Source organism: Gorillibacterium massiliense (assembly GCF_000455485.1).
Classification (GTDB): domain Bacteria; phylum Bacillota; class Bacilli; order Paenibacillales; family NBRC-103111; genus Gorillibacterium; species Gorillibacterium massiliense.
In genome coordinates, this window is record NZ_CBQR020000075.1 from 1 (window position 1) to 40,664 (window position 40,664).

Consider the following 40,664-nt stretch of genomic DNA (forward strand, 5'->3'; position numbering starts at 1 on the left):
GCCCATGAGGAAGGCTATGACTCCCTTCTTCAGAAGCATGACGCGAAATGGACGAAGCTGTGGAAAGCCTCCGACGTTGTCATTGACGGCGACGATGAGGCGCAGCTGGCCCTGCGTTACAGCCTGTACCATCTGCTGATCATCGCACCGACCCATTCGGACAAAGTGTCGATTCCGGCCCGCGGCCTCTCCGGCCAGGTCTATAAAGGCGCCGTTTTCTGGGACACGGAGATGTTCATGCTCCCCTTCTTCCTGCACACTAATCCGGCCATTGCCCGCAACTTGGTCATGTACCGCTGCCAGACGCTGGATGGAGCCAGAAGAAAAGCGGCGGAGTACGGCTTTGAAGGCGCCTTTTTCGCTTGGGAAAGCCAGGACAACGGCGATGACGCCTGCACGCTGTTCAACGTTACCGACGTTTTCACCAACCGGCCGATGCGCACCTATTTCCGTGACAAACAGGTGCATATCAGCGCCGATGTAGCGGTGGCAATCTGGCAATACTATACCTTTACCGGCGATGAGAGCATCTTGCTGGAAGGCGGTGCGGAAACGATTCTCGAATGCGCGCGTTTCTTCCACTCTTACTCGTATTTCAACCCGACAAAGGACCGCTACGAGATTCTGGATGTCACCGGACCTGACGAGTATCACGAGCGGGTGAATAATAACGCGTTCACTAGCTATATGGTGAAAAATACGCTGGAAGTCGCGCTGGATGCCGTTGCCTTGCTGGAAGATCGGCATGCCGATGATCTGGCCGCGCTCCTCAGTAAGCTGGATTATGTCGAAACCTTGAAACAGATCCGCGTTATGAACGAGAAGCTGTATGTTCCGCAACCGGGCGGGGAAGACGGGCTCATCGAGCAGTTTGACGGCTACTTCCGGTTGGAAGAGGTGGGGCTGAAAGAGCTGAAATCCCGGGTGCTGATCCCTAATGAGTATTGGGGAGGCGGCAACGGGTTGGCGACGACGACCCGCATTTTGAAGCAGGCGGACGTGGTGCTCACCATGCATCGGTTCAAGGACCGTTTTTCCAAGGAGATTAAGAAAGCCAACTGGGAGTTTTACGAGCCCCGTACTGAGCACGGCTCCAGCCTTAGTCCTTGTGTCTATGCGCTGGTTGCTTCGGACATCGGTTCACCCGATTGGGCCTACCCTTACTTTAAGAAAACCGCCACGATCGATATGACGGGGGATTCCAAACAGTTCGTCGGCACCCTGTATATTGGGGGAACCCATCCTGCCGCCAATGGAGGCGCTTGGATGTCGGCCATCCAAGGCTTTGCCGGCGTAGGATTCCATGATGGCGCGTTCCATATCGATCCGGCGCTGCCGCAAGCTTGGAAATCCGTCGCCTTCACCGTGCAGGCGCTGGGACAACGGTTTGCCGTTACTGTTTCCCATAATGAAATATCCATTGCGGCACTTGCCGGCAATACCCGTGCATTGACATTCGTTTTGAACGGCCGCAGCGTTCTCTGTCAACCCGGCGGACAACACTCGGTAGTAATCAAGGAGGCAGCAGCAAGATGAGCGAACAAAAAAACAACTGGCTGGAGCAAGCAAAGGGAGCCATTTTCGACTTGGACGGCGTTATCGTCGATACTGCAAAATATCATTACCTGGCCTGGAAGTGGCTGGCCTCTGAACTGGGCTTCGACTTCACGGAAAAGGACAATGAGCGGTTGAAAGGCGTAAGCCGGATGCGATCGTTGGATATTCTTCTCGAGGTTGGCGGAATTACTCTGGACGAAGCCCGTAAAGAAGAACTGGCGGCGCAAAAGAATCAGCTCTATGTCGATTACATTTCCAAAATCGATGAAAACGAGCTTTTGCCGGGAGCGAAGGCGTACATGCTCGGTTTGAAGGAGCGGGGAGTGAAAATCTCTCTCGGCTCGGCCAGCAAAAACGCCGGGCTCATCCTCGACAAGCTGGGGATTACGGAGCTGTTCGACGCCATTGTCGACGGCACGAAGGTGGCAAAAGCGAAGCCGGACCCGGAGGTATTCCTCCTCGCTGCCCAGGAACTGGGACTCTCCGCTGCGGAATGCGTCGTTTATGAAGACGCCCTTGCGGGGATTGAGGCTGCTCATGCGGCAGGAATGAAAGCTGTCGGCATCGGTGAAGCCCACAACCTGCCGGATGCGGACATGCTTGTTGACGGGCTGCATCAGCTCGTGTAACGTAACTTTTGAACGAACGATAGAAGATAAAGGAGCTTTCCCTAAGGTGCTTTGGCGGCTTTAGGGGGGGCTCCTTGAGTCGTTTTTCAGATTCGTTGATCTGTCCAATGCCAACCAAGATTTTGTCAAGCAGGGATAATGATTTAACCCGTCCAAATAGTTATTCATATATGTCTTACAAGCAGCTCCGCATAGGGATGAATGCCGACAAGATGTGTCCGTTAGGGGTGAGAGTTTTGTTCAAGCGCTTAGATAAACCGTTCAGCAAGCTTAACGTGAAGCAGCAATTGATCGTGCTTTTTCTCGTGTTGCTCAGTCCCGTGCTTTTTCTAAACTGGTATGGGAATCTTCAAGCCGAGCACATCCTCAAACGGCATGTGACCAACGTTTATGTGGAACTCAGCAAGCAAAACCACCAATTGATCAACCGCGATATCGACACCGTCAATCGGATCATGACGACGATTATCCAAAACCCGATCACGCAAGCCCTCGTCCCGGATCCGAACGACACCGTCGCGGAGCGGCTGAGAAAGTTCCAGGCGATGGACAAACTGTTGGCCAGCTACTCGATGAGCATCACCGGCGGAGAAGCAGTGATTTACTCATACCTCGTGTACGACCCGCAAGGGCTGTATTCATTTGTGCCCGCGCCCAATCTCACCGGAAATTCCCGGTATACCCGGATCTATTTTTTCGGGGAAGGGGAGAAGCCGCAGTGGTTTGACGAGGCACTTGAGAAAAAAGGGAAGGGCGATCTGAAAATCATCGACAGGCTTGCCATGCCGCTGAAAGCGCCGACTTTAAGCTACATCCGGGCGGTCAATAATATCTATGAAGGCAACACAACCATCGGGGTTCTGGTGGCGACGAACATGGACAAAAAAGTGGAGGGATCTCTCGCCACTATCAATATTCCCAACGGACAGCTCTATCTTACGAACGATACCGACCAAATTCTCGCATCCTCGGAGCATGCCATCGGCGGAACTCTCGATTTGCCGAAATCGGCGGAGGATACCTCCGATTCTCCGGACCACTCCACGGACTTCGTCTCGGATGGATCGATCTATGTGATCAATGAAGATTGGTCGACGCTGCAAAAGCTGGTGTATAAAATACCCGTCGACACGATTCTGAAGCAGCAAAACGGCTTGAAACGGGTCATCCAGTTTATCTCTATCGCTTATCTGTTTTTTGGCTTCGGTCTGATGATGTACTTCTGGCGGCGGCTGATGACTCCGCTGCAGAAACTGGCAGTCTTCTCCCGCTCCTTCGAGCCCGGTGGAAAAGTTCCGGTGACCAAGCACAGGCTGCGCTCCGACGAGATCGGGCAGCTGACCGCATCGGTTTATGGGATGGCGGGGCGGATCAACACGTTGATTCAAGATAAATACCAGATGGAAATCCGCCAAAAAGAAGCCCAACTCCAGATCTTATACGAACAGATCAATCCGCACTTGCTGTACAACACCCTGGAGAGCATTTATTGGAAAAGCGCCTTGGAAAACAACACCGGCTCGGCTGAGATGATCAAAGAGCTGTCCAAGCTGATGCGGATAAGTCTTAGCAAAGGGAGAGAATTGATCTCCCTTGGCGAAGAGCTGGAGCATGCCACCGCCTATGTCCATCTCCAGCAGATGCGTTACGAATACGACTTCCAGGTAATCTGGGATGTTCCCAAGGAGCTGTTGCAAACGCCGATTCCCAAAGTCATTTTGCAGCCGCTAGTCGAAAATGCCATTATCCATGGCGTGCGAAACATGGGTGAGGACGGTTATATCCGCATTTCCGCCGACGTCCAGGATGAGGATGTCCACATTCGCGTAGAGGATAACGGGTACAAACAGGTGGATTATGCGACAATAGAAAAGATGCTGTCCGATGAAGGGGCCGATCCCGCCCTCGGATACGGCATCCGCAACATTCAGCAGAGGATTCAGCTGCACTTTGGCAAGAAATACGGCATTTCGTATAAAGCTCGCACCGGCGGGGGAACGGTGGTTACTCTGACCATTCCGCATACCCTCGACGCGGGGGGCGGCCAGCTGCCGCGGATTCAGGATCTAACGCGTAAAGACAAGGCTGAAGAGAAGCCAAATACAGAGACGGAAGATCGTTAGGGGGAAAGCTCAGCATGTACAATATTTTGATCGTCGACGATGAGCCGCTTATTTGCAAAGGACTGCAAAACCTGTTGGAGTCATCGGGGCTGAATATTCAGTCCATCAATACGGCCAACAGCGGGTATGAGGCACTTGATATTTTACGGATGGATGAAGTGGATTTGCTTGTGACCGATATCCAGATGGGTTCAATGAGCGGCATTGAGCTGATGCATCAGGCAAAGATGCTGAAGCCATGGATTCAAACCATCGTCATCTCCGCTCACGAAACCTTTCAATATGCCCAGATGGCCATACGGCTGGGTGCGAAGGATTATTTGATCAAACCTATCAACAGCGAGCTGTTCCTGGATTCGGTAAGGAATGTGCTCCTCAAGATGGACAAGCCGGTGTCTTCCCAGGAGGAGCTGATTCCGACGCTCCGGGAGCATTTTCATATGAAAGAGCCGGATGCCAAACGAACGGAGCAGTTGAACCGGGCTTTGACCGGGCAGCAGGACGGATCGGGAGCAGAGGAAGCCGTCAGCGCCCGGGAGATTGGACTGATCGGGCCGTATTTTGCCGTACTGAAAGTGGATATGCATCTGCAGGAATCGCTGGCAGGGAAGAACTATAAGGCGGGTGATACCGTTTTGCTGAAGTACGCCGCCCTGAACATTATCAATGAACTGTTGGACGAAGAGTGGACGCAACATGCCTTTTTTTCCTCCGAGACCCAGATCAGCATCATTCTCGAATGGAACGAAGAAAAATACGAGGAGACGAACGTCAACAAAATCAACCAACTGGACATGATCGGCCGAAGCCTTCACTTCAATATCCGTAAATTCCTCGGTATGGAGAGCGTCGTGGGGATCAGCCAGATTTTAAAGGGCGCGGAATTTTTGCAGGTGCTGGGCCGTCAAAGCCAGAAGGCGATATCCTTGCGAAAAATGATTTCGGAAAACTGGGATAATCAAGAGCACTTCGTGTTTTACTATGGGGACTTGAGCATGAACCCGAACGCTCAGGATGAAGAGCCGACAGAGGAAGAAATGCTCGCCCGCAACAATTTGATTGTCGAGAAGGCGATGGACTACATCAACGAAAACTATGCTCAAAAAGGGCTGACCCTCCATGAGGTGGCGCAAAAGACTCATGTCAGCCCCAATTATTTGAGCTACCTGTTCAAGAAGAATACAGGCTATAACTTGTGGGAATACGTAATTAAGCTGAGGATGGAGGAAAGCAAACGGCTTATTCTGCAAACCGACATGCGGCGTTACGAGATTTCCGACCAAGTAGGCTACGAATCTCCGGAACATTTTAGCAAAATTTTCAAGAAATATTTCGGGATTAGCCCCAGTGAATTGAAGAAGTAATATCGCCCATGAAAGACATAGATACACACATGTTCAGTCCGTGTGCTCTTTTTTACAATGAGAGTATGAACAGACAGGAAAAGAGGGAGACCGGATGGACAGAGTGACTGCAATAATGGATGAAGAAGGGGTGGTAGCGAAAAAACCGGGATTCGCCCGACTGCTGCGAAAGCATATGTGGGGCTATTTATTTTTAATCCCGGCGATTGCCGTTTTCGCCTTGTTTTTATGGATGCCGATTGTAAAAGGATTGGTATACAGCTTCTACCATATCGATTTTGTTAAAGGTAATTCTTATGTCGGCATCGACAACTACAAACGGGTGTTTCACGACCACGATGTTATCGTATCGGTGAAGAACACCTTGTATTACATGTTTCTCGGCCTGGTGATCGGCTTTTGGGTGCCGATTCTCTTTGCTATCGCCATTTCCGAACTTAGGCGGCTGCAGGGCTTCGTTCGGGTAGCGGCTTACTTGCCCAACGTTATTCCCGTCGTCGTACTGTACGGCTTGTGGCGCTGGTTGTATGATCCCGTAGGTCCGTTTAACGCGCTTTTGGGCAAGTTTGGCGCGGAGCACATCAACTTCATGACCGATAAAAAGTGGTCGATGATCTCCCTGGTCATCATGGAAACGTGGCAGCAGTTTGGTTCGGCCATGCTGATTCTGTTGGCTGCCGTACTGAGCGTTCCCCGGGACTGGTACGAAGCAGCCGAAATTGACGGCGCCGGCATCTGGCAGCGGATTCGTTACATCACCCTGCCTTCGATCAAGAACTTGGTCGGTTTGATGCTGATTTTGCAACTCATCGCTACGTCTCAAGGGTTCCAATCCCAATTCCAAATGCTTGATGGCGGACCTAACAACGCCACCTTGACTTACGCACTGCTCATTACCCGCTATGCTTTCATTCGTCAGGATTACGGTACGGCTTCCGCTATGGGTGTTCTGATGTTCTTCGTGCTAGGGCTGGTTGCCATCGTACAGTACCGAATGCAAAACAAGGGGGCGAAGTAATCATGCAAAAGCTGGATCGGGGCATTATTTCGCCTTATGACATGAAGAAAACGAAGAACCGCATCATTTATGGGGTTATGATTCTCGCCATTCTTGTGATGGTCATCTCCATGCTTTACCCGATGACGGTTACACTTTTCAACGGACTCAAACCGAATAAGGAAGTCAACAGCTTTCCGCCCACCTATTTCCCGAACCATTGGGTATGGGGGAATTACTCGAAAGCGTGGAACTATATTGATTTGCCCGGCTTTCTCGTCAATACGCTAAAGATCTTCGTGGGTAACATGGCAGCGACTGTGGTTATCATCGGATTTGCGGCTTTTAGCTTGTCCAAGCTGAATGTACCGCTGCAAAAGTATGTGTATGTGTTCTTCATGATCACCTTGTTCATACCGCCAACCACGTATATCATCCCTAACTTCATCAACCTGAAAGATTTAGGGCTCTTGAACACCTTCTGGGCTTTCTGGCTGCCGGCCGGGGCCAGCGCTTACTACATGATGATTCAGAAACAGTTTTTCGATTCCATCAATAACGAAATTTTCGAATCGTCCCGGATTGACGGCGCGTCGGAGATCCGCAACTTCTTCCAAATCGCGTTCCCGTTGTCTCTGCCGATTTTTGCGACACTGGCGATTTTCGTCTTCTCCAGTGCATGGAACGATTGGTACTGGCCGTCGCTTGTCATGCATGGCGACAAAACGTACCCGCTCGCCGTGGCCATCGTTAAGTACGTGCTCAACGTCCGCCGGTTGGATACCAACATTAAGTTTGCCTTGCTGACTCTTGTCAGTCTGCCGCCTGTCGTAATTTTCCTGATATTCCAGAAATTTATCATTCGTGGTTTGAATATTGGCAGTGTCAAAGGTTAATCAAGACATTCAGGCAAATCGTAGACCTGCACATGAAGGACTTAATAATGCACATGGCTCTTTAGAAAGCGTTTTATTATCATGAACATGCAAGAAAAAACAACCATTCAATTTGAAAAGGGGAGTTTCAATGCGCAAAACATCGGCTGTTCTCTTGAGTCTTACTATGACGGCTGGCCTCTTCGCTGCTTGCGGCAAGTCGGATGATTCCAAGAAATCGGAAGAAACCGCATCTCCGGCTGCGACCAAATCCAGTGATGCAGCACCTGCTACAACCGCTCCTGCGGACGACATCACCAAGAAGAAAGTTACCATCAGCATCTACTATCCGACGCCTGACAAGGTTGACGAGAGAAAGCTGGAAGACGACAAAATCAAACGCTTTAACGAAGTATATCCGAACGTAACCATCGTGAAGAGCGATTGGCAGTACAACCCGAACGAAATCGGGATCAAGATGGGCGCCAATGAAGCTCCGACGTTGTTCAACACCTACGCTACCGAAGGTAAATTCCTGGCGGAACGCGGTTGGGCTGCCGATATCACCGATCTGTTCAACGCTTACGAGCACAAAGATGAAATGAACCCAACTCTGCAAGACCAATTCGTGATCAACGGTAAAGTATACGGTATCGCTCAACGCGGTTACGTAACCGGTACTGTTGTAAATAAAACCCTGTTGGACGCCAAAGGTGTAACGCCTCCCGCAGTCGACTGGACCTGGGACGATATGCTGAGCACGGCGAAAGCTGCAGCTGACCCTGCAAAAGGCATCTCCGGCTTTGCTCCGATGGGTAAAGGCAACGAAGCTGGCTGGAACTGGACCAACTTCCTGTTCGAAGCTGGCGGCGACATCCAAAAGGTTGAAAACGGCAAAGTAACCGCAACCTTCAACTCCGACGCTGGCGTGAAAGCCATCGAGTTCTACCACAAGCTGGCTTGGGAAGCAAAAGCCATCCCGCAAGACTGGGCCCTCGGTTGGGGCGACGCTGTAGGCGCCTTCGCACAAGGCCGCACCGCAATGGTTGTTGCCGGCGCAAGCGACCCTGTCGATCAAGCTTTGAACCAAGGCGGAATGAAGCTGTCTGACGTTCTCGTTTACCCGATGCCTGCAGCTGAAAAAGGCGGCAAGCACACCGGCGTACTGGGCGGCGACTTCCTGGTTATCAACCCGAACGCTACCAAAGACGAGCAAACCATTGCCTTCAAGTATGCAACCTTCGACTATTTCTCGGATAAAGGTCTTGCATCTCTTGAAACCAACATCCAAGGCCGTAAAGCCGATAGCAAATTCTATGTACCTCCGGTCATCGAATACTTCAAAATGGATTCTCCTTACGGTCAAAAAGTCAAAGCCGTTTATGACAAGTACGACAACGTTTACCAATACAACCAAGAAGTGCTGAACCTGCTGGACGGCAAACCAGAAGCTCAATACAACACCCAAGATTACTACGGCACGATGACCAACGTCATCCAAGAAGTATTCTCCAAAGATAAAACCGATCTGAAGGCGCAAATGGATTCCGCTGCCAAGCTGGTTCAAGAAAAATTCTTTGACACCATCAAGGTTCAATAATCCAGACTGACATCATAACCACGCATTACTTAAATCCGGCTCTGGCAACCAGAGCCGGATTTTTAACAGATGGATCCATGAAAGCGCTGTGAATGGGGTGTAGCTTATGGGGAAGCTATGGCAAAAATACCGGATCGCCGCAATCGTCGTTATCGTCGTACTCTTGTTAGCGGTTGCCGGGCTGGCAGGGAGCAAATATTTTACCGGCTCCGGTGTGTCGATGAAAAAGGCAGACGGAAATCTGGTGGTCAGCAATGACCATTACGACATTGCTTTTAATGAGAAGAACGGCGGCATTTCCTACATAAAGCAGCATGGCTCGGCAGATCAGATCACAGGAAGCAACCGCGAAGGAGCGCTCTGGTGGGGGATTTTACAGGACGGCACCTCTATCCAGGCAGCGAAGGCAGAAGATTTCTCTTACGATTGGAAACGCAGCAAAGGTGAACTCGCCCTTCATTATAAAGGGCAATTGCAGGTCGACATAACGATTGAATTTTCCAAAGACAACCGCATTCGCATGTCAGTCAAGACGGTGAACGGATCTCAAGGCGTTATGACCGGTTTCCGTTTTCCTAACGAAATTTTGCTGGATTCGGCTACAGTAAATGACGGATTGCTGCCGATGCTGCCGGGCGCCATGCTTAAATCGGCGTTTTTCCAGGAAAACAACTCCTATGAAGCCCAGTATCCCGGCATCATGTTCGCTTCTTACGTGGCTATGCGCGGCGCAAACGGCAATCTTTCCCTCTATGACGTGAATGAACGGCCGATGCCTTACGTCGATCTTGGTTTCAAGAATCAGATGAACATCGCCGGAAAGACCGGTATCGTCCACAATTACAAGACGGATGCCGCTCCCGGTGCGGTGTGGAAGAGCCCTACTGTCGTAATGGAGGTGGGCGGCGATTACAAAGATTCCATTGAGAGCTATCGGACGCTGAATGGGATGGATAAGTACCGGTCCTTGGCGGATAAGCTGGGCGGAACCATGAAGGAGTATCTGCAGCTGCCCTTCTACAAGCTGGATATATCCGCGCTGACAGATGCCAATTGGAGCAACTTGAAAACCAATGTCGTCGACAAATTGGACTACAAAGGCGTCCTGCACCTGGTCGGTTTCCAGACGGGAGGACATGACGAGAATTATCCGGATTTTCTTCCGGCAGATTCCAAATGGGGCAGCGTCGATGATTTTAACTCTTTTATGAGCTATGCGAAGGAAAAAGGAAACCGGGTCGTGCCCTATACGAACTTCTCGTGGTGGGGCGTCAATTCTCCGACCTTGAAGAACCTTCCGTCCGGAGTAACCTTGGAGGATATCGCCGTGCTGAAGGAAAACGGTGCGGTGATGAAGGAAGATTACGGCGTCCATAGCGGGTACGTGATGAATATTCAGCACCCCTATGTCAACGAACGGATTGCTGATGAGCATAAGAAACTGACGGATGCCGGCATGGACGGGGTTTTTGAAGACCAATGGGGCATTCGCGAGGTTCCCTTCGTTTATAATAAAGGCGTTAATAAATCTACCTCCTATATGGAGGGAGTACGCGATTATTTCAAGGCTTCCAAGATGAATCTGTATACGGAAGACGGCTTCGACGTTCTTGCCGATAATGCAGTAGGATTCATGGGGACCAACTATCTGTGGGATATCCTTGGATATCGTGCGAATACGGCTTCGTATACGGACTATTATCCGATGATCGGCATGCTGGCCCGGGATAAAGTCATGCTCTATCAGCACGATCTGGCAGCCCAAACGATGACGGACGACATCGATATGCTGCGCTTCAACCTGGCCATGGGCTATAACCTCAGCGTGGACTTGTTCAATGGAACAAACAACCCCTGGATCGACCTGGCAGGCGTGATGCAGCAATACGTGTTAGCTCCATACGGTGATGCCCGCGTAAACAGCTATGATTCGATAGCTAAAAATGTGACGAAAACAGGTTTTACAGGCCGTTCGGTTGTCGCCAACTGGGATAAAGAGAAGCCGTATACCGTTTCCGACGGCTTTATCTTGCCGGCAGGCGGTGTGCAAGTGCTCACTGACGACGGCTCTGTGCGGGCAGGTTCGTACAGCACGTATAACGGACAGGAGCTGGACCCCGGCGACCACGTGCTCGTTGAAGTGCGGCAGGATAAGGAGATCAAACTGTTCCAGCCGGTAGGCTCCGATACCACAGTCAAAGTAGCCAAAGGAAAAGATTGGCCTCATGCGACGGCGGCTGCTTATGCCGTAGACGGAACGAAGATCGCCGATATTCCCGTTGAGGAAACCGGCAATAATCTCCGCTTCGATTATATCGCCAGCATTCTGGATAAGAAGACGGCTTATATTTCCTTGCAGCGGTCGGATAATGCCAGCACCGTCAAGGATGTTCCTTTCCATAAGGTCGCTTTGAAGATCAACATCGCCGTCGGTAAAAAGGTATCCGCCTCCAGCATGACGACGACGGACTTCCCGCCAGAGAAAACGGTGGATGGCGATCCCTACACCTATTGGGAAAGCACAGCGAAGAAGTTCCCGCAAACGCTGACTGTCGATCTTGGCGAAGCGAAGAAGGTTACGGGAATCGCGCTGAAGCTGCCTCCTCAGGACGCCTGGGAATCCCGCGATCAAATCATAGAGGTTTCGGCAAGCACGGACGGGCAAACCTTCACGACGATTAAAGCCGCGGAACCATACACCTTCGATCCGAAGAAGGACAATGTGGTCTCCATTGATTTTGCCGAAACGCCAGCCCAATATGTCCGCGTGACGATCACGGGGAATACAGCTTGGCCGGCGGCGCAAGTATCCGAATTCGAAGTCTATTGATTTCTTTTTGAATATGGCACAAGATAGAGCAGGAGGCGGCTTTCGCCTCCTGCTCGAATCATTTTTCGGAGGAAATTTTCATGAGGTTTAAAGATGTTTTTTCTATTATCGGCCCGAGCATGATCGGACCGTCCAGCTCCCATACGGCAGGAGCAGCCCGGTTGGGACGGATTGCCCGGCGAATTTTGGGCGACGCTCCAGAGGAAGCGGAGATCGTCTTCTTCGGCTCCTTTGCCTCCACATACAGCGGGCACGGGACCGATCTCGCCATCGTCGCTGGACTGTTGGACTGCGATACCGACGATCCGCGCATCCGCGATTCCTTGTCTATCGCTGATTCGGCGGGGATGAAGGTTGATCTGCGCACATCGCAGAAACCGGCACCGCACCCCAATACGGCGGAGATTTTGCTGAAGAAGGGTGACAGGGCTGTACGGATTACGGGTTGTTCCATAGGCGGGGGAAATATCGAGATCATCAATGTCAACGGTTTTGACGTCAAATTCAGCGCGGATTATCCGACCCTGCTCATCTTTCATGACGATCGCAGAGGGATGATCGCCGATGTGACGGATGTGCTTCGCCATGCTGACGCGAATATCGGTTATATGGAAGTGGACCGGAAATCCCGCAGCGGCGATGCACTGACCGTAATTGAGACGGATCAGGCCATCGATGCGGCCTTTCTCACGCAAATTCGCGGTTTGCCCAATGTCCGCCGTATTTGCATTATTGATTTGACGGGCAAGGAGGAAGGAAAATGAGATTCTCATCTTTAAAGGAATTGGCTGAATTATGTAGGGAAGAGAAGCTGACCATCGGAGAGCTGATGCTGCGGGAACAAGCGTTGGAATCGGGAACAGACGAAGCGCGGGTTTTTGGGCAGATGGCGGATTATTATAAAGTGATGAAGGAAGCGGTAAAGAAAGGCTTGGACGAGCCGGCGAAATCCCGCAGCGGACTTACGGGCGGCGACGCCCGGCGTGTCTTGGATTACATGCAAAACGGTGTCTCTTCACTTGACGGTGAAGCATGTAAAGCACTCGCCTACGCCCTCTCTGTTTCCGAGGTTAACGCTACAATGGGACGGATTATCGCCACACCGACAGCCGGTTCTTGCGGCATCATTCCCGGCGTTTTCGTGAGTTCCCAGGAACGGTTCGGCTGGCCGGATGATCGCTTGGTCATGGGGTTGTTCGCCGCGGGAGCCATCGGCTACGTCATCGCCAACAACTCCTTTGTCTCTGGCGCCGAAGGAGGCTGCCAGGCGGAGGTGGGCTCCGCCATCGGTATGGCGGCGGGGGCTCTCACCGAGCTGAGAGGCGGGACGCCGGAACAAGCGCTCCATGCTGTCGGTCTCGCTTTAAAGAACAGCCTCGGGTTGATTTGCGATCCCGTAGGCGGTTTGGTAGAAATTCCGTGCATCGTGCGTAACGGTTTCGGCGCGGTGACGGCGCTGGCGGCGGCGGATATGGCAATGGCCGGGATCCGCAGCGTCATTCCTTCCGACGAAGTCATTCAAGTCATGCTGGAGGTGGGTTCGGCTATGCCGGAGCAGCATCGGGAAACGGCAAAGGGCGGCCTTGCCGGAACGCCTACGGGCAAGCGGATCATGAAGGAGTTATCTGTTCAAACACAGGAAGGAGAGACGCGGGATGACGAAGTTGACCAATAAAATCGGCGTCATCGTCGACAGCTTTGGGGTTGGCGTAAGAGAAGGCCTGCGGAAGGCGAAGGGGGTCGGCGCCGAAGGCGTGCAGATTTATGCAGTTAAGGGAGAAATGGACCCTGCGGCGCTATCGCCTGCAGCCCGCAAGGAGCTGCGAAACTATATCTCCGGATTGGGTCTGGAAATCTCTGCGTTGTGCGGCGATTTAGGCGGCCACGGCTTTCAGATCAAGCAGGAGAATGTGCATAAAGTGGAAAAGTCAAAACGTATCCTTGATCTGGCCGTGGAGCTGGGGACTCAGATCGTGACGACCCATATCGGCGTCGTTCCCGAGGATAAGGAAGGCGCTATTTACCATACGATGTTGGAAGCTTGCGAGGAACTCAGCGTATATGCGAACTCTGTTGGGGGTTATTTCGCTATCGAAACCGGACCGGAAACGGCCGAACGTCTCAAGGGGTTTCTCGATAACCTTAGCGGCAAAGGAGTATCGGTCAATTTTGATCCGGCCAATATGGTGATGGTAACGGGTGACGATCCGGTCCGCGGCGTACGCCTGCTTCGGGATTATATCGTGCATACCCATGTGAAGGATGGAGTGCGACATCAAATCGTTGACCCGCGGGCGGTTTACGGCAGCATCGGTTTTGATCCGATGTCCCACGAAAATATCGCCACCATGCTGGCGGAGGGGAAAATCTTTGAAGAACTGCCTTTAGGGGAAGGCAAAGTGGACTTTCCAGCGTACTTTGCCGCCTTGCAGGAGATCGGATATAAAGGCTATTTGACTATTGAGCGGGAAGTGGGTCATCATCCGGAAGTGGATATTCGCAAGGCCGTTGAATTTATCAAAGCCTATCGATAATCCGGTAAAAACAAACCGGCCCGCATCGCGCCTGATTTGACGATATCAGAAGACGTTTTTCTTATCAGGCCTCATGCGGAACCGGTTTTGATCTTCAATCCAAAACAGCCAGATAATCTCCGTGGCGTTTCTCATTGGCTTTTAATATAAAGGCGGATGCCTGTTTGGCCGACATGGGCTTGCCCAGAAGGTAGCCCTGAACAAAGTCACACTGCAATTCCTTTAAGGTCTGTAACTGATTGGAGGTTTCAACACCCTCCGCTATTACGGCAAGTCCCAATGTGTGGGACATGGCGACAATCGCCTTGACGATGGCAGCATCCTCCTTCGTTTCGGTTATGTCGCGGATGAAGGATTCATCGATTTTGACGATATGAATGGGCAGCCGCCGCAGCAGCATGAGCGAGGAGTGGCCAGTGCCGAAATCATCGATGGCGATTTTTACACCGTAATCCGTTAATTCCTGGATGATTCGCGAGCTGTGATCAAGATTGCGTATGGCAGTACGCTCGGTAATTTCGAGGCACAAGTTTTCCGGTGCGGTTCCCGTTTCCATAAGGACATGCTTGATGAATGCCGAGAAATTGTTCATTTCAAACTGTTGGGCGGAAATATTGACCGAAATGACTTTTGCCGGATTTCCCGCTTGCATCCAGCGCTTGTTCTGGATGCAGGCTTCCCGGAGGACCCAGGCACCAATGGGGATGATCAGCCCGGTTTCCTCCGCTAATGGAATGAAACCGCTAGGCGGCACCGTATCCCGCTCCGGTGATTTCCAGCGCAGCAGCGCTTCCATCCCAAACATTTCACCGGTTGCAAGATCGATTTGCGGCTGAAAGCGAAGAACGAATTGGCTCAATTTCAAAGCTTTGCGGAGCTTGCTTTCCAACCGGAAACGGTCTTCCGCCGCTTGGCTCAACTCGGTCGTATAATATTCCACTTTGTTCCGGCCGCTTTCCTTCGCTTTATACATGGCGATATCCGCTGATTGAAGCAGTGCATCAGGCGCCAGCCCGTGATCGGGATAGAGACAGACGCCTATGCTTGCGGATAGGTTAAATTCGCGGCTATCGATCACGAAGGGTTGAGACAGCTTATTGTAGATGCGCCGGGCAATTTTTTTCACTTCGCTTATATCATGAATGTGGGGCATCAACAGAACGAATTCATCTCCACCCAAACGAGCAAGGGTGTCGCTGATTCGGATTGTTTTGGATAGCGCACGAGTGACGTGTTGCAGCAGCCGGTCGCCGGCTTGATGACCCAAGGTATCGTTGATGATTTTAAAACGGTCCAGATCGAGCAGCATGACCGCCAGCTTTTCACCGGTTTTGTCGGCCTCTTTCATCCAGCGGTGCAGTTGGTCGAGAAAAAATACCCGGTTGGGCAGCCCTGTCAAAGAGTCATGGAAAGCAAGCTGGGTGATCCGCGCCTCATTCTCTTTCTTCTCGGTGATATCCGAAACAGAGCCGATCATCCGCACCGGGATGCCTTTGCTGTCGCGAATGGCTTCTCCGGCTGCGAACAGCCATACGGTTCGGTTTTCATCGCCGCGAATGCGAAATTCAATATGAAAGGGCGCACGCCTCCGAATGTGTTGCTTGATGGCCTTGGTAAAGCGGTTTAAATCCTCGGGATGAATCAAGCTCAAAATATTGCGAGGATTGTCCGTCAATGCGGCGGCGTTATTGCCTAATATTTTTTGAATGCGAAGATTCCAGTAGATTTTACCGACAGAGAGATCCCAGTTCCAAATTCCGTCGTTAGTGGTTCGGGATACGACCTCCAACTGTTCGATCGTGGAGTGCAGGCGCTCAGACATGAACTCCCGCTCAAGTACTGCTGCCAAAATGCCATAACTCAGCCGGCTGAGCTCGCTGGCGGAGGCATTGATCCTTTTATCCATAGGGCAGACGATCGCGAGAAAACCCCAATTCCGGGTCTCCGAATGAATCGGTAGAACAAGGATATAATCATCAGCGAATTTAGGAATGTAGGAGACTGGCGGGAAAGATTCGACACTATATCGCTCGCCGATAGGAGGAAGATCGCCTCCCTTGGTGCTATATGCCTGATAGATCTGCAAAAAACGGTTGCCGTCGGCATCCGTATTCCAAAGAGCCAAACACCCCCAATGGGCTATGTTGCCGTATAAGTTGGAAATGTGGACTTTGCTTTCGGAAGTCGCTTTGATGAGATTCAAGCCCAAGTGATAATTGTTGATCGAGATCTGGCTTAAAGAAGCTTCTACTTCCAAAAGCCGCTCATGATTACGGATCAACTCCACATCTGCCGGTTGGGGGGGGCAGCCGCAGGAAACTCGAGGGACAAACCGAATGCCCACCTGAACCGACTTAATCGGCTTCTGCGCAGATCCTTCCAACATATCCAACAAGAGTCGGCATGCCTGTTCCGCCATTTCGTCAAAAGGCTGACTTATGGTTGTGAGCGGAGGGACATGTCCTGCAGCCCGCGGAATGTCATCGAAGCCGATAACCGCGATGTCGTCGGGGACCGAGAAGCCGTTTTCTTGCAAAACTTCAATTAAACCGATAGCATTCATATCGGTTGCCGCAAAAACGGCGGTGAAGGTTTCGCCTCTGGCAAGCAAGCTGCGAGCCGCTATAATTCCTCCGTCCGGCAGATTGTTGTCGGCGGTAGCTACCAATTCCTCACGAAAGGGAATGCCGTATTCCTCAAGCACGGCTTGGTACCCTTCAAAACGTTCATACAAATCATATTGCCTGCGAAAGCCGATAAAGGCAATATCACGGTGCCCGTGTTCAATAAGATGCCGGGTAGCCATAACTGCCCCTGCCCGGTTATCGATGAGTACGGTTGCGCACTCAATGCCTGATTGCAGGTGACCTACGGAAACCATCGGCATGCCTTTGGCTGCCAAATCTTGAAGCAATTCTGTGTTAGCGATGTGGCCGATCAAAATCCAAGCATCCATCGTTTGAAAAGAAAGGGAACTCGTCAGAAGGTACCTTCCGTCGTCATCCACCGCGGATTGAAACACAAAGAGCCGACAATCCTTGCGCCCTAAAAACTGGTGCATCGTTGTCAACAACTTTCCGTAATATTCCCCATCCATATAAGGTGACAGCACACCGATCCGATATCCTTTATCCATTGGCGAACCCAGCCTTCCCCCACAGAAAATCGCCGATTTCCATAAATATCTTGTAAACGGCTTCAATTACCAAGGATATGATTGTTCGCTAGAAAATTCAACAAATTTCGCATTTTTCCTTTATTCTGAATTATTCCTCAAGTTTTGTCGATATGAGTCGTCAGTAGGAGAGAAGAACTAACGTTAATAATAGAGGAAAAGCTTTCCAATTGACGATCAATTACAGATTTTGCCGAAATGACACGTGTCGAAAGGGTTCGGCTTCATTAATCTGTTGCCTATAAATGGAGTGTATCCGTTATGATTTTTCGAATGATCTACAATGTATGCCTGCCCTTGTATGTCTTCTTCGTCGTATTGAGCTCCTCGGTTTTGGGCAAGGCTATTTATGTACCCCTCCTAAGTGGTTTGGGTATTCTTTTGGTCTTAAGTATTTTCATAGACCAGCATCAGCCGGATCGAGTGGTTCTTTTTACACTCCTTCAGCTCATTTTGCTTTTTGCCTTTCATCTGGTTAGTCGGCTCGACTGGTGTTTTTTATTATATATCCTGTTGTTATACCGGGTATTGCTACAGGTTAGAAGCGTCAGCCGCTCGGTCATTCTGTCATGTGTGTTTATTTCGGTGTACACCGTGGCGAGATTTACATATACGAATCCATCCATTGAACATATTCTCATAACCGGCTCCGATTATCTTGCCGGCATCTCACTCGCTTTGTTTATCCAGCATATCTTGACATCGGAGAAGACCATGAACCTGACGAAAGAGAGGCGCAACCGAGAAGAATTTGAGTTTGAAGCAGAAAAAAATCGCGTACTGGGTGAATTGGCTGCAGGCATGGTTCACGAGATACGCAATCCGCTTACCAGCATCCGCGGTTTTCTCCAGCTATCAAAAGCAAACGGGTACTCCATTGAGCCGTGGTATGATTTAATTTATGCCGAGGTCAGCCGGTTGAACGAACTTACGATAGAATATTTGCAGATTTCCAAGCCGTCGGAGGTGCCGGCAAAGCGGCAGAACTTGCACGACAGCTTAATCCGTGTTGTCGCCTTAACGGAGGCGGAGGCTCAAAAGATGGGGCACCGGATTGTTTATGAGGAATTTGATCCGGAACTTACCGTGCCGGTGTCTCAAGAAAAGCTGATTCAGGTTTTTATGAATTTGATTAAAAATGCCATGGAAGCGATGCCAGAGCAGGGAACGATAACGATCCAAATGACCCAGGTGGCGGATATGGCCGTCGTTATCGTGAAGGATACAGGAACTGGAGTACAGTCAACGGACCGACAGCGGATTTTCAGCCCGTATTACACGACGAAGAACAATGGCACGGGTCTGGGACTATACATTTGTCACAAGATCATTGTGGATCATGGTGGAACCATGAGCGTTTCCGGTAAGCAAGGAGAAGGGGCGACGTTTACGACTCGGATTCCGCTTTTTATAGATAAAGGCTGAATGGATGTTGTCAATAAAGAATTGTGTCAAAAAAATTAAAAATTTTTGAATAAACGGTGAACAAAATTCACGTTTTTGTGGTAAGATAAAGAAGGAAGCCCTTTCAACATTTGAAAACAAATCAAGTTCAAGGGCTGCACAAAGACGGGGGTGTGTTACATGGCAACTAAAATGTATCCTCATCAAAAGCTGAAACGAGAGAGGAATGACGGCAAACTGGTCGCAACCATCACGACAGTCGTCGCGTGGACACTGCTCGGCTGCGGGTTGATGCTATGCCTGTTCAATCTCAATCACTTTAACGACCGCAACCTGGGCCTTATGGCAGGCACCGGTTTTCTTGTAGCCAGTTTCTTCATCTACACCATCGGGACGTCGATGCATCTGGTTCAAGTGCGGAAGCCCCAAGGGAAAAGAGCAAGGCTCAAGTGAAGTAACGCCTTGACTAATGTGAATAATTGTGAAAAGCTCCTCAAGCAACCGTGCTTGAAGGGCTTTTTTATTTGTTTTTCTTTTTTGCAATATGTTTGTTTTGTCTAAATTGTGATTAAAATATAACGAAAAAAAGGCAATTTATTGACGATGTTGTTAACACATGTGACTTAACTCACAGTTTATTGGTATCCTAAGTTAAAGAAAGAATGATTCTATTTTAGTATTTAGTGTTGAGGTGAACGTAATCGTGGGAAGCAAAAAGTGGAAGCGAATTGTGCTCTGGACGGTTAGTTTGGCAATCACCGCGCTGATCACAGGCTTGGTGATTGCATACTGGGATCATCAAATGGTCTTCAATCCGAAGGGGCCAGTTGCTGAGGTTCAGAAGAACCTGATTGTGATTTCGCTCATCTTGTGCGCAATTGTAGTCATTCCGGTAATCATCCTGCTTGCCTTTATCGTGAAGCGATACAGGGACACGCCGGATAATGACGCTCCTTATCAACCAGAGTGGAATGACAGCAAGGTGCTGGAGACGGTGTGGTGGGGAATTCCCGTTCTCATCATCGGGGTTTTGGCCTTTTTTACGGCACGGGATACGTATGTGCTCGCCAAACCTCGGGATAAAGCGGATGTAAAGCCCATCACGATTCAGGTCACTTCGCTCGATTGGAAATGGTTTTTCCAGTATCCGGATCAAAAAATCGCTACAGTCAACTATGTGGAAATCCCTGCAGACGTTCCGGTACGCTTTGTGCTGACATCGGATGCTCCTATGAACTCCTTCTGGGTTCCGGAATTGGGCGGGCAAACGTATTCCATGCCTGGCATGGCTATGCAGCTGTACCTGCAGGCGGATGATCCGGGGATATATTACGGAACAGGCGCCAACTTCAGCGGCAAAGACTTTGCTCACATGCGGTTTGAAGTAGTAGCGAAGCCGCAAGCGGAATTCGATGGTTGGGTACAGAAGGTTAAAGATTCATCTCCTGCTCTGACCCGGGAAGGGTATGCCGAACTTACCAAACCGGGCACATCGGAGGTTGCTTATTTCTCATCCTATCCGACTGAGGTGTTTGACGAAACCGTTCAAAAGAACGGCGGCGGCTACATGAGCCACGGCGGCAATCCTCACGCGGACCCGGGGTCGGGCCATTCGGATAATGTTCCGGATACCGGAAAGACCGGGGGGATGGACCACGATATGAGCGGCATGGACATGAATATGGATATGTCCGGGAGTCATGAATAATCGAAGGAGAAAGTAGGGTTAACCCATGTTGGATAAAATAAAAGACTTTGCTTCCGACTTTTTCGTCACCGGCGACCCGCTTATCTACGGCGCGGATGTGGCGATCGGATTGACAACGGTCGCCATCATCTTCGTGTTGACGTATTTTAAAAAGTGGGGCTGGCTTTGGCGGGAGTGGTTGACAACCGTCGACCACAAGCGTGTCGGCATCATGTATATCATCGCATCCCTCCTCATGCTGTTCCGCGGCGGGATGGACGCTTTGATGATGCGGGTTCAGCTGGCTTTGCCAAACGTCGACTTTTTGCAGGCCGAGCACTATAATCAGGTCTTTACGACTCATGGCACGATCATGATTTTGTTTATGGCGATGCCGCTGATGTTTGGTTTGTTCAACATCGCCGTGCCGCTGCAAATCGGGGCGCGCGATGTCGCCTATCCGTTTCTGAACTCGCTCAGCTTCTGGCTGTTCTTTATGGGAGCGATGCTGTTTAACGTTTCCTTCGTTATCGGCGGTTCTCCGGAAGCTGGCTGGCTCAGCTATCCTCCGCTATCGGAAATGTCCCACAGCCCGGGCGTCGGAGAAAACTTCTATATTTGGGGTATTCAAATATCCGGGATCGGCAGCTTGGCGACGGGCATCAACTTCCTGGTGACCATTCTCAAAATGCGTGCGCCGGGTATGAAACTAATGAAGATGCCGCTGTTCTCCTGGTCGGTATTGTCCAGCTGTGTCATGATCATCTTCGCTTTTCCGATCTTGACCGTTACCTTGGCTTTACTGTTCATTGACCGGTTCACGGGAGCTCACTTCTTCACGATGGATGGCGGCGGCATGCCGATGATGTATGTCAACCTCATCTGGATGTGGGGTCACCCGGAGGTATACATCGTCGTGCTTCCGGCATTCGGGATCTTCTCGGAAATCGTCAGTACGTTTTCGAGAAAAAGTATATTCGGCTATAAATCCATGGTGTTCTCGATGATGCTGATCAGTGTCGTCGGCTTCTTCACCTGGGTCCACCACTTCTTTACCATGGGATCGGGGGCGGACGTAAACATCTTCTTCGCCATAGCGACCATGGCCATCGGGATACCGACCGGGGTGAAAATCTTCAACTGGTTGTTCACGATGTTCCGTGGCCGCATCCGAATTACTCAGCCGATGATGTGGACGTTAGCTTTCATCCCCTGCTTCGTTGTAGGCGGAGCGACGGGGGTTATGCTGGCGGTTGCGCCGGCTGATTATCAATACCACAACAGTTATTTCCTTGTTGCTCACTTCCACCAAGTACTGATTGGCGGCGTCGTTTTCGGCTATCTGGCCGGGCTGTACTACTGGTGGCCGAAGATGTTCGGCTTCAAGCTTAACGACAAGTTGGGCAGTTGGGCGTTCTGGCTGTGGAATATCGGCTTCTATACCTGTTTCATGCCGCAATACTTCCTGGGCTTCATGGGCATGACCCGGCGGGTTTATACCTACGGCGAAGATTTGGGCTGGGACCGGGGTTGGGCGCCATTCAATATTGTGTCCACCGTCGGCGCATTCCTGATGGGGATCGGCTTCATTTTCCAAGTATGGCAAATCAGCTATAGCATCTTGAAGGGCAAAAAAGATACGACAGGTGATCCTTGGAACGGCCGTACGCTGGAATGGTCGATTCCGTCTCCTGCGCCAATCTACAATTTCGCGGTCATTCCTCAAGTAACCGAAGCAGATGATTGGTGGAGAACGAAGGAGAAGCGGGAAAAAGGCATCTTGTCCGAGCCGGTCAAGCTGGAGCCGATTCACATGCCGAAAAATACCGGAATCCCGTTCATCATGTCGGTCTTCTGGTTCATTGCCGGCTTCGGCTTTGTCTTCGATTGGCTGTGGATGGCTATTCCCGGACTGGTCGGTGTAGCGGTTTGCTTGTTTGTCCGTTCGTTCACGTCTTACGATGACGATTATTATATTCCGGTTGAAGAAATACGGCGTACGGAAGCCGCAGCGGGGAGGTTAGTCTAATGTCTCATAGTGTTGCCCAAGAGCACGAAGTCCATGGCCATGATCACGGTCATGTGAATTTGGAAGCCTTGAGGATTATGGGCTTCTGGATTTTCCTCGTCACCGACTGCCTGTTATTCGGCTCCCTGTTCGCCACTTACGTGGTTTTGCAATTGCACACCAACGGTGGCCCAGGGGCGAAGGAACTGTTTGAAATGCCCGGCGTTATTGCCGAAACTTTCATCCTGCTCACCAGCAGCTTTACCGGTGGTCTTGCCGTACTCGGTATGCAGGCCGGAAAGAAAAACCAGCTTATCGGTTGGTTGGTCGTCACCGCCGCTCTCGGCCTTTGCTTTATCGGTCTGGAAGTGACGGAATTCGTGAAGCTGGTGAACGAAGGCCATACCATTGCCAGCAGTTCGTTCCTATCCGCTTTCTTTACCTTGGTCGGTACCCACGGGGTTCACGTTTCCATCGGCATTTGCTGGATGATTGCGCTCATGATTCAATTGAAGCGCCGAGGCATTACCCCGGCGACACGGCGGAAAGTAACCATCGTCAGTCTGTACTGGCACTTTCTCGACGTCATCTGGATCTTCGTCTTCACCGTCGTATATTTAATGGGGGTGATGTAAAATGGCGAATCACGATACCGCAAGCAAGCAAGAGCATGGACACGGCTCCATTAAGTCCTATACCATCGGGTTCATTTTGTCCATCGTGCTAACGATCATTCCCATCGTCGTGGTGATGAACTCCATGCTGGGCAAGACGGCCACCTACGTCACGCTTATCGCGGCAGCGGTGTTCCAATTGCTGGTACAGCTGTTCTTCTTCATGCATCTCCGTGAGGAAGAGAAGCCCCGTTACAACGTGATGGCATTGATTTTGGGCGGCATTCTCGTCTTTACCATCGTGGCAGGGTCCATGTGGATCATGTCCTTTAACTCCACGGTGCAAATCGTACCTTAAAGATCAAAAACGAAAACCGGTTTGGCGGAACTCGCCTGCCGGTTTTTTTGCTCTGTGTGGATGTTTGAGCTTTTTCGACAGGCAGTGTACGATAGGGGATGAAGCTTGGAAAAGGCTTCTAAACGATGAGATGAGGGAGTTAGCGAGGATGAATATAACCGTTATTCAGGCCAACATGCAGCGCGATGAGGAGCAATCTTACGAAGGCAGAGTCTTATTTTCGGTGGAAGGCCACAGCCAGCCTTATGAATGCACCTTATACAGCAAAAAAGGCAACGATTGGATGTACAGCCTGCACTTTGCCGAAGGTCCCGGTAAGGAAGAGGATATCGAAGCGGTGGAAGCCTGGATTGAAGAGGACGATGAAGGGTTCGACGGTTTGATCGACGCTGCAATGAGTGCGCTTGCCGAATAATTAGAAAATGACATCATCAAGAGATGCCTATAGAGATGCAGGACCTTCTTAGGGTATGTATAATAAATCTGTAGACGTTTCCCGAAAGGAGCACCCCGCATGGCCAACACCCATGTTTATACGCGCAAGGAAGAAGTCGTCAATGCGATTACCCACGGCATCGGCGCTCTGCTTAGTGTTGCTGCTTTGGTTTTACTCATTGTATTTGCCAGTCTGAAGGGGACCGCATGGCATGTCGTCAGCTTCACGATTTTCGGGACCACCATGCTGCTGCTGTACATATGCTCAACCCTAGTCCATAGCTTTCCCGAAGGAAAAGTGAAGGATCTTTTTGAAATCTTTGATCATTCCTCAATCTACCTATTTATCGCCGGCACGTATACCCCGATTCTTTTCACCCAAATCAAAGGTCCGCTGGGTTGGACGCTCTTCGGCATCGTTTGGGGGATCGCCATAGGGGGCATCGTGTTTAAATCCTTTTTCGTCAAACGCTATCTATTTACCTCGACAATCTTCTATATTTTCATGGGATGGATCATTGTTTTTGCCTGGAAGCCGATTACGGCGGTATTTTCCGGTCCCGGCATGGTGTTTCTCGTGATCGGCGGCATTCTTTATACGGTAGGAACGATTTTTTATGTTTGGCGGAGTTTTCCTTACCACCACGGAGTCTGGCATTTGTTCGTGTTAGGCGGATCCATTATGCATTTCTTTGCAATTATGTACATGCTGCCAGCTTGAGTATCCGGCATTCATGGAATAGATCATTCACGATTGATGTGGCGAGAGGAGCAAATCAATGGACTACCGTATCGAAAAAGACACTATGGGCGAAATCCGCGTTCCGGCCGATAAATTGTGGGGAGCGCAAACCCAGCGCAGCAGCGAGAATTTCCGCATCGGAAGCGAAAAAATGCCCCTCGACGTGATCCGGGCTTTTGCTGATCTTAAAAAGGCGGCAGCCGTCGCCAATCGCAAGCTGGGGAATTTGGACCCGGAAAAAGCGGACGCCATCTCTGTGGCGGCGGATGAGATTTTGGGCGGACGTTGGGATGACCAATTTCCTCTTGTCGTCTGGCAAACCGGAAGCGGCACCCAGTCCAATATGAATGTGAATGAAGTGATTGCAAGAAGGGCTAACCAGCTCCTGGAACGGAAAAACAGCACGGCGCGGGTTCACCCGAATGACGACGTGAACCGCTCCCAAAGCTCCAACGATACGTTCCCAACGGCGATGCATATCGCTTCGCTCCTTGCCGTAGAACAGCGTGTACTGCCGGCTCTAGAGGCGCTGCGAAAAACCTTCGCTGCGAAAATCGCGGAGTTTGGCGACATCGTCAAAATCGGCCGGACCCATTTGCAGGATGCGACGCCCATCACGTTAGGGCAGGAAATCAGCGGCTGGGAAGCGATGTTGGTTAAAAGCGGCAGGATGATCCGCGAGAGTGCGGAAGGGCTGAAGGAGCTGGCCATCGGCGGCACCGCTGTCGGCACGGGGCTTAATGCCCATCCCAAATTCGGCGAGATGACGGCGGCGGAAATCAGCATGCAAACGGGAACGACATTCGTTTCCTCCGACAATAAATTCCATGCGTTGACCAGCCATGACCAAACGGTTTATGCCCACGGTGCGCTGAAGGCGCTGGCTGCCGACTTGATGAAGATTGCCAACGATGTGCGCTGGCTGGCCAGCGGTCCCCGCTGCGGCATAGGCGAAATCCGCATCCCGGAAAACGAGCCGGGCAGCTCCATCATGCCGGGCAAAGTCAACCCGACCCAAAGCGAAGCGATGACCATGGTTGCCGTTCAAGTTATGGGCAATGATGCCGCCATCGGCTTCGCCGCCAGCCAAGGTAATTTCGAGCTGAACGTATTCAAGCCGGTCATCCTGTACAACTTCCTGCAAACTTGTCAACTGCTGGCCGATGCTATGAATTCCTTCAACGAGCACTGCGCCGTCGGCATCGAGCCGAACCGGGAAGTCATCGCCAAGTATTTGGAGGAATCGCTGATGCTTGTCACCGCCCTCAATCCCCACATCGGCTACGAGAAAGCGGCCTTCATCGCAAAGACGGCTCACAAGGAAGGCTTGTCTCTGAAGGAATCTGCAGTTCGTTCCGGCATCCTGACGGCGGAGCAATTCGACGAATTCGTCAAGCCGGAAGAAATGATTGGCCCTAAGGCTTAAGGCGCTGGATGGCTTTTGGCTGGTTTGAACGGTTTACCGTTTGATTGCCGATAGAGGAATGGAGGACATTTGAACCGTAGGAGCGTCAGCGTCCGCCTTTGTTTTCGGATTTCTTCCTCTTAACCAGTTTCATTCAGGAAATCCGAAAACAACAGCGGCTGGAAGTTTAAATGTTCCGTAGTTCCAGCATGTATGGCAATTAATCTTCAGTAGCCGTTAAAGCCAAAAGCCCGTTTGACAAGCGGAACGTTTGACGCTACCATAGAAATCAAATCATAATTTCGGCTGCGACGGAGAAAGAGTACGCGGTGCCTGTTGAACATTAGCGAACCGGGGACGGTGAAAGCCCGGGACAACAGCCGCAGAAAGGGCGCTCCCGAGCCAACGTGAAGAAAGTGGACGTACCCGCGCATCGCAGGTTAGCGATGAACGGCGCGTCAACTGGGGTGGAACCGCGGAAGCGAAAGCTTTCGTCCCCGGACGAGGAATCTTGTCCGGGGGCGGGAGCTTTTTTTGATGGCTGCAGGCAGGCCCGGGCGCATTTAAAGATAAAGGAGAAGAAGCGCGAATGAGTGAAGTAACGATGGATCAAATTGTTGGCCACGCCAAGCATCGGGGCTTTGTTTTTCCCGGCTCGGAAATTTACGGAGGACTCGCGAATACGTGGGACTACGGTCCTTTGGGCGTGGAACTGAAAAACAACGTGAAAAAGGCATGGTGGAAGAAGTTCATTCAACAATCGCCTTACAACGTCGGCTTGGACGCGGCGATTTTGATGAATCCTCAAGCTTGGGTGGCTTCCGGCCACGTGGGCAACTTCAACGACCCGATGATCGACTGCAAACAGTGCAAAGCCCGCCACCGGGCCGACAAGATCATCGAAAACGCCCTTGCCGAAAAAGGCATCGAGCTGGTCGTAGACGGTCTCAGCTTTGATCAAATGATGGATTTGGTGAAAGAGCACCACATCGTGTGCCCGGATTGCGGCGCTTTCGATTACACAGATATCCGCCAGTTCAATCTGATGTTCAAGACCCATCAAGGGGTTACCGTGTCCAGCGCCAACGAAATTTACCTTCGCCCGGAGACGGCTCAAGGCATTTTCGTCAACTTCAAAAACGTGCAGCGCACCATGCGCAAAAAGCTGCCCTTCGGTATCGGCCAAATCGGCAAAAGCTTCCGCAATGAAATCACGCCTGGCAACTTTACTTTCCGTACCCGGGAATTCGAGCAAATGGAGCTTGAATTTTTCTGTAAGCCTGGCGAGGATATGGAATGGTTCGGCTACTGGCGCAGCTTCTGTAAAGATTGGCTGCTCGGCCTCGGCATCAAGGAAGAAAGCATCCGCTTGCGGGATCACTCCGACGACGAACTGTCCCACTACAGCAACGCCACGACGGACATCGAATTCCGTTTCCCCTTCGGCTGGGGCGAATTGTGGGGCATTGCCGACCGCACCGATTACGACTTGAAGCAGCACATGGAACATTCCGGTGAAGACTTCAACTATATCGACCAGGATAATAACAACGAGCGTTATGTGCCTTACTGCATCGAGCCATCTCTCGGCGCAGACCGGGTAACATTAGCGTTCCTCATTGACTCTTACGAGGAGCAGGCGCTGGAAGGCGGAGACAGCCGCACGGTTATGCATCTGCACCCGGCTCTCGCTCCTTACAAAGCAGCGATTTTCCCGCTGTCGAAGAAGCTGGCGGACGGTGCCCAAAAGATATTCGCCGATCTGGCTGCGGACTTCATGGTGGACTACGACGATTCCGGTTCTATCGGTAAACGGTACCGCCGTCACGATGAAATTGGCACGCCTTTCGCCATCACCTATGACTTCGATTCCGAGACCGACGGCCAAGTAACCGTGCGTGACCGGGATACGATGGAGCAGCAGCGCATGCCTATCTCCGAACTGAAGGCATTCCTGGAAGCGAAACTGGCTTGGTAAGCGAATCATGCAAGATGCCCTCGTCCGATGATGGATGGGGGCATCTTTCTTAAAAGGAGCAGAAACGAATGTCTGAATTGACGGGCAGTGCCCGATTGGCGGAAAAGCTGGCGAGGCTATCTTCAGCAGAGAGGTTATCTTCATCCGTGTCGTCGGCAGACAACCGCGATAAAGCGGTACCGATCATCGTCTGCGTCGGCACGGACCGTTCCACCGGCGATGCTTTCGGGCCGCTGATCGGAACTTTTTTGCGTGAGGCTGGGTATCCCCGTGTGTTCGGTACATTGGACGATCCTTGGGACTCTTCGAACCTGGCTCAGCGGGTTACTTCATTGCCCCATGCTGATTTCATCCTTGCCGTTGACTGCTGCGTCGGTGCGGAGCTGGGCAAATTCCGCGTGCAAAACCGGCCGCTCGAACCGGGAAAATCCATGGGTAAACCACTGCCAAGTTTGGGTACGGCTGCGCTTCTCGGCGTAGTTGCACCGAACTACGGCAATCCATACAGTATGCTGCAGACGGCCTCGCTCTGCTTGGTCATGGAGATGGCCAGGTTAGCGGCTGCTGCGATCCTTGCGGCGTATATGGGGGATGGAATCGCTAGACGGACGGATTGACTTCATGAGCAGCCGGAGCCGATTGTTTGCAGCGGCTGTCGTTCCGCCGGCGGGTTAAGCGCTTGCAGTTTCTCCGGACAAGACGGGGGTAGCCCCGCTTTTTTTCGATGACCGTTCTCCAAGGAAAACCGTTTTGGCGATGGGCAGTTTTCTCAACAACCAATCCAAAGCTAAAGCAAGGGACATGCCGACTACGAGTTGGATAAATTGAACGTGAATATGGGTGGCTCTGACGAAGATGAAGATAATGACCGTATGATACAAAAGGATAGTCAAGGAATGCTGCCCGATGTATGTGAAGACAGGCGATACTCCCTTGATTTTTACCAAATAGCGGACGATCGACATGATCAAGATACAGCCGGTCAAGCCTGCGATAAAAAAGAGAAACACATTATTATAGGACCGCATGCTGATTCCGATTTCGCCATTAAGCGTTACGGCTGTCGGGAAGATGATTAGGGACGCCAAAATCATCCATTTTGGAAAGCAATACTCCCGATACAATTTCCTTGTTTTCAGATCGTAACCAAAGTACATAAAGAGCTGTATGGCTAAGGCAATATCTAGATTCCAAGGGATTTGCACGATGCGGCCGATGAATACCCCGGCAAAGGAGAGAGCAAGAAAAACACCCCATCGAGTCAATGGATGTTTTGCCGATTTCGTTATGATAAGAGTTCCCAAAAAAATGAGCTCTGCTGAAAACAGGCAAGGCAGGAACCATAGGGGGGCACCGATGCGGGGATTGTTGCCCGTAAAAATATCCTTCACGGCGAGCCAAGGGGAAACATCATCAGCAAATCTGATGAACCAGAATCCGAAGAGCAGCGCGCTTGCGGTAAAGTACGGCACCACCAGACGCCATAGTTTGGAAATCACAAATTGATGGTAATGATCGATGTATTTGTTCGTGCTTACAACGAAACCGGCGGCGAGGAAGAACAGTGGCATGCGGAAGCCAGACAGGATGGTCTCAATGTGGTGAGAGATGTTCGTGTGGCCAAGAACGACCATGGTGATGGTGAGTCCTTTAATGACATCGATTTCTTTTAATCTGGCTTTCTTTTCCAATGCCTTCACTCCGTTTCGTCAAAATTTCAATTTCGAAGATACAAAGAGTAGTAATATAATCATTATTATACAATTTGTATCATTTGGAATAGAGACGTCAGGAGCATTCTGGATGTTATTTTCCCGGTTTTTTTCTTATCGGATCGACAATTTCGTATAAAGCTCAATGCAAGCCGGGCCTTCGGTGGCAACGTTGCCGACACGCGGGTCTACAGGATAAGTCTCCATCTCGTCTTCCGGATAGGGAGCAAAGAGAGGCTTCAGCGGTTCGGCGGAACGAATTTCCCGGTTCAGCCATAATCCTTCATGCTCCGGCTTCAAAATAACCGGCATGCGGTCATGAACCTCCCCCGTAAGCCGGTTGGGTACGGTGGTCAAGATGGTGCAGGTTGACAGCCGGCTTCCCTCTGGAGATATCCAACTGTCATACAAGCCAGCCATGGCGAACAGTTTACCGCTTTTCAGCCGAAACCGGTAGGGCTGCTTGGCTCCGTTCTCCGTTTTCTTCCACTCGTAATAGCCGTCGGCGGGAATGAGGCAGCGCTTACGCTCCAGCAGCATTTTGAAGGCAGGTTTGATATCCGCCGTCTCCGCCCGTGCGTTAATCATCTTGAACCCGCTCTTTTCATCCTTTGACCAAGAAGGCACCAGCCCCCATTTCAACTCTCCTAACCGATGCTTCCCTTCATGATCCTCCACGACAGCATAAACCGCTTGTCCAGGCGCAAGATTGTAGCGCGGCTTGTAATGGGCTGCATTCCACTCATCAATTTGGAACCGGACAATCAGTTCCTCCAACGAAACGATGATCGTATATCGTCCGCACATGCGGGTTTCCCCTTTCCTGGTTCCCAATTCAATACAAGCTGCATATTCTATGCTATTTCAGCATGTCGGAAATAATCGAAAGGTTTCAAAGCAGCCGGCGCAGCATGCGACACAATGCGCAGCGGCTCTTTTCTATAATAGAGGAGCTTGCTTTTGTTATAACAGAGATAAAGGAGCGAAGCAACGATGACGATGATCACACATATTAATCTGGAGAATTCGGAAACGGAAGTATATTGCTGTCTTAGGAATCGAATCATCCGTCTGGACGATCAACATAAGCATCAATTTTGTGCCGGTTGTAAAATGTTTAGGGGCGAGGCTGGAGGCCGGGGTGTAGAATGCCGCTGGGACGATCCGCGTAACTTGCCGGACCCTTATGTCGTTACGAGTCCGCAAGATGAGTGGCAGAGCAATCAGGAGCGAAAAATCCAGCTGCACGGAATGATCGATACCACCTCTCAAAGGACCGAAGAGACCAAAGCAGGGTGACGGGTTAATCTCTTTTATTGCAAAACCTGATTATTCTTCCAATCGCAATTTCTATAGACGCCATGCTCTCCCTTCATTCGCATTTTGCGAACCTGGGAGGGCTTTTCGTTGTACGCATTATGCGCAAATTTTTGACAGATGATGGTTGAAATTGGTTTCAAATTTCGCGGTTTTGTTTAAGAATAAGTACCCAACCTTCGTGCCCAAAATGAGTTCAAAAGGAGTGAAAGGGCATGTCCATTGAACGGTTTATTTTGCGTAAGCTAAGTCGCTGCAAACAGAAACAGCTGCGAGCCAATTTGCTGCAGCTGCTCATTATTCGCATCCAGAAGGCGGAACAACAGCGCATCGCAATGGAAAAAGCCCGCCGGAATGCCGTTTGAAAATCATTCACAGGTCTCCGTCGCCTTCGCCTGCAACGTTTAAAAAAAAACAAGCTGCTCTCGAACAGAATTTTTTGTCTGTTTCGAGGGCAGCTTTTCTTTAAGATATCAGAAAGAATTTACGGCGAAGCAGCGACTCCCTGATGTCGCAAGAAAAACGACTACTAAGAGCGGTCCGTCTTCTTTGAATTTACATCGATAGATGGTTTTTCTTATAATTCGTCGATCAAATCTCCGGCCAGCAGCCGACCGGATGGGCGTTTCGCGGCAGCCTGGTCACCAGCTAGGCCGTGGAGATAGACGCCGAGACAAGCAGCCTGTTCGGCGGTATAGCCTTGGGCTAACAGGCTTGCAATAATGCCTGAAAGGGCATCGCCGGTGCCGCCGGTGGCCATGCCGGGATTGCCCGTCAGATTGACGTACGCTGATCCTTCCGGTGTGGCGATGACCGTGCGGGCTCCCTTCAGCACGAGGGTAACGCCCCGCTCACCGGCAAACCGCAAGGCGGCGCCGATCCGGTCCCGCTGCACCTCAGCGGTAGAGACGCCCATTAGGCGTGCCATCTCGCCGGGGTGTGGCGTCAGCACCGTTGGAGCTTTGCGGACCGGCCAAGCAGCGGCATCCTTGGCGGATGCCAACATGTTTAGGGCGTCGGCGTCGATGAGGAGCGGCCCGGGTACGCTTTCCCAGATGGCGCGGAGCCACTGGTCGTCTTCGGCGTAGCGGCCGAGTCCCGGCCCAATCACCATGGCGTCCCGTTCTGCGGCCAAGGCCGCCAGTGCCTCAGTCGACACGTGGGTCCAGTCGCCGTGACCGGCGTCGGGCACGCCAGCCAGCATCGCTTCCGGCAGCTGGCCCAGCAGGTGCCGCACCAGACTGGCGGGCACAGCCCACGTGGCCAGGCCGCAGCCGGCGCGGAGCGCGGCCCGGGTTGCGAGCAGCCCGGCGCCGCTCATGCGCAAGGTGCCTGCGGCGATGAGTACATGGCCATAGCTGCCCTTGTGGGTGTCGGCGACTCTTTGGCGGTTCGGGTTAGCGCCTATTTCCGCCAGTGTTTCTTTCGTTAATAGCCGCGCTACGATACCGAATTCGCGGGGGAGCTCCCGCGGAATGCCTATAGCTCTGGCAGAGACAACGCCTGCAACTTCCGCGCCGGGATACTGCGCAAGCCCTCGCTTCAAGAAGGCGAAGCTGACCGTGCGAACGGCACGGATGCACGGTTCGCCGATTTCACCGGTGTCAGTGTTAAGGCCGCTTGGGATGTCCGCAGCAATAATGGGCAGGCCGCTGGCATTGGCTTCGCGAATCAGAGCATCATAAGGAGCACGGGGCGCTCCTTTGGAACCGGTACCCAGCAGGGCGTCGATAAGTCCATCATATCCCGCCCAACCTGTATTATTTTCCATATACACAGATTCGGCAAACCCCAGCTTGCGGACCATGTCCAATTGCTGGGCAGCTTCGTCTTTCAGTGCTTCGGGAGGTTCTGCAAAGAGGAGATCGATCTTAAAGCCCATCTCCCGCAAATGACGGGCGGCGACGAGGCCGTCTCCACCGTTATTGCCTTTGCCGGCCAGGATCAGCCAGTGTGATCGAGGTTTGCCGTCTGTCCGCTCCAGTTCCCGGGCATAGGCTGCGGTTTCCTCCGCTAGCGCCCGGCCGGCATTTTCCATAAGAATAAGCGCTGGAATACCCAGATGATCGATAGTGTGTCGATCCAGCTGCCTCATCTCTTCCGATGTAACGAGAAACATTGGTCTTGCCTCCTGTAAAATCAACTTTCGTCTGCTTTTGGCGAACAAGTCTATTTGTGGTACAGTAAATCATGAATAGTACTAAGTATATCGAAAAAACCGGAGGGTTACGAATGGTTACAACCGGAATTTCGACATATAGTGTTGAAGTAGAGAAAACCATCAAGGTTATTATTCAGGAGGTATCTCATGATCATAATCAAGAAGCCGGAAGAGATTGCTAAGATGCGGGAAGCTGGGAAGCTTTTGGCCGCCTGCCATAAAGAGATCGCCAAGCGAATCGTTCCCGGAGTTACGACCTGGGAGCTCGATGAGTTTGCCGACGCCTTTGTCCGTGCACACGGAGCCACCCATGAACAAAAAGGCTATCACGGATATCCCTATTCCATCTGTGCATCCGTCAACGATGTCGTATGCCACGGCTTTCCTAAAAAAATTCCTTTGCAGGAAGGGGATATCGTAACCATAGATATGGTCGTCAACCTGAACGGTTGGCTGGCGGATTCCGCCTGGTCCTATGGAGTAGGCAAGCTAAGTCCGGAAGTGGCAAATCTTCTTAAGACCACGGAAGAATCGATGTATAAGGGCATAGCCCAAGCAGTGGTCGGCAACCGGATGGGCGATATTTCTCACGCGATTCAAAGCTATGCTGAAGGAAAAGGCTATTCGGTGGTCAGGCAGTTTATCGGCCATGGCATCGGTCAGGAAATGCATGAGGATCCGGAAGTTCCTCACTATGGCCCTGCAGGCCGTGGTTTGCGGCTGAAGGAAGGTATGGTCATCACGGTAGAACCGATGATCAACACGGGTCATTGGGAAGCCTATGTGGAAGAGGACGGTTGGACGGCACGCACTCGAGACGGCGGCCTTTCCGCCCAGTATGAGCATACTATCGCCATCACAAAAGATGGCCCGTTGATTCTCACTTTGCAGGATTAAACATACGGACAGATCAACAATCGTCCAACTTCCATCTTTTTGGGAGTTGGGCGTTTTTGTTATTGGAGAAGCGAGGCGATTGGAGGATTTTGTTGGAATATGAAGAATATTCTATCGAAACGATTTAGTACTCGATACTTAAAAAGAAGCGGGTGGCAATCTTGTCCATCAAAATCAAGCTTTCACTCCTGGTCTTTGCACTCGTTTCCATCATAATGGCATTAAATGTGTCCATCACGTATGTCACATCGCGGGATGTGGTCCGTCATGACTTTGAGCACCAGATGGAGATGACAGCCAGAGGAATTGCCACGGTCATAGAAAACTCCCAACTGGCCTCCCTTTCCATGGATCAGATGTTGACGGAAACGCTGCGTTTGGCGAACGTTATGTTTGCTAAATCTTCACCGGCAGACATCTATACGGTTGAGGAAAGCGATTTAAGTAGTATCGCTCAGTCGGCGGGAATATCCAGTCTGTCACTGGCGATGCTGACGGACGACGGCTGGACGATCATTCGCTCTTCGGACAGCGATCTTCTCGAACGTACTTTGCCTTATTCGATAGCCGATATGAGGATAAACACTATACAAATGGATTCGGAACAGAAGGATTCTTTTAAAACCTCATCATCGGTATTTACCGTGAACGGAACCGCTTTATCAGGAAAATGGGGCTTTACGCTGACTTCTTCGGGCTATATGATCTGTTCCCGGTATTCCCAGTTATCCCTTCTCCCCTATCGGACAGATGCGCAGCCTGACTCCGTCATAGAAAAGACTTTGAATGACAACCCGCTGCTTCTTGAAATATCCGGTTACAGCCCTCAGTTGTATAACTCGATTACGCTTGAGACGTCACATCAAGAATCTTCCGCTACTCTGCTCTTCGGCACAAACCGATACGCTTCAAAGTCGGATGCGGCCAATGTGAATAAGGCTTTTTCGGAGCAAGTTAGTGTAACCGACAGCTTATTTTCTGACGGGAAGCATGTGATCAAAAGCTATTTTCCGGTAAGCATTGGCAAGCCCTGCGTCATTACCGTAGTGTCAGAATATAGTCCCATCGAGAACGTGTTGAATGGATTGTTGTTCAATCAGATTACGATATCTCTCTTCCTCATGATTTGCGTCTTGGTAGCCAGCTACATTGCGATGCATGTTCTTGTCCGTCCGCTGAACCGGATCTTAAAACAGGTGAGCGACATAACAGCAGGCCAATTAGGAGTGCAAAACACCCTTATCCGCAAGGATGAACTCGGTATCCTTGGGCAGCGGATCAATCTTATGTCGTTCAATTTGCAGGAAAGCACCGGAAGGCTGAGGGCAGCCGTTAATGAACTATCGGAAACCCAAGACGAGCTCCTGTCTTTTATGAACAGCACGACGGATTCAATTGTAGTCATGGACCTGGAGGGTAAAGTGCTGCGGGTCAATCATGCTTTTGAAGCTCTTTTTAGTTGGAAGCTTGACGAAATCAAGGATCAGGAGTTGCCGATCGTAACGGGAGAGGCAAAGAAAGAAATGAGTAACGCCTTAGCGCAGATTAGCCGGGGAGTGTCGTTAACGGGTGTTGAGGTCGAAACGGTAACAAAAGCCGGGCAAAACATCGCAGTGAGCGTTACTCTTTCTCCACTGCGTCAAAGTCACAGCGATGTGATTGGAGCCGTCGCTATTGGCCGTGATATTACCGAGCGTAAAAAAACCGAAGAATATTTCCTTCGTTCAGAAAAGCTGGCAATCGTCGGGCAGTTGGCTGCGGGAGTCGCCCATGAAATTCGCAACCCTCTTACGACCTTACGGGGATTTGTGCAACTGTTGAAATCCAAGGGGCAGGGGAGCCCCCAATATTTAGACCTGATGCTCTCTGAGCTGGACCGGATCAATTTCATCGTAAGTGAATTCATGGTGCTGGCGAAGCCGCATATCAACCGGTTCCACTTGAAGGATCCGCGAGAACTGATGCGCGAGACCATCGTCCTTATGCAGCCGCAGGCTTTGCTGCACAACGTGCGGATCACGGAGCTTATTTTAGGGGAGGTGCCGCCGATCTTTTGCGAGGAAAACCAGCTTAAGCAGGTGTTCATCAATTTGCTGAAGAACAGTATTGAGGCGATGCCCGAGGGGGGAGAAATCCGCATCCGGCTGTCGATGGATTCGCAGAACCGGGTCCGATTCCGTTTTGTCGATGAAGGCTGCGGCATTTCCCAGGAGCAGCTGGAGCGAATCGGAGAGCCTTTTTATACGAACAAGGAATCAGGTACAGGGCTTGGACTAATGGTCAGCCAAAGAATTATCGCCAATCATAAAGGCGTCATGTACATAAAGAGTGAGCTGAATAAAGGCACGTGCATTGACATTGTGCTGCCTATCGGACAGAGTCATGATGCAGCAGAGATAATCGCAGACGAAACGTTGCCCTATCCGGATACGCTTTGAAGTTAAAGAGGCTGAGCCCGGCTCAGCCTCCAAATGCGTCCCGAAAGGCATCCGCAATATCCTTTGCTTCCAGTTTCCAAAGAGCGGACAGCTCTGGAGCGATATTTTCCTCAAACCAATCCGCCAACAGCTTGCGGTTGCTGGTATGTTCGGCAATGTAAGGCAAATTCAGGGCGACTTTGCGGAAATACAGTTCTTCTCCCTCTTTGATTAAGGCCGGGGAGAGGTACACCTTCAGCCGCTTGACGGTCCTGTACAGCTCTCTGCTGCAGGTTCGGCGAATTTTCCGCGCCGTTGGAGCATGGTTTTGATGCTTCGGAGTATCAGCCTTCATGATGGCACCTGCCTCTCTTCTGCAATACTTTATGCATGAAGGGGAGGTTCAGCTACACATCGGCTTTCCTGCAAAACAACCGGGAGTTGTTCAATTGACGATGAGATAGGCGACCATCGGTCCGTCGTGAACTGCGTCTTCATGGGACATACAGACCATCCGGTATACGCCTTTCTTGGTCGGAGTGAATGTATAGCTGCTGGTCTTTCCTTTTTCCACGGTGCCTGAAACCCCTAACCCTTCAATGATGAAGGGATGGTTTCCGCCACTGATGCCCCGAATGCGCAAGGTAATGGTTTCTCCTTTTTCCACAGGGATCGTGCTAGGGTCCCAGCGGTAAGCTTCGATCATCTTCCCGTTATCCATGGTGGATTCGAATTCCCCTGTTACCAGATCGATGACGCGTCCTTGTGCCGGGACGCTTTTTTGACTGCTGCCTGGCAGTAGTGCTGAAACGAGTTGGCTGCCTTTTTCAAGGTGTTTCAAATAGAAGCCAGTGACAAGCATCAGACAGAGCAAAAGGGCGGTAATCGCCAACGTTCTCTTGCGGATTCGGATTGTCGTGAACATAACCTTGTCCCTCCCGAAGGTTTTACCGATACCTATGCCTCGTCCGACAAAAATATTCCCGCTGCTTGTCTATATTTTGGGGCGGCATTCTAAAGAAACAGGCGGCACTTCTGTCGAATTGACAAACCTGTCCCGTAATGTTATAAATTGCAGATAAATGGCCATAGGGGGATACATAGATGGTAAAAGACAATTGCAAAATCCTGGACTGCACCATTCGTGACGGTGGTTTGGTGAATAACTGGGAATTCAGCGTGGAGTTTGTCCGCGATCTGTATAAAGGCTTGAGTGAGGCCGGCGTCGATTACATGGAGATCGGCTATAAAAATTCGCCGAAGCTGCTTCAAGGCGGCAATGCCGGACCATGGCGCTTTCTGGATGAAGCTTTTTTGCGCGAGGTCATTCCTCAGAAAACAGAGACCAAGCTGTCAGCGTTGGTCGATATCGGCCGTGTGGACGAGCATGATATTTTGCCCCGGGAAGAGTCCATGCTGGATTTGATTCGCGTAGCCTGCTACGTCAAGGACGTGGAGAAAGGTTTGGAGCTGGTACGGAAATTCCACGACAAAGGGTATGAGACGTCGCTGAACATCATGGCGTTGTCCCATGTTTTGGAGCACGAGCTGGAAGAAGCACTGAAGGAGATCGCAGACAGCCCCGTTGATGTCGTGTATGTCGTGGATTCCTACGGCAGCATGGACCCGGGAGATATCGTCAAGCTGGTGGCAAAATTCCGTTCCCTCGTTCCGAACAAGCAGCTTGGCATCCATACGCACAACAACCTTCAACTGGCCTTCGCCAATACGCTGGCGGCGTTGCAAGAAGGCGTAACCTTCCTGGATTCATCCGTGTTTGGCATGGGTCGCGCAGCAGGCAATTGTAACACCGAACTGTTGGTTAGCCGCGTGAAATCCACCCGGTACGAAGTGCGCCCGATTCTGGGCGTGATCGAGAACCATATGCTTGCGATTCGCGACAAATGGGAGTGGGGCTACAATATTCCGTACATGATCAACGGTGTGTTCGACGAGCATCCGCGTACGGCCATGGCACTTCGGGCCAGCGATAACAAAGACCGCTACCTGGAGTTTTATGACACTCTCACCTCTCCTGAGTCAATCGTGGCTCCGAAGAAGTCCTAACGAAACGGCAATCAAGAGGAGGACCGATGAACTCGGTCCTCTTTTTTTCATCAGCATTTAATAATTCATCATTATAATAAACCTGATTCCGCAATGGTGAACGCCGCTCGTCCTGGAATCGGGGTCCAGTGTCAGCGTTTGCCGTTTATTTTGGCGGTTGCCGGGCATAGGAAATTGGATGGAGCCCGCTTCCTATGGTAGAATAGGGTTGCATCTGGCGGACAGGTCAGGAAAATAGAGGAAAGGCAGGGTGAGGATGGGACACTTTGTAACACAGATATTGGATTTTCTTACCGGGCTCGGATATTGGGGTATCATGCTAGGTCTTATGATCGAAATCATCCCCAGCGAGATCGTCCTCGCTTATGCGGGATACCTGGTGTACCGGGGAGAAGTTAATTTTACAGAAGCGATTATTTTCGGTACCATCGGCGGCGTTATCGCGCAAATCTTTATCTATTGGATCGGACGTTACGGCGGAAGACCGTTTGTGGAGAAATACGGAAAGTACATCCACTTGAAGCCGAAGCACATCGATTGGGCGGAAGATTGGTTTAACCGTTATGGAGCCGGGCTTATTTTTACCGGCAGATTCATCCCTGTTTTCCGGCACGCGATATCAATTCCTGCAGGTATGGCCCGCATGCCTTTTTGGAAGTTCGTAGGACTGACAACCGCGGCGATTATTCCCTGGTCTATTCTTTTTGTTTTCTTGGGACACAAAGTTAGCGACATGGGCAAGGATTGGCACAACATCGACGAAGCCGCCGGCCCTTATACTTATACCTTCCTATGGGCAGCCGTTGGATTAACAGCCTTGTACTTCATTTATAAAATTCTTCGCCGCAAGAAGAAAAAGTGACTACATACGAACGGGAGAGGGTTAGGATGGCGCAAAATTTGGCCGGCACGTTCGGCAAAGGGATAACACCGGCTCAATTCATGGACGGCATGCAGAAGAACAAAGAAACGTTCGTCGGTTATTATGACGGATTTACATGGCCGAGCGAAGAGGACAAGGAATTCTATGCCTCATTGAAAAACCGTGACGATCTGCGCGCTTTCATCCTTATGGCGGAATGGTGCGGCGATGTGGTGCGCAACGTCCCCGTCGTCTTTCGTGCCCTAGAATCCGCTGGTATACCGGTGGAAGTTCTCATTATCGAAGAGCACCCCGAAATTATGGATCAATTCCTTACCTTGGGAGGCCGTTCCATCCCCATCGTCATCATCACCGATACCGGCGGCTTTGTACTCGGCAAGTGGGGTCCCCGTCCGGAGCACGTCCAGGCGGTCATGCGCAAGTTCAAAGAGGAGAACCCGGACCGGGAAGCTCCCGATTATCAGGATAAAATCGCGGTTGCCCGCCAAGACATGATGAATCAGTACGGCGAAGGCACTGGCTATCAGGCTGTAATCCTCAAAGAGCTGCGCAGTCTGCTATCGAAGTTTTGAGAAGTTAACGTTACGGAAGGAAGGCGTACCCATTCATGCTGCAAATCGAAACGATCCCACTCGGACCGCTGCAAACCAATGCCTATCTGCTAAAAAACGCGGCGGGGGACCGTGGCATCATCATCGATCCGGGCACGAACCCGAAGCCTCTATTGCGGCGAATCGCCGATTTGAACATTGAGGCGATTTTACTCACCCACGCCCATTTCGACCACATCGGCGGTTTGGAGGAGGTACGGCAGGCGACTTCCGCGCCGGTATACCTGCATTCGCTCGAAGCAGACTGGCTGGCCGATGCGAAAAAGAACGGCTCGCTGATGTGG

Annotated in this window: 36 protein-coding genes; 30 read left to right on the top strand and 6 right to left on the bottom strand. The window is 51.1% G+C overall.

Translation table 11 applies throughout. The features are described from left to right. The 11 genes from TJ79_RS08725 to TJ79_RS08775 all read left to right on the top strand — a co-directional run. Positions 1 to 1,536 (top strand): glycosyl hydrolase family 65 domain-containing protein (locus tag TJ79_RS08725; RefSeq protein ID WP_040949917.1); only part of this gene is annotated, 1,536 nt, incomplete at its 5' end. Continuing rightward, complete coding sequence (gene pgmB / locus TJ79_RS08730; protein ID WP_040949918.1) at positions 1,533 to 2,186, top strand: beta-phosphoglucomutase; 654 nt, start codon at positions 1,533 to 1,535, stop codon at positions 2,184 to 2,186. The genes TJ79_RS08725 and pgmB, both read left to right, overlap by 4 nt. Before the next feature lie 227 nt (positions 2,187 to 2,413). Next, positions 2,414 to 4,309, top strand: coding sequence for a sensor histidine kinase (locus tag TJ79_RS08735; protein WP_420319381.1), 1,896 nt, complete (start codon positions 2,414 to 2,416; stop codon positions 4,307 to 4,309). Between the two features lie 14 nt (positions 4,310 to 4,323). After that, positions 4,324 to 5,673 (top strand): response regulator transcription factor, encoded by a 1,350-nt coding sequence (locus tag TJ79_RS08740; RefSeq protein WP_040949919.1) that lies wholly within the window; start codon positions 4,324 to 4,326, stop codon positions 5,671 to 5,673. Positions 5,674 to 5,788: 115 nt separating this feature from the next. Continuing rightward, positions 5,789 to 6,691, top strand: coding sequence for a carbohydrate ABC transporter permease (locus TJ79_RS08745; RefSeq protein WP_040949948.1), 903 nt, complete (start codon positions 5,789 to 5,791; stop codon positions 6,689 to 6,691). 2 nt (positions 6,692 to 6,693) lie between these two features. Continuing rightward, entirely contained in the window at positions 6,694 to 7,566 is an 873-nt protein-coding gene (locus TJ79_RS08750; RefSeq protein WP_040949920.1) for a carbohydrate ABC transporter permease, read from the top strand. A 130-nt stretch (positions 7,567 to 7,696) separates the two neighbouring features. Beyond that, on the top strand, positions 7,697 to 9,145 hold the full coding sequence (locus TJ79_RS08755; RefSeq protein ID WP_040949921.1) for an ABC transporter substrate-binding protein: 1,449 nt from the start codon (positions 7,697 to 7,699) through the stop codon (positions 9,143 to 9,145). A 106-nt stretch (positions 9,146 to 9,251) separates the two neighbouring features. After that, a complete protein-coding gene (locus tag TJ79_RS08760; protein ID WP_040949922.1) occupies positions 9,252 to 11,975 on the top strand; it encodes a discoidin domain-containing protein in 2,724 nt (907 codons plus the stop codon). A gap of 80 nt (positions 11,976 to 12,055) precedes the next feature. Further along, positions 12,056 to 12,739, top strand: a complete 684-nt coding sequence (gene sdaAB, locus TJ79_RS08765; RefSeq protein WP_040949923.1) for an L-serine ammonia-lyase, iron-sulfur-dependent subunit beta — start codon at positions 12,056 to 12,058, stop codon at positions 12,737 to 12,739. Beyond that, positions 12,736 to 13,650 carry an L-serine ammonia-lyase, iron-sulfur-dependent, subunit alpha gene (gene sdaAA / locus TJ79_RS08770; protein ID WP_040949924.1) on the top strand — a complete coding sequence of 305 codons (915 nt, stop codon included), beginning with the start codon at positions 12,736 to 12,738 and terminating at the stop codon, positions 13,648 to 13,650. The genes sdaAB and sdaAA overlap by 4 nt, the downstream gene beginning before the upstream one ends. Continuing rightward, entirely contained in the window at positions 13,631 to 14,509 is an 879-nt protein-coding gene (locus tag TJ79_RS08775) for a sugar phosphate isomerase/epimerase family protein (protein ID WP_040949925.1), read from the top strand. The genes sdaAA and TJ79_RS08775 overlap by 20 nt, the downstream gene beginning before the upstream one ends. A gap of 94 nt (positions 14,510 to 14,603) precedes the next feature. Here TJ79_RS08775 and TJ79_RS25825 read toward each other — a convergent pair whose 3' ends face one another. Then, entirely contained in the window at positions 14,604 to 17,645 is a 3,042-nt protein-coding gene (locus TJ79_RS25825; protein ID WP_052339412.1) for an EAL domain-containing protein, read from the bottom strand. A 633-nt stretch (positions 17,646 to 18,278) separates the two neighbouring features. Here TJ79_RS25825 and TJ79_RS25830 point away from each other — a divergent pair. The 11 genes from TJ79_RS25830 to yyaC all read left to right on the top strand — a co-directional run bounded on the left by TJ79_RS25830 (position 18,279) and on the right by yyaC (position 28,932). Then, the gene (locus tag TJ79_RS25830) at positions 18,279 to 19,109 is read left to right on the top strand and encodes a two-component system sensor histidine kinase NtrB (protein WP_238322903.1); all 831 of its coding nucleotides are present in this window, start codon (positions 18,279 to 18,281) and stop codon (positions 19,107 to 19,109) included. 159 nt (positions 19,110 to 19,268) lie between these two features. Beyond that, positions 19,269 to 19,541 carry a hypothetical protein gene (locus tag TJ79_RS08790; protein WP_040949926.1) on the top strand — a complete coding sequence of 91 codons (273 nt, stop codon included), beginning with the start codon at positions 19,269 to 19,271 and terminating at the stop codon, positions 19,539 to 19,541. Between the two features lie 247 nt (positions 19,542 to 19,788). Further along, positions 19,789 to 20,796, top strand: coding sequence for a ubiquinol oxidase subunit II (locus tag TJ79_RS08795; protein ID WP_040949951.1), 1,008 nt, complete (start codon positions 19,789 to 19,791; stop codon positions 20,794 to 20,796). 25 nt (positions 20,797 to 20,821) lie between these two features. After that, on the top strand, positions 20,822 to 22,804 hold the full coding sequence (locus TJ79_RS08800; RefSeq protein WP_040949927.1) for a cbb3-type cytochrome c oxidase subunit I: 1,983 nt from the start codon (positions 20,822 to 20,824) through the stop codon (positions 22,802 to 22,804). Next, positions 22,804 to 23,418 (top strand): cytochrome o ubiquinol oxidase subunit III, encoded by a 615-nt coding sequence (cyoC, locus tag TJ79_RS08805; protein WP_040949928.1) that lies wholly within the window; start codon positions 22,804 to 22,806, stop codon positions 23,416 to 23,418. Before TJ79_RS08800 ends, cyoC begins: the two co-directional genes overlap by 1 nt. 1 nt (position 23,419) lies before the next feature. Beyond that, on the top strand, positions 23,420 to 23,755 hold the full coding sequence (gene cyoD, locus TJ79_RS08810) for a cytochrome o ubiquinol oxidase subunit IV (protein WP_040949929.1): 336 nt from the start codon (positions 23,420 to 23,422) through the stop codon (positions 23,753 to 23,755). Between the two features lie 148 nt (positions 23,756 to 23,903). Then, positions 23,904 to 24,170, top strand: a complete 267-nt coding sequence (locus TJ79_RS08815; RefSeq protein ID WP_040949930.1) for a hypothetical protein — start codon at positions 23,904 to 23,906, stop codon at positions 24,168 to 24,170. 99 nt (positions 24,171 to 24,269) lie between these two features. Next, positions 24,270 to 24,911 carry a PAQR family membrane homeostasis protein TrhA gene (trhA, locus tag TJ79_RS08820; protein ID WP_040949931.1) on the top strand — a complete coding sequence of 214 codons (642 nt, stop codon included), beginning with the start codon at positions 24,270 to 24,272 and terminating at the stop codon, positions 24,909 to 24,911. Positions 24,912 to 24,969: 58 nt separating this feature from the next. After that, complete coding sequence (gene fumC / locus TJ79_RS08825; protein ID WP_040949932.1) at positions 24,970 to 26,358, top strand: class II fumarate hydratase; 1,389 nt, start codon at positions 24,970 to 24,972, stop codon at positions 26,356 to 26,358. 568 nt (positions 26,359 to 26,926) lie between these two features. After that, positions 26,927 to 28,315 (top strand): glycine--tRNA ligase, encoded by a 1,389-nt coding sequence (locus TJ79_RS08830; protein ID WP_040949933.1) that lies wholly within the window; start codon positions 26,927 to 26,929, stop codon positions 28,313 to 28,315. A 68-nt stretch (positions 28,316 to 28,383) separates the two neighbouring features. Beyond that, positions 28,384 to 28,932, top strand: a complete 549-nt coding sequence (gene yyaC, locus TJ79_RS08835; protein WP_040949934.1) for a spore protease YyaC — start codon at positions 28,384 to 28,386, stop codon at positions 28,930 to 28,932. A 54-nt stretch (positions 28,933 to 28,986) separates the two neighbouring features. On the opposite strand, the gene TJ79_RS08840 is transcribed toward yyaC, so the two are convergent. After that, positions 28,987 to 30,006 (bottom strand): acyltransferase family protein, encoded by a 1,020-nt coding sequence (locus TJ79_RS08840; protein WP_040949935.1) that lies wholly within the window; start codon positions 30,004 to 30,006, stop codon positions 28,987 to 28,989. A gap of 135 nt (positions 30,007 to 30,141) precedes the next feature. Beyond that, positions 30,142 to 30,834 carry an SOS response-associated peptidase gene (locus TJ79_RS08845; RefSeq protein WP_040949936.1) on the bottom strand — a complete coding sequence of 231 codons (693 nt, stop codon included), beginning with the start codon at positions 30,832 to 30,834 and terminating at the stop codon, positions 30,142 to 30,144. 186 nt (positions 30,835 to 31,020) lie between these two features. Here TJ79_RS08845 and TJ79_RS08850 point away from each other — a divergent pair, with 186 nt between their 5' ends. Both TJ79_RS08850 and TJ79_RS27725 read left to right on the top strand, forming a co-directional pair. Next, complete coding sequence (locus tag TJ79_RS08850) at positions 31,021 to 31,326, top strand: hypothetical protein (protein WP_040949937.1); 306 nt, start codon at positions 31,021 to 31,023, stop codon at positions 31,324 to 31,326. 233 nt (positions 31,327 to 31,559) lie between these two features. After that, the gene (locus TJ79_RS27725; protein WP_202903308.1) at positions 31,560 to 31,709 is read left to right on the top strand and encodes a hypothetical protein; all 150 of its coding nucleotides are present in this window, start codon (positions 31,560 to 31,562) and stop codon (positions 31,707 to 31,709) included. Between the two features lie 212 nt (positions 31,710 to 31,921). Here TJ79_RS27725 and TJ79_RS08855 read toward each other — a convergent pair whose 3' ends face one another. Continuing rightward, complete coding sequence (locus TJ79_RS08855; RefSeq protein ID WP_040949938.1) at positions 31,922 to 33,463, bottom strand: bifunctional ADP-dependent NAD(P)H-hydrate dehydratase/NAD(P)H-hydrate epimerase; 1,542 nt, start codon at positions 33,461 to 33,463, stop codon at positions 31,922 to 31,924. A 189-nt stretch (positions 33,464 to 33,652) separates the two neighbouring features. Here TJ79_RS08855 and map point away from each other — a divergent pair, with 189 nt between their 5' ends. Beyond that, positions 33,653 to 34,402, top strand: coding sequence for a type I methionyl aminopeptidase (gene map / locus TJ79_RS08860; RefSeq protein WP_040949939.1), 750 nt, complete (start codon positions 33,653 to 33,655; stop codon positions 34,400 to 34,402). A gap of 161 nt (positions 34,403 to 34,563) precedes the next feature. After that, positions 34,564 to 36,840: an ATP-binding protein gene (locus TJ79_RS08865; protein ID WP_040949940.1), complete on the top strand. Its 2,277-nt coding sequence runs from the start codon at positions 34,564 to 34,566 to the stop codon at positions 36,838 to 36,840. 22 nt (positions 36,841 to 36,862) lie between these two features. Here TJ79_RS08865 and TJ79_RS08870 read toward each other — a convergent pair whose 3' ends face one another. Together TJ79_RS08870 and TJ79_RS08875 are read right to left on the bottom strand one after the other, a co-directional pair. After that, entirely contained in the window at positions 36,863 to 37,174 is a 312-nt protein-coding gene (locus TJ79_RS08870; RefSeq protein ID WP_040949941.1) for a hypothetical protein, read from the bottom strand. Positions 37,175 to 37,264: 90 nt separating this feature from the next. Beyond that, entirely contained in the window at positions 37,265 to 37,744 is a 480-nt protein-coding gene (locus TJ79_RS08875; protein ID WP_040949942.1) for a cupredoxin domain-containing protein, read from the bottom strand. A gap of 179 nt (positions 37,745 to 37,923) precedes the next feature. Between TJ79_RS08875 and TJ79_RS08880 the strand changes: the two genes are divergently transcribed. From TJ79_RS08880 to TJ79_RS08895, 4 genes are all read left to right on the top strand, one after another. After that, positions 37,924 to 38,886, top strand: coding sequence for an aldolase catalytic domain-containing protein (locus TJ79_RS08880; protein ID WP_040949943.1), 963 nt, complete (start codon positions 37,924 to 37,926; stop codon positions 38,884 to 38,886). Positions 38,887 to 39,142: 256 nt separating this feature from the next. Continuing rightward, a complete protein-coding gene (gene uptA, locus TJ79_RS08885) occupies positions 39,143 to 39,748 on the top strand; it encodes an undecaprenyl phosphate transporter UptA (protein WP_040949944.1) in 606 nt (201 codons plus the stop codon). 26 nt (positions 39,749 to 39,774) lie between these two features. Then, positions 39,775 to 40,341: a thioredoxin family protein gene (locus tag TJ79_RS08890; RefSeq protein WP_040949945.1), complete on the top strand. Its 567-nt coding sequence runs from the start codon at positions 39,775 to 39,777 to the stop codon at positions 40,339 to 40,341. A 35-nt stretch (positions 40,342 to 40,376) separates the two neighbouring features. Continuing rightward, positions 40,377 to 40,664: MBL fold metallo-hydrolase (locus TJ79_RS08895; protein WP_040949946.1), on the top strand; the 288-nt coding region annotated here is incomplete at its 3' end.

What these genes read in the sequence shown, in the direction of transcription:
- pgmB (WP_040949918.1), top strand. Translation starts at nt 1,533, where the DNA reads ATGAGCGAACAAAAAAACAACTGGCTGGAGCAAGCAAAGGGAGCCATT.
- TJ79_RS08740 (WP_040949919.1), top strand. Translation starts at nt 4,324, where the DNA reads ATGTACAATATTTTGATCGTCGACGATGAGCCGCTTATTTGCAAAGGA.
- TJ79_RS08745 (WP_040949948.1), top strand. Translation starts at nt 5,789, where the DNA reads ATGGATGAAGAAGGGGTGGTAGCGAAAAAACCGGGATTCGCCCGACTG.
- TJ79_RS08750 (WP_040949920.1), top strand. Translation starts at nt 6,694, where the DNA reads ATGCAAAAGCTGGATCGGGGCATTATTTCGCCTTATGACATGAAGAAA.
- TJ79_RS08755 (WP_040949921.1), top strand. Translation starts at nt 7,697, where the DNA reads ATGCGCAAAACATCGGCTGTTCTCTTGAGTCTTACTATGACGGCTGGC.
- TJ79_RS08760 (WP_040949922.1), top strand. Translation starts at nt 9,252, where the DNA reads ATGGGGAAGCTATGGCAAAAATACCGGATCGCCGCAATCGTCGTTATC.
- sdaAB (WP_040949923.1), top strand. Translation starts at nt 12,056, where the DNA reads ATGAGGTTTAAAGATGTTTTTTCTATTATCGGCCCGAGCATGATCGGA.
- sdaAA (WP_040949924.1), top strand. Translation starts at nt 12,736, where the DNA reads ATGAGATTCTCATCTTTAAAGGAATTGGCTGAATTATGTAGGGAAGAG.
- TJ79_RS08775 (WP_040949925.1), top strand. Translation starts at nt 13,631, where the DNA reads ATGACGAAGTTGACCAATAAAATCGGCGTCATCGTCGACAGCTTTGGG.
- TJ79_RS25825 (WP_052339412.1), bottom strand. Translation starts at nt 17,645, where the DNA reads ATGGATAAAGGATATCGGATCGGTGTGCTGTCACCTTATATGGATGGG.
- TJ79_RS08790 (WP_040949926.1), top strand. Translation starts at nt 19,269, where the DNA reads ATGGCAACTAAAATGTATCCTCATCAAAAGCTGAAACGAGAGAGGAAT.
- TJ79_RS08800 (WP_040949927.1), top strand. Translation starts at nt 20,822, where the DNA reads ATGTTGGATAAAATAAAAGACTTTGCTTCCGACTTTTTCGTCACCGGC.
- cyoC (WP_040949928.1), top strand. Translation starts at nt 22,804, where the DNA reads ATGTCTCATAGTGTTGCCCAAGAGCACGAAGTCCATGGCCATGATCAC.
- cyoD (WP_040949929.1), top strand. Translation starts at nt 23,420, where the DNA reads ATGGCGAATCACGATACCGCAAGCAAGCAAGAGCATGGACACGGCTCC.
- TJ79_RS08815 (WP_040949930.1), top strand. Translation starts at nt 23,904, where the DNA reads ATGAATATAACCGTTATTCAGGCCAACATGCAGCGCGATGAGGAGCAA.
- trhA (WP_040949931.1), top strand. Translation starts at nt 24,270, where the DNA reads ATGGCCAACACCCATGTTTATACGCGCAAGGAAGAAGTCGTCAATGCG.
- fumC (WP_040949932.1), top strand. Translation starts at nt 24,970, where the DNA reads ATGGACTACCGTATCGAAAAAGACACTATGGGCGAAATCCGCGTTCCG.
- TJ79_RS08830 (WP_040949933.1), top strand. Translation starts at nt 26,927, where the DNA reads ATGAGTGAAGTAACGATGGATCAAATTGTTGGCCACGCCAAGCATCGG.
- yyaC (WP_040949934.1), top strand. Translation starts at nt 28,384, where the DNA reads ATGTCTGAATTGACGGGCAGTGCCCGATTGGCGGAAAAGCTGGCGAGG.
- TJ79_RS08845 (WP_040949936.1), bottom strand. Translation starts at nt 30,834, where the DNA reads ATGTGCGGACGATATACGATCATCGTTTCGTTGGAGGAACTGATTGTC.
- TJ79_RS08850 (WP_040949937.1), top strand. Translation starts at nt 31,021, where the DNA reads ATGACGATGATCACACATATTAATCTGGAGAATTCGGAAACGGAAGTA.
- TJ79_RS27725 (WP_202903308.1), top strand. Translation starts at nt 31,560, where the DNA reads ATGTCCATTGAACGGTTTATTTTGCGTAAGCTAAGTCGCTGCAAACAG.
- TJ79_RS08855 (WP_040949938.1), bottom strand. Translation starts at nt 33,463, where the DNA reads ATGTTTCTCGTTACATCGGAAGAGATGAGGCAGCTGGATCGACACACT.
- map (WP_040949939.1), top strand. Translation starts at nt 33,653, where the DNA reads ATGATCATAATCAAGAAGCCGGAAGAGATTGCTAAGATGCGGGAAGCT.
- TJ79_RS08870 (WP_040949941.1), bottom strand. Translation starts at nt 37,174, where the DNA reads ATGAAGGCTGATACTCCGAAGCATCAAAACCATGCTCCAACGGCGCGG.
- TJ79_RS08875 (WP_040949942.1), bottom strand. Translation starts at nt 37,744, where the DNA reads ATGTTCACGACAATCCGAATCCGCAAGAGAACGTTGGCGATTACCGCC.
- TJ79_RS08880 (WP_040949943.1), top strand. Translation starts at nt 37,924, where the DNA reads ATGGTAAAAGACAATTGCAAAATCCTGGACTGCACCATTCGTGACGGT.
- uptA (WP_040949944.1), top strand. Translation starts at nt 39,143, where the DNA reads ATGGGACACTTTGTAACACAGATATTGGATTTTCTTACCGGGCTCGGA.
- TJ79_RS08890 (WP_040949945.1), top strand. Translation starts at nt 39,775, where the DNA reads ATGGCGCAAAATTTGGCCGGCACGTTCGGCAAAGGGATAACACCGGCT.